At 66.0% G+C, this 56349-nt stretch carries 56 protein-coding genes (2 of these 56 only partly in view); 38 read left to right on the forward strand and 18 right to left on the reverse strand.

Annotated elements, in window-relative coordinates:
• From AC1DZT_RS09635 to AC1DZT_RS09655, 5 genes are all read right to left on the reverse strand, one after another.
• A protein-coding gene (locus AC1DZT_RS09635) for a pirin family protein (RefSeq protein ID WP_478006407.1) crosses the window boundary here: on the reverse strand, nt 1–526 show its 5' portion. It extends 386 nt beyond the left edge of the window; 526 of the gene's 912 nt are visible here — the first part of the coding sequence; it begins with the start codon at nt 524–526; its stop codon lies off the left edge, out of view.
• Nucleotides 527–646: 120 nt separating this feature from the next.
• On the reverse strand, nt 647–1240 hold the full coding sequence (locus AC1DZT_RS09640; RefSeq protein ID WP_478006408.1) for a TadE/TadG family type IV pilus assembly protein: 594 nt from the start codon (nt 1238–1240) through the stop codon (nt 647–649).
• Nucleotides 1240–1803: a TadE/TadG family type IV pilus assembly protein gene (locus AC1DZT_RS09645; protein WP_478006409.1), complete on the reverse strand. Its 564-nt coding sequence runs from the start codon at nt 1801–1803 to the stop codon at nt 1240–1242. Before AC1DZT_RS09645 ends, AC1DZT_RS09640 begins: the two co-directional genes overlap by 1 nt.
• Nucleotides 1800–3530: a pilus assembly protein TadG-related protein gene (locus AC1DZT_RS09650; protein ID WP_478006410.1), complete on the reverse strand. Its 1731-nt coding sequence runs from the start codon at nt 3528–3530 to the stop codon at nt 1800–1802. Before AC1DZT_RS09650 ends, AC1DZT_RS09645 begins: the two co-directional genes overlap by 4 nt.
• A 320-nt stretch (nt 3531–3850) precedes the next feature.
• Nucleotides 3851–5524, reverse strand: a complete 1674-nt coding sequence (locus AC1DZT_RS09655) for a TadE/TadG family type IV pilus assembly protein (RefSeq protein WP_478006411.1) — start codon at nt 5522–5524, stop codon at nt 3851–3853.
• A 508-nt stretch (nt 5525–6032) separates the two neighbouring features.
• On the opposite strand from AC1DZT_RS09655, the gene AC1DZT_RS09660 reads away from it, so the two are divergent.
• The 13 genes from AC1DZT_RS09660 to AC1DZT_RS09720 all read left to right on the forward strand — a co-directional run bounded on the left by AC1DZT_RS09660 (nt 6033) and on the right by AC1DZT_RS09720 (nt 18550).
• On the forward strand, nt 6033–7283 hold the full coding sequence (locus tag AC1DZT_RS09660; RefSeq protein WP_478006412.1) for a sarcosine oxidase subunit beta family protein: 1251 nt from the start codon (nt 6033–6035) through the stop codon (nt 7281–7283).
• A gap of 2 nt (nt 7284–7285) precedes the next feature.
• A complete protein-coding gene (locus AC1DZT_RS09665) occupies nt 7286–7756 on the forward strand; it encodes a hypothetical protein (protein ID WP_478006413.1) in 471 nt (156 codons plus the stop codon).
• Entirely contained in the window at nt 7756–8028 is a 273-nt protein-coding gene (locus AC1DZT_RS09670) for a sarcosine oxidase subunit delta (RefSeq protein WP_478006414.1), read from the forward strand. The genes AC1DZT_RS09665 and AC1DZT_RS09670 overlap by 1 nt, the downstream gene beginning before the upstream one ends.
• Nucleotides 8025–10946: a sarcosine oxidase subunit alpha family protein gene (locus tag AC1DZT_RS09675; RefSeq protein WP_478006415.1), complete on the forward strand. Its 2922-nt coding sequence runs from the start codon at nt 8025–8027 to the stop codon at nt 10944–10946. The genes AC1DZT_RS09670 and AC1DZT_RS09675 overlap by 4 nt, the downstream gene beginning before the upstream one ends.
• Nucleotides 10939–11463 (forward strand): sarcosine oxidase subunit gamma, encoded by a 525-nt coding sequence (locus AC1DZT_RS09680; RefSeq protein ID WP_478006416.1) that lies wholly within the window; start codon nt 10939–10941, stop codon nt 11461–11463. The genes AC1DZT_RS09675 and AC1DZT_RS09680 overlap by 8 nt, the downstream gene beginning before the upstream one ends.
• 22 nt (nt 11464–11485) lie before the next feature.
• The gene (locus tag AC1DZT_RS09685) at nt 11486–12625 is read left to right on the forward strand and encodes an amidohydrolase (protein ID WP_478006417.1); all 1140 of its coding nucleotides are present in this window, start codon (nt 11486–11488) and stop codon (nt 12623–12625) included.
• Nucleotides 12626–12796: 171 nt separating this feature from the next.
• On the forward strand, nt 12797–14716 hold the full coding sequence (gene dnaG, locus AC1DZT_RS09690; RefSeq protein WP_478006418.1) for a DNA primase: 1920 nt from the start codon (nt 12797–12799) through the stop codon (nt 14714–14716).
• A 100-nt stretch (nt 14717–14816) separates the two neighbouring features.
• Nucleotides 14817–16823, forward strand: coding sequence for an RNA polymerase sigma factor RpoD (rpoD, locus tag AC1DZT_RS09695; protein WP_478006419.1), 2007 nt, complete (start codon nt 14817–14819; stop codon nt 16821–16823).
• Complete coding sequence (locus tag AC1DZT_RS09700) at nt 16823–17140, forward strand: hypothetical protein (RefSeq protein ID WP_478006420.1); 318 nt, start codon at nt 16823–16825, stop codon at nt 17138–17140. The genes rpoD and AC1DZT_RS09700 overlap by 1 nt, the downstream gene beginning before the upstream one ends.
• A gap of 101 nt (nt 17141–17241) precedes the next feature.
• Entirely contained in the window at nt 17242–17517 is a 276-nt protein-coding gene (locus AC1DZT_RS09705; RefSeq protein WP_478006421.1) for a type II toxin-antitoxin system Phd/YefM family antitoxin, read from the forward strand.
• Nucleotides 17514–17774 carry a Txe/YoeB family addiction module toxin gene (locus tag AC1DZT_RS09710; protein ID WP_478006422.1) on the forward strand — a complete coding sequence of 87 codons (261 nt, stop codon included), beginning with the start codon at nt 17514–17516 and terminating at the stop codon, nt 17772–17774. The genes AC1DZT_RS09705 and AC1DZT_RS09710 overlap by 4 nt, the downstream gene beginning before the upstream one ends.
• Nucleotides 17775–17779: 5 nt before the next feature.
• A complete protein-coding gene (locus AC1DZT_RS09715) occupies nt 17780–18055 on the forward strand; it encodes an HlyU family transcriptional regulator (RefSeq protein WP_478006423.1) in 276 nt (91 codons plus the stop codon).
• 93 nt (nt 18056–18148) lie between these two features.
• Nucleotides 18149–18550, forward strand: a complete 402-nt coding sequence (locus tag AC1DZT_RS09720; protein WP_478006424.1) for a hypothetical protein — start codon at nt 18149–18151, stop codon at nt 18548–18550.
• Between the two features lie 7 nt (nt 18551–18557).
• Here the strand turns inward: AC1DZT_RS09720 and yghX are convergent, their stop codons facing one another.
• Nucleotides 18558–19445, reverse strand: a complete 888-nt coding sequence (gene yghX / locus AC1DZT_RS09725; RefSeq protein ID WP_478006425.1) for a YghX family hydrolase — start codon at nt 19443–19445, stop codon at nt 18558–18560.
• A gap of 265 nt (nt 19446–19710) precedes the next feature.
• Here yghX and nrdR point away from each other — a divergent pair, with 265 nt between their 5' ends.
• The 4 genes from nrdR to AC1DZT_RS09745 all read left to right on the forward strand — a co-directional run bounded on the left by nrdR (nt 19711) and on the right by AC1DZT_RS09745 (nt 23048).
• Nucleotides 19711–20178 (forward strand): transcriptional regulator NrdR, encoded by a 468-nt coding sequence (nrdR, locus tag AC1DZT_RS09730; protein WP_478006426.1) that lies wholly within the window; start codon nt 19711–19713, stop codon nt 20176–20178.
• Nucleotides 20179–20203: 25 nt separating this feature from the next.
• A complete protein-coding gene (ribD, locus tag AC1DZT_RS09735) occupies nt 20204–21271 on the forward strand; it encodes a bifunctional diaminohydroxyphosphoribosylaminopyrimidine deaminase/5-amino-6-(5-phosphoribosylamino)uracil reductase RibD (RefSeq protein ID WP_478006647.1) in 1068 nt (355 codons plus the stop codon).
• A 182-nt stretch (nt 21272–21453) separates the two neighbouring features.
• The gene (denD, locus tag AC1DZT_RS09740) at nt 21454–22380 is read left to right on the forward strand and encodes a D-erythronate dehydrogenase (protein WP_478006427.1); all 927 of its coding nucleotides are present in this window, start codon (nt 21454–21456) and stop codon (nt 22378–22380) included.
• Nucleotides 22377–23048: an SDR family NAD(P)-dependent oxidoreductase gene (locus tag AC1DZT_RS09745; protein WP_478006428.1), complete on the forward strand. Its 672-nt coding sequence runs from the start codon at nt 22377–22379 to the stop codon at nt 23046–23048. The genes denD and AC1DZT_RS09745 overlap by 4 nt, the downstream gene beginning before the upstream one ends.
• Nucleotides 23049–23155: 107 nt before the next feature.
• On the opposite strand, the gene AC1DZT_RS09750 is transcribed toward AC1DZT_RS09745, so the two are convergent.
• Entirely contained in the window at nt 23156–23614 is a 459-nt protein-coding gene (locus AC1DZT_RS09750) for an N-acetyltransferase family protein (RefSeq protein WP_478006429.1), read from the reverse strand.
• Between the two features lie 156 nt (nt 23615–23770).
• Here AC1DZT_RS09750 and murD point away from each other — a divergent pair, with 156 nt between their 5' ends.
• The 16 genes from murD to recN all read left to right on the forward strand — a co-directional run bounded on the left by murD (nt 23771) and on the right by recN (nt 40821).
• Nucleotides 23771–25171 carry a UDP-N-acetylmuramoyl-L-alanine--D-glutamate ligase gene (murD, locus tag AC1DZT_RS09755; protein ID WP_478006430.1) on the forward strand — a complete coding sequence of 467 codons (1401 nt, stop codon included), beginning with the start codon at nt 23771–23773 and terminating at the stop codon, nt 25169–25171.
• A gap of 10 nt (nt 25172–25181) precedes the next feature.
• The gene (locus tag AC1DZT_RS09760) at nt 25182–25799 is read left to right on the forward strand and encodes a class I SAM-dependent methyltransferase (RefSeq protein WP_478006431.1); all 618 of its coding nucleotides are present in this window, start codon (nt 25182–25184) and stop codon (nt 25797–25799) included.
• Nucleotides 25800–25812: 13 nt separating this feature from the next.
• Complete coding sequence (locus AC1DZT_RS09765) at nt 25813–26280, forward strand: GFA family protein (RefSeq protein WP_478006432.1); 468 nt, start codon at nt 25813–25815, stop codon at nt 26278–26280.
• Between the two features lie 234 nt (nt 26281–26514).
• Nucleotides 26515–27678, forward strand: coding sequence for a peptidoglycan glycosyltransferase FtsW (locus AC1DZT_RS09770; protein ID WP_478006433.1), 1164 nt, complete (start codon nt 26515–26517; stop codon nt 27676–27678).
• Between the two features lies 1 nt (nt 27679).
• Complete coding sequence (locus tag AC1DZT_RS09775; protein ID WP_478006434.1) at nt 27680–28789, forward strand: UDP-N-acetylglucosamine--N-acetylmuramyl-(pentapeptide) pyrophosphoryl-undecaprenol N-acetylglucosamine transferase; 1110 nt, start codon at nt 27680–27682, stop codon at nt 28787–28789.
• Nucleotides 28786–30186 (forward strand): UDP-N-acetylmuramate--L-alanine ligase, encoded by a 1401-nt coding sequence (gene murC / locus AC1DZT_RS09780; protein WP_478006435.1) that lies wholly within the window; start codon nt 28786–28788, stop codon nt 30184–30186. The genes AC1DZT_RS09775 and murC overlap by 4 nt, the downstream gene beginning before the upstream one ends.
• A gap of 326 nt (nt 30187–30512) precedes the next feature.
• Nucleotides 30513–30785 (forward strand): DUF2484 family protein, encoded by a 273-nt coding sequence (locus AC1DZT_RS09785; protein ID WP_478006436.1) that lies wholly within the window; start codon nt 30513–30515, stop codon nt 30783–30785.
• 3 nt (nt 30786–30788) lie between these two features.
• Nucleotides 30789–31034, forward strand: a complete 246-nt coding sequence (locus AC1DZT_RS09790) for a DUF2484 family protein (RefSeq protein WP_478006437.1) — start codon at nt 30789–30791, stop codon at nt 31032–31034.
• 96 nt (nt 31035–31130) lie between these two features.
• Entirely contained in the window at nt 31131–32057 is a 927-nt protein-coding gene (murB, locus tag AC1DZT_RS09795; protein WP_478006438.1) for a UDP-N-acetylmuramate dehydrogenase, read from the forward strand.
• 35 nt (nt 32058–32092) lie between these two features.
• On the forward strand, nt 32093–33013 hold the full coding sequence (locus AC1DZT_RS09800; RefSeq protein WP_478006439.1) for a D-alanine--D-alanine ligase: 921 nt from the start codon (nt 32093–32095) through the stop codon (nt 33011–33013).
• The gene (locus tag AC1DZT_RS09805; RefSeq protein ID WP_478006440.1) at nt 33001–33891 is read left to right on the forward strand and encodes a cell division protein FtsQ/DivIB; all 891 of its coding nucleotides are present in this window, start codon (nt 33001–33003) and stop codon (nt 33889–33891) included. Before AC1DZT_RS09800 ends, AC1DZT_RS09805 begins: the two co-directional genes overlap by 13 nt.
• Nucleotides 33888–35222, forward strand: coding sequence for a cell division protein FtsA (ftsA, locus tag AC1DZT_RS09810; protein WP_478006441.1), 1335 nt, complete (start codon nt 33888–33890; stop codon nt 35220–35222). The genes AC1DZT_RS09805 and ftsA overlap by 4 nt, the downstream gene beginning before the upstream one ends.
• 234 nt (nt 35223–35456) lie before the next feature.
• Nucleotides 35457–37058 (forward strand): cell division protein FtsZ, encoded by a 1602-nt coding sequence (gene ftsZ, locus AC1DZT_RS09815; protein WP_478006442.1) that lies wholly within the window; start codon nt 35457–35459, stop codon nt 37056–37058.
• A gap of 214 nt (nt 37059–37272) precedes the next feature.
• Nucleotides 37273–38193 (forward strand): UDP-3-O-acyl-N-acetylglucosamine deacetylase, encoded by a 921-nt coding sequence (gene lpxC / locus AC1DZT_RS09820; RefSeq protein ID WP_478006443.1) that lies wholly within the window; start codon nt 37273–37275, stop codon nt 38191–38193.
• A gap of 120 nt (nt 38194–38313) precedes the next feature.
• Nucleotides 38314–39156 carry an outer membrane protein assembly factor BamD gene (locus AC1DZT_RS09825; RefSeq protein WP_478006444.1) on the forward strand — a complete coding sequence of 281 codons (843 nt, stop codon included), beginning with the start codon at nt 38314–38316 and terminating at the stop codon, nt 39154–39156.
• Nucleotides 39157–39177: 21 nt separating this feature from the next.
• Complete coding sequence (gene recN, locus AC1DZT_RS09830) at nt 39178–40821, forward strand: DNA repair protein RecN (RefSeq protein WP_478006445.1); 1644 nt, start codon at nt 39178–39180, stop codon at nt 40819–40821.
• Here the strand turns inward: recN and AC1DZT_RS09835 are convergent.
• From AC1DZT_RS09835 to AC1DZT_RS09845, 3 genes are all read right to left on the reverse strand, one after another.
• A complete protein-coding gene (locus AC1DZT_RS09835) occupies nt 40807–41202 on the reverse strand; it encodes a DUF4440 domain-containing protein (protein WP_478006446.1) in 396 nt (131 codons plus the stop codon). The genes recN and AC1DZT_RS09835 overlap by 15 nt on opposite strands.
• Nucleotides 41199–41870, reverse strand: coding sequence for a DUF1638 domain-containing protein (locus AC1DZT_RS09840; protein ID WP_478006447.1), 672 nt, complete (start codon nt 41868–41870; stop codon nt 41199–41201). The genes AC1DZT_RS09835 and AC1DZT_RS09840 overlap by 4 nt, the downstream gene beginning before the upstream one ends.
• Before the next feature lie 113 nt (nt 41871–41983).
• A complete protein-coding gene (locus tag AC1DZT_RS09845) occupies nt 41984–42682 on the reverse strand; it encodes a corrinoid protein (protein ID WP_478006448.1) in 699 nt (232 codons plus the stop codon).
• Nucleotides 42683–42869: 187 nt separating this feature from the next.
• Here AC1DZT_RS09845 and AC1DZT_RS09850 point away from each other — a divergent pair, with 187 nt between their 5' ends.
• Both AC1DZT_RS09850 and AC1DZT_RS09855 read left to right on the forward strand, forming a co-directional pair.
• Nucleotides 42870–43394, forward strand: coding sequence for a hypothetical protein (locus tag AC1DZT_RS09850; RefSeq protein WP_478006449.1), 525 nt, complete (start codon nt 42870–42872; stop codon nt 43392–43394).
• A 39-nt stretch (nt 43395–43433) separates the two neighbouring features.
• On the forward strand, nt 43434–44525 hold the full coding sequence (locus AC1DZT_RS09855; RefSeq protein ID WP_478006450.1) for a PA0069 family radical SAM protein: 1092 nt from the start codon (nt 43434–43436) through the stop codon (nt 44523–44525).
• A gap of 83 nt (nt 44526–44608) precedes the next feature.
• Here the strand turns inward: AC1DZT_RS09855 and bmt are convergent, their stop codons facing one another.
• Together bmt and AC1DZT_RS09865 are read right to left on the reverse strand one after the other, a co-directional pair.
• Entirely contained in the window at nt 44609–45625 is a 1017-nt protein-coding gene (gene bmt, locus AC1DZT_RS09860) for a betaine--homocysteine S-methyltransferase (RefSeq protein WP_478006451.1), read from the reverse strand.
• A gap of 46 nt (nt 45626–45671) precedes the next feature.
• Entirely contained in the window at nt 45672–45986 is a 315-nt protein-coding gene (locus AC1DZT_RS09865; RefSeq protein WP_478006452.1) for a DUF1476 domain-containing protein, read from the reverse strand.
• Between the two features lie 229 nt (nt 45987–46215).
• Between AC1DZT_RS09865 and AC1DZT_RS09870 the strand changes: the two genes are divergently transcribed.
• The 3 genes from AC1DZT_RS09870 (at nt 46216) to AC1DZT_RS09880 (ending at nt 48367) form a co-directional block, all read left to right on the forward strand.
• On the forward strand, nt 46216–46977 hold the full coding sequence (locus AC1DZT_RS09870; RefSeq protein WP_478006453.1) for a phosphoribosylaminoimidazolesuccinocarboxamide synthase: 762 nt from the start codon (nt 46216–46218) through the stop codon (nt 46975–46977).
• Nucleotides 46978–47009: 32 nt separating this feature from the next.
• Nucleotides 47010–47249: a phosphoribosylformylglycinamidine synthase subunit PurS gene (gene purS, locus AC1DZT_RS09875; RefSeq protein ID WP_478006454.1), complete on the forward strand. Its 240-nt coding sequence runs from the start codon at nt 47010–47012 to the stop codon at nt 47247–47249.
• An 80-nt stretch (nt 47250–47329) separates the two neighbouring features.
• Nucleotides 47330–48367 carry a zinc-dependent alcohol dehydrogenase family protein gene (locus AC1DZT_RS09880; RefSeq protein WP_478006455.1) on the forward strand — a complete coding sequence of 346 codons (1038 nt, stop codon included), beginning with the start codon at nt 47330–47332 and terminating at the stop codon, nt 48365–48367.
• 176 nt (nt 48368–48543) lie between these two features.
• Here the strand turns inward: AC1DZT_RS09880 and AC1DZT_RS09885 are convergent, their stop codons facing one another.
• From AC1DZT_RS09885 to AC1DZT_RS09910, 6 genes are all read right to left on the reverse strand, one after another.
• The gene (locus tag AC1DZT_RS09885) at nt 48544–50181 is read right to left on the reverse strand and encodes a CRTAC1 family protein (RefSeq protein WP_478006648.1); all 1638 of its coding nucleotides are present in this window, start codon (nt 50179–50181) and stop codon (nt 48544–48546) included.
• Nucleotides 50182–50183: 2 nt separating this feature from the next.
• Nucleotides 50184–51506 carry a vanadium-dependent haloperoxidase gene (locus tag AC1DZT_RS09890; protein WP_478006456.1) on the reverse strand — a complete coding sequence of 441 codons (1323 nt, stop codon included), beginning with the start codon at nt 51504–51506 and terminating at the stop codon, nt 50184–50186.
• Between the two features lie 100 nt (nt 51507–51606).
• Nucleotides 51607–52908 (reverse strand): xylose isomerase, encoded by a 1302-nt coding sequence (xylA, locus tag AC1DZT_RS09895; protein WP_478006457.1) that lies wholly within the window; start codon nt 52906–52908, stop codon nt 51607–51609.
• 7 nt (nt 52909–52915) lie between these two features.
• On the reverse strand, nt 52916–54355 hold the full coding sequence (gene xylB, locus AC1DZT_RS09900) for a xylulokinase (protein WP_478006458.1): 1440 nt from the start codon (nt 54353–54355) through the stop codon (nt 52916–52918).
• Entirely contained in the window at nt 54355–55119 is a 765-nt protein-coding gene (locus AC1DZT_RS09905; RefSeq protein ID WP_478006459.1) for an ATP-binding cassette domain-containing protein, read from the reverse strand. Before AC1DZT_RS09905 ends, xylB begins: the two co-directional genes overlap by 1 nt.
• Nucleotides 55120–55129: 10 nt before the next feature.
• Nucleotides 55130–56349: the 3' portion of a sugar ABC transporter permease gene (locus AC1DZT_RS09910; RefSeq protein WP_478006460.1), read on the reverse strand. 109 nt of this gene lie beyond the right edge of the window; only the last 1220 of its 1329 coding nucleotides appear in the window; its start codon lies off the right edge, out of view — the gene reads right to left on this strand; its stop codon occupies nt 55130–55132.

Here is a 56349-nt window from a genome sequence, read left to right on the forward strand (position 1 = left end):
GCGGATCGGCGGCAATGCCATCGACCGGGCCATATTTGCCCCGGTAATTGCCGGTGATCACCTTGACCACCGTGCCGTCATCATCCAGCAGTTCGGGAATGTCGCGGCCCTTGATGTCCTGATAGCGCGGCTTGGTCATCTTCAGATGGCGCGGCAGGTTGGCCCAAAGCTGGAAGCCGTGCATCTGGCCCTTGCCGTTGCCGTAGGGCATCTCTTGATGCATGATCCCCGAGCCCGCCGTCATCCACTGCACATCGCCGCCCTTCAGCGTGCCCCGGTTGCCAAGGCTGTCGCGATGCTCGACCGAGCCGGAGAGGACATAGGTGATCGTCTCGATCCCGCGATGCGGATGCCAGGGAAAGCCCGCCTTGTAATCGCGCGGGCTTTCGCCGCGAAAATCGTCGAAGAGCAGGAAAGGATCGGTGTCCGAGGTCTGGCCGAAGCCGAAGCCGCGGTGCAGATGCACCCCGGCGCCTTCCACCGTGGGGCGGGCAATCTGGCTTTTCTTGACGGGACGGATCGACATCGGGGCCTCCTGAAGCAGCTGGGCCTTAGGTAGGCGCGCCAGCCGCCCTGCGCCAGAGCGGGGCCTCTGCGATAGGCGCGGGGAGGCCGCGCATTTCTGCACAGAAGTCGGCAGGGCGGCTCAGGTCACCGGGCAGGGGATGCTGTCCATCGCGATGCAGGTCAGAAAGCGCGGCCGTGTCACGATGAACTCGCTGAAGGTCTGGTCGCCCATGAAGGTGTTGAAGGCGGCGACATAGGGCACCCGGACCTCGACGATCACCACGTAATCGCCCGGCGACATGGCGGGGATCTTGCTGACGTAATTCTTCAGGGTCGCAGTGGTCTGCACCGGCATCGTCACGCTGTTGGTGGTGCGCGACCAGTGCACCTCGAACCGCTTGTTGGCATCGCTGTAGCTGACCGAGGTCACCCGCATGGTCGAGGTCTGGTCCGGGTCGATCAGATATTGCACGACCTTGTTCATGCCGGTGACATAGCTGGTGGTCAGCCCGACCCTCTCGCGCGAGATCATGTCCGAGACGGTATAGGCGGCCTTCTGCACCGTGTTGAGCGAGCGGAAGGCGTCCCAATAGACGAACAGCCCGACATAGGCCCACAGAAGCACCGGCAGAACGATGACGGCCTCGGCGACGATGGCGGCCTCTTCGCTGCGCCAGAACCGCGTGAAGGGCCGGCAAAGGCGCTGGATCATCGGGGGGAGGGGCTGGCGCATCAAATCGGCTCCACCACAAAGGCGCTGCGCGCGACAAGGGCATATTCGCCCGCTGAATCCAGCGTGAGGTTCAGTGCCAGTCCGGTGCCCGGGAACAGCGCCGGCAGCGTCACGCAGACCCGGATCAGCATCAGGTCATTGGGCTCGCCATATTTCAGCGTGGTCACCGGCTCTGCCGGCGAGGTGCGGTTGATGCAGGTGGTCGGCGTGGAGGGGAAGCTCCAGGTCGAAGTGCTGACGCGGTCCAGCTGGATCTTGATATTGCTCTGGCAGTTCGGGAAGATGATCGTGCGCGAGCAGATCTCCTTCTTCAGCAAGGCATTGGTCACATTGGCGTAATGCCCCAGACGCAGCTCGCGCATGGTCATGTCGACCGATTGCTCGAGCAGGATCTCGCGCGTCATCAGAAGGCCGCTTTCGAAGGAGGCCATGAAGATCAGAAGGATCACCGGCACGACGAGCACGAACTCCATCGAGGCGGTGCCGTCCTCCTGGCGCAACCGGGCCGGCAGCAGCCGGGCGAGCAGGCGCCGGAAGCTGAAGCTGCCGAAGGAATGGGTCATTGGGTCAACCTCAGCTGACTGATATTGTTGGCGATGGCGGCAAAGGCGGTCGAGATCTGGATGCCCGAGGCGTCAAAGTAATTGGCCGGCCCTGACGCGCAGGCGGCGATCTGGGTCTGACCATTGGTGGGCGCCTCGAAGGCGATGCCATAGACGATGACGCCGGCGTTCTTGGCGGCGGTGCAGGCGGTCTGCATCTGGGTGTCCATCGACGTGGTCGTGGTCTGGGTGCGGAACAGCGCCATCTGGTTGTTGAACGAGTTCATGCTTGAACCCGCATAGAAGGTCTGGGCGACATATTGCATCGGCAGCTTCTGCCAGACCTCCGGCCAGGTGCGGTTGGTGGCGCCGGTGGGCGTGGTCGTGTCGCTTGGCACATAGCAGGCCGTGCTGGTCGGCGTCGTGCCGTTCCACGGCCGCGATTGCCACCTGGTGCTGCTGCTGGCGGTGGGCACATAATAGGGGCGGCTGTTGCACAGGTTGGTGGCGTTCGAGGCGTTCACCTTGGTCGGATCGAAGATCGACCACTTGTTGTCGCTGGTGCCCTGCCAGATGGGCGACAGGCCGGTCTTGTAGGCGTCGTTGACCCGCTCTTCCTGGAAGTTCTCGCCGTCGGTCATCAGGATGATGACCTTCATCGCGTCATCGGCCTCATAGGCCAGCGGGCGGTTCGCCATCGTGGCGGGCATTTTCCCGTTGGTGATGGCATCGGTGTAGATCGCCTGCATCGAAGGGTCGAGCAGGGTCATCCCCCATTTCATCCCGGCGTTGATCGAGGTCGCGCCGACCGCGGCAAGCCCGTTGATATAGCCTTGCAGCGTCGCGGTATCCTGCTGCGGCAGGCGCACGATATTGCCGCCCGAACCCGCCGGGTTGCCGGTGTAATAGGTCGAGCCATTGGTGACCGGGCACCATTTGTTGGCCTCGTTCGGGGTCGAGGTGCCCGAACTGGAATAGGTGTCGACGTTGGCCGTCATCGGCAGCGCATCGGTGGTCGAGACGGCATAGGACGTATAGGCCGAGGCCGGCAGGTCGACGCAATCCACCCCGGCCTGGCTGGTGCTCGCCCCGGGCAGGGTGTTGGGATAGGACATGGTGAACTTGGCGCGCAGCGTCGGCCCGAGGTTGACCTGGCCGTTGAAGGGCACGATACCGATCGAGATCTTGTGCTCGGCGTCATTGGTCAGGATGGTCGAGACGAACTGGTTGGCCGCGTTCTTCAGGTTCACCAGCTTGTTGTTCGAAGCCATCGAGCCCGACACGTCGAGCACCATCATGATCTCGACATTGTTGATCCGCTGTTCGGCGGTCGAATTGCCGGCGGCGTCGAAAGTTTCGACGCCCAGCAGCTTGAGGAACAGCGGGTCGGTCGCGGCCTCTGCTTTGGCGTTCACGTTGCGGAAGTTCAGCCCCTGGGTCACGGTGACCGATTTCAGGTAGGACAGGGCGCCGGCCTTGGTGAAGTAATCGTTGACCACCGAGGTCGGATCGCGGTCCTGGGTCAGCGAGGCCGCGGCGAGGGTGGATCGGTCCAGCGTGTTCTGCACCGAGGTGCGGCGGGCCTCATAGCGCATGACATCCACCGCGATGCCGCCCATCATGATCATCAAGAGCATGAACATCAGCCCGAAGACCGTAAGCGACCCGGACTCGTCGTGGAAGAACCGCCAAAGCCCGCGCCGATCGCCAAAGAGAGCGCGCATCCTTTCGAGATTCTTCGTTTCCATGCCCATTTTCCCCTGTCAGCCGGCCACACCCCGGAATCGGGGCGCGCCAGGACGCAGTTCCGCAGGGGGCATTTAGCGCAAGGCTTAGGGCGAAATTATGTCGGGTTTGTGCGCGCATTGGGGACTCCACAGGAGCGCCGCAGCCCCTTTCAACCGTGACGTGCAGGCCAGGGAAAAAAGCGGCTGCGGTCGAAGGGCGAAAATGCGGCCGGGCCGAGCATTTTCGCCCAGATGGCGCACCGGACCCTTGCGGGACCGGGCAGGCGCGTTTGGCCAAGGCGGGCCAGACCGGGGGCCAGACCGGGGGGGCAAAACGAACCTTACTGGGTCAGGCGCAGCTGGGTCAGATTGGCGGCGATGGTCTGGAACACCGAACGGATCGTGTTGCGGTCGGCAATGAAGGTGCGGTCCGGGTCGGCGCATTTGGTGATCACGTCATTGCCATGGGCCGGCGCCTCGACGGTGATGCCATAGATCTGCACGCCATTGGCCCGGGCCTGGTTGCACGAGACCTGCAGCGAGGCATCCATGTCGCTGACCTGGGCATAGGTGGCGACCATGGCCGAGGTGGCGTTGTTATAGGCGCTGGTGCTGGGCGAGGTGGCGCTGCTGCCGAGCGCGCGGGCATAGAACTGCCAGGCCACATAGCTCTGGCGCATGTTGGACCAGATCTGCGCCCAGTCCTGCTGGACCGCAGCGCCGCCGCCGGCATAGACCGCACTTTGCCACTTGTTCAGATGCGGCACGAACCAGGTGTTGGACCCGGCCCAGGTCGGCCGGCCCGAGGTGAACTGGATCGAGTAATTGCCATCGGTGGCCTTGTAGATCGGCGAGGGGCCGGTCTTGTAGGCATCGGTGATCCGGTTGTGCGACACATGTTCGCCGTCCGTCATCAGGACGATGATCTTCAGCACCTTGGTCGTGTCATAGGCGAGGGGGCGGCCCTCCAGCTCGGGCTGCATCTTGCCCTCGCTGATGAACTGCGCATAAAGCGGCTGCATCGAGGGGTCGAGCATGGTGACACCCCATTTCATCCCCAGCGTGATCGAGGTGTTGCCGCCGGCCACCAGGGCCTCGATCTGCGATTTCAGCGTGTCGGGGTCGCTGCCGGGCAGGCGCACGACATTGACCTTGCTCGGCGGGCAGAAAGAGCCGTTGAAGGTGCCCTTGTAGGCGCCCGAGGTCACCAGCGAGGGCGCCGCAAGGCCGAGGTCGAGCGGGGAGACGAAGCTTGCGACCTTGCTCGTCGCACCCACGATATCGGCATAGGCCATCATCGGCATCGGCGCGTTGGGCGACAGGGCCTGGGTGCCCCAGGCGGTGGTGGGGATTTCGACGCAATTGACATCCGTGACGCCGGCCCGGTTGGTCAGGTTGAACTTCGATGCCAGATCCGGCCCGATATTGACCTGGGCATTGTAGGGCACGATCGCGATCGAGACCTTGTGGTGGGTGTCATTGGCGGTGACCGTGTCGACGAATTCCTCGGCCGCGACCTTGAGGTTGGCGATCTTCTGCCCCGACATCGAGCCGGAGACGTCGAGGACGAGCACGATCTCGACATTGCTGATCGCCTGTTCGGCCTGGCTTGCGGCCGGCGCGTCGAATTTGTCGATCCCGAGGAGGTGGAGGAAGAAGGGCTGGGTATCGGCAAGGCCCGAGGTGTGGACGACCCGCTGGTTCATCCCGTCGGTGACCTGGATGTTCTTCATCTGGTCGCTCAGACCGGCCTTCTGCATGTAATCGGCCACGACATCGGCCGGCACCAGCTTCTGGTCCAGCGAGGCCGCCGCCAGCGTGGCGCGGTCCAGCGTGTTCTGCAATTTGGTGCGGGTGTTCTCGTACCGCATCAGATCCACGGCCAGCCCGCCGATCATCAGCATCAGGACCATGACCATCAGCCCGAAGACGATGAGCGCGCCGCTCTCCTCGGCCTGGAACCGCCGGGCCCGCAGGCGCAACCGGGTAAAGCTGTCGTGAATGTCGTTAAGCATGGCAGTGCTTCCCAATAACCATAACCGGTCCCAATTTCGGCCCGATCCTTGACGCCCCACCGCCTTCCATTTGCCCAGAAGTTGAGGCGAAATAAAGGCATATTTGTCCGATCCGGGGTTTCTGCCGGGATGGCGGAAACAACCCCGGGTGGCAGATCGGCACTGTCGCAGCGGGCGCAACAGTGGGCGGTCGAAGGGGCGCGGAAACAGTGCCACAATCGCGCCCAAATGCGCTTGCGGGGCGAATCACCTCGGGCTGGTTTGCCGTCAGGCGGCGGGGGTTTTGCGCGGGCGGCGGTTAACCAGAAGCCGCGGGGCAGGGCGGCTTGCCCTTCGCCCCGGGCCGGTCTGGCAAGATGGGCAATATTGCCCATCCTACCGGCCACCGCCTGCGCGCGACATCTTCTGTCGCAGTCAGGCCAGTTGTTTGCACGGCGCTGTTGAATAACATCGTAAAAACCCGCAACAATCAGGCTTGGCACTTGTGCCGGGCCAGAGGGACCACGCGATGCGCTATTCGGGCTGGAACGTCATCACCCAGGGGCTTCTGGGCAACAAGGGCTGGGGCCGTGCCTGGCGCGATCCGGCGCCCAAGGCCGAATATGATGCGATCATCATCGGCGGCGGCGGGCATGGTCTGGCCACGGCCTATTATCTCGCCAAGAACCACGGGCTGACCAATATCGCGGTGCTGGAGAAGGGTTACCTCGGTTCCGGCAACATCGGGCGCAACACGACCATCGTGCGGGCCAACTACTTCCTGCCGGGCAATTCCGAGTTCTACTCGCATTCGCTGAAGCTCTGGGAGAAGCTGGAGGGCGAGCTCAACTACAACGTCATGCATTCGCAGCGCGGCCATATCATCCTGTTCCACTCCGACGGGCAGAGGGATGCGGCGGTGCGGCGCGGCAATGCCATCGTCAACCAGGGCGACGATGCCGAGATCCTGAGCGTCCCGCAACTGAAGGAGATGCTGCCCTATCTCGACTACAACCAGACCCGCTTTCCGATCTATGGCGGGCTGATCCAGCGCCGGGCCGGCACCGCGCGGCATGATGCGGTGGCCTGGGGCTATGCCCGCGCTGCCGACCGGCTGGGCGTCGACCTCATCCAGAATTGCGAAGTGACCGGCATCGACATCTCGGGCGGTGTGGTGACCGGCGTGCAGACCACCCGCGGGCCGATCCGGGCGAAGAAGGTCGGGATGGTGGTGGCCGGGCGTTCCAGCCAAGTCGCGGCCATGGCGGGGATGCGGCTGCCGATCGAAAGCCATGTGTTGCAGGCCTTCGTGACCGAGGGGCTGAAGCCGGTGATCGACAATGTCGTCAGCTACGGCATGGGCCATTTCTACATCAGCCAGTCCGACAAGGGCGGCCTCGTCTTCGGTGGCGACATCGACATGTATGCCTCCTATGCCGCACGGGGCAACCTGCCGATGGTCGAACATGTGATGGAGGCCGGCATGACCCTGATGCCGATGCTGGCGCGCGCCCGGGTGTTGCGCAGCTGGGGCGGCATCATGGACATGACGCCGGATGGCTCGCCCATCATCGACAAGACCCATATCGAGGGGCTTTTCGTCGATGCCGGCTGGAACTACGGCGGCTTCAAGGCGGCGCCCGCCTCGGGCTGGTGCATGGCGCATCTGATGGCCACCGGCGAGAGCCACGAGGTCGCCCGCCGCTTCCGTCTGGACCGTTTCCGCACCGGCCATATCCTCGACGAGGAATCCACCGGCAGCCAGCACAACCTGCATTGATGATGAAAGCACCCCTCCTGCCTTTCGGCCTGTTTCTGGCCCTGACCGCACCCGCCGGGGCGCAGGTCGTGGATTGCCAGAGCGCCTGGCAGGATGCGGGCTGCTATCTGAAACTGACCGTGGCACCTGCCTTCGCCGAAGACATGCCCGCCGCCACCTTCACCGAGACCACCCGGCTTTTCGTCACCCGCAAGGGCCAGCCCGGCGCCAAGATCTCCTGGACCTATGACAATGGCTGGGCGCGGTCCCGGTCCACCGCCCGGATGATCCAGCGCCCGGATGGCGCCGTCCACCGCGTGATCGGCCGCTTTCGCACCGACATGCGCGCCGTGGTCTGTGGCGAGCATGGCGTCTTCGGCTCGCTCGACGATGCGGGCCGCTTCGTGCGGGCCGGCGGCACCGTCATCTATTCCCTCAGCCTTCCCACCCTGGAGCTTGCCTCGGTGAAACTTGAAACCTGCGAGGCCACCTGATGCGCCTGACCTGTCCCCTCTGCGGCCCGCGCGACCGGCGCGAGTTCTATTACTCGGGCTCCGAGGATTACCTGAACCGCCCCGCGGCCGATGCGCCGATCGAGGCCTGGGATGACATGCTGCATCTGCGCACCAATCCGGCGGGGGTGACCAAGGACCTCTGGTATCACGAGACCGGCTGCGGGTCCTGGCTGCTGGTCACCCGCAACACGGTCACCCATGCGATCCTGTCCACCGAGCTTGTGGCAGGCCGGAAAGGCGGTGCAGCATGAGGCTGCCGCGCAAGGGTCTGATCGACCGCACCGAACCCGTCACCTTCACCTTCGACGGCCAACGCTATTCCGGCTTCAAGGGCGACACGCTCGCCTCGGCGCTCATGGCCAATGGCGTCCGTCTGGTGGGCCGCAGCTTCAAGTACCACCGCCCGCGCGGCATCCTGACCGCTGGCCCCGAAGAGCCCAATGCCATGGTCGAGGTTCTGGACAATGGCAGCCAGACCCCCAACACCCGCGCCACCGTGCAGGAGATCTACGAGGGCCTTGTGGCGAAAAGCCAGAACCGCTGGCCCTCTCTCCGCTGGGACGTGATGGCGGTCAATGACCTCGCCGCACCCTTTCTGGGGGCTGGTTTCTACTACAAGACCTTCATGTGGCCGCGCGCCTTCTGGGAGGGGCTTTATGAGCCGCTGATCCGCCGCGCCGCAGGGCTTGGCACCCTGAAACCGCAGCACGAGACGGGGAGTTACGAGAAGGCCTTTGCCTTCTGCGATCTTCTGGTGATCGGCTCCGGTCCTGCCGGCCTGATGGCGGCGCTGACCGCGGCCCGCGCCGGGGCGGATGTGATCGTGGCGGAATCCGACAGCCTGATGGGCGGGCGGCTTTTGTCGCATGACGGCCAGATCGACGGCACGCTTGGCGCCGATTGGGTCAAGGCCACCTACAAGGAACTCCGCCGCCTGCCCAATGTCCGGCTGATGACCCGGACCACCGTGATCGGCGCCTATGACCAGGGCACCTATGGCGCGCTGGAGCGGGTGGGCCTCCACCTGCCCGACGCCGCCCATCTGCCGCGCGAGTGTTTCTGGCGCATCGTGGCGGGGCAGGCGGTGATGGCGACCGGGGCGCTGGAGCGTCCCATCGCCTTCGCCAACAACGACCGGCCCGGCATCATGATGGCCTCGGCGGCGCAGACCTACCTCAACCGCTTTGGCGTGACCCCCGGCACCCGCGTCACGCTTTACGCCAACAACGACAATGCCCGCACCGTCGCCCGCCAGCTGATGGCCAATGGCGTCGTCATCTCGGCCATTCTGGACAGCCGCCCCGATGCGTCGGCGCTCGAGGATTGCCCGGTCTACCTCGGGGCAGAGATCACCGATACCCATGGCCGCCGCGACCTCAAGGGGATTTCCGGCCACCATGCCGGCGGCGATTTCCATATCGAGACCGATTGCCTTTTGATGTCGGGCGGCTGGAACCCCCAGGTCAACCTCGCCTGCCATCAGAACGCCAGGCCCGACTGGCGCGCCGATATCGCAGCCTTCGTGCCGCGCCCGGACATGGTGCCGGGCCTTCATGCCGCAGGCGCCGCCAATGGCGCCTTCTCGACGCAAGCCTGCCTGACCGAGGGCCGCGCTGCCGCTCTGGCCGCCCTCGCGGCGCTGGGCAAGACGGCGGAGGCGCCTGACCTGCCCCCGGCCGAGGATGCGCCCTACAAGGTCACCCCGCTCTGGGACGTGCCGGGCAAGGGCCGCGCCTGGCTCGACTTTGCCAATGACGTGACGGTCAAGGATGTGAAGCTGGCCGCCCAGGAAGGCTTCACCTCGGTCGAGCATATGAAGCGCTACACGACCCAAGGCATGGCCCCCGACCAGGGCAAGAACTCCAACGTCGCGGCGCTGGCCGTTCTGGCCGATGCCACCGGGCGCGGCATTCCCGAGACGGGGACCACCACCTTCCGCCCGCCCTTCACCCCGGTCTCGATGGGCGCGCTCGGCGCAGGCGGGCAGGGCGCGGGTTTTGCCCCGCAACGCTACATGACTTCCGATCAGGCATCGCGCGACCGCGGCGCCCCGATGATCGAGGCGGGCCTCTGGTACCGCCCCTCCTACTTCCCCAAACCGGGCGAAACCACCTGGCGCGAGGCTTGCGACCGTGAGGTTCTGATGGTCCGCTCCGCCGTCGGCGTGGCTGACGTGTCCACGCTCGGCAAGATCGACATCCAGGGCAAGGACGCCGCCCGCTTCCTCGATTTCGTCTATACCAACACGTTCTCCACCCTCCCGGTCGGCCGCGTCCGCTATGGCCTGATGCTGCGCGAGGATGGCCATGTGATGGACGACGGCACCACCGCGCGTCTGGGCGAGAACCACTATCTGATGACCACCACCACGGCGGCGGCGGGTCAGGTGATGCGGCACCTCGATTTCGTCCATCAGGCCTATTGCGCCGACTGGCAGGTCCGCTTCATCTCGGTCACCGAAAGCTGGGCACAGTTCGCCGTGGCAGGCCCCCTGTCCAAGATGCTCCTGAACGCGCTTCTGGACACGCGGATCGACGACTTCCCCTTCATGTCCTGCGCCGAGGTCTCGGTCGAAGGCGTCAAGGGCCGCCTCTTCCGCATCTCCTTCTCCGGTGAGGAGGGCTATGAGATCGCCGTGCCCACCCCCTATGGCGAGGCCCTGTTCCGCGACCTTCTGGCCAAGGCCGAAACCCTCGGCGGCGGCGCCTATGGGATGGAGGCTTTGAACGTCATGCGGATCGAAAAGGGCTTCATCACCCATGCCGAGATCCACGGACGGGTGACCGCCTTCGACATCGGCATGGCCAAGATGGTGGCCTCAAAGAAGGACTGCATCGGCAAGGCCACCAGCCAGCGCCCCGGCCTGAACGGCCCGGAACGCGAGCAACTGGTCGGCCTGCGCCCGGTGACGCAAACCCAGATCGGCGCCGGCGCCCATCTCTTCAACCCCGGCGAGAGGGTCCACCGCGAGACGGATCAGGGCTATGTCACCTCGGTCTGCTGGTCGCCCACCTTGGGCAGCTACCTGGCGCTCGGCTTCCTCAAGGATGGCCGCGCCCGCCATGGCCAGAAGGTCCGGCTGGTGGACCACATGCGCAAGACCGATGTGATCTGCGAAGTGACCGACCCGGTCTTCCTCGACCCCGAAGGAGCCAAACTCCGTGCCTGAGCTCATCGCCAAATCCGCCCTCGCCGGGCGCGCCGCCGTGACCCGCGCCGACACCACGCTGGAGGAGGCGAGCCTCGGCCCGATCACCTCGATCGCCTGCTTCCCCGGCACGCTGGCCGAAGTCACGGCGCGGCTCGGCGCCTTCCCGGAACCCAACCGCGTCAGCGGCGCCCTGGTCTGGACCGGCCCCGAACAGGCCTTCCTGTTGGGCACAACGGCCCCTGACCTTTCCGGCATCGCCGCCGTGACCGACCAGACCGGCGGCTGGGCTGCCCTGCGTGTGGCAGGCCCGAAGGCCGAGGAGGCGCTGATGCGTCTCTACCCCCTCGACCTGCGCCGCGTCCATTTCCCGCCCGGCACCTGCGCCCGCGCGCCGCTCGGCCATATGCAGTCCGTCCTGATCCGCGAGGAGGCGGGCTTCCTCCTCCTCGTCTTCCGCTCGATGGCGCGCACCGCCTGGCACGAGGTCGAAACCGCCCTCGACGCGCTGGCGGCCCGGGCCAGCGCCGGTCTCTGACCTCGCCGCGAAAGGGCGCAAGATGCTGACCCCGCAGGATATTGCCGAGCTGACCCAGTGGCGGCAGATGATGCACCGCCACCCCGAGGTCTCGCGCGAGGAGGCCGAAACCGCCGCCCGCGTGACCGAAGCGCTGGCGCCCTTCGCCCCTAGCCAGATCCTGCAAGGCCTCGGCGGCCATGGTGTCGCCGCCATCTGGGGCACAGAAGGCCCGACGATCCTCTTCCGCGCCGAACTTGATGCCCTGCCGATCGAGGATCTGGCCGCGGTCCCCCACCGCTCCCTCACGCCGGGCCAGGGCCACCTCTGCGGCCACGACGGCCATATGGCGATCCTGCTCGGCCTCGCCCGCCTGATCCACCGCAAGACGCCAAAGGCCCGCGTCATCCTCCTCTTCCAACCGGCGGAGGAAGACGGCTCCGGTGCCGCCGCCGTCATGGCCGACAAGCGCTATGCCCAGATCCGCCCCGACCACGCCTTCGCGCTCCACAACCTGCCCGGCGTGCCACGGGGCGAGGCCCGCCTCGCCTCAGGCCCGGTCAATTGCGCCTCCCAAGGCCTCAAGATCCTGCTGACCGGCAAGACCGCCCATGCCTCCCTGCCCGAAACCGGCACCTCGCCCGCCGGGGCCCTCGCCAGCCTGATCCCCGCCCTGACCGCCCTCGCCGCGCAGGGCCCGCTGACCCCCGACTACCGCCTCGTCACCGTGACCCATGCCAGCCTCGGCGCCCCCGCCTTCGGCATCGCCCCGGGCCAGGCCGAGATCTGGGCCACCCTGCGCACCCTGACCGACGCGCCCATGTCCGCCTTACGCGAAGACGCCGAGGCCCTCGCCCACAAGGAAGCCGCAACCCACGGCCTGACCCTCGCTTTCGAGACCCACGACGCCTTCGCCGCCTCCGTCAACCACCCTGAGGCCACCAATCACCTCGCCAAGGCCCTCACCACCCTGAACGTCCCGCACAACGCGCAAGACCTCCCCATGCGCGCCTCCGAAGACTTCGGCCGCTTCGGACAATCCCCCACCAAATCCGCCATGCTCTTCCTCGGCGCGGGCGAGGCCCACCCCGCCCTCCACAACCCCGACTACGACTTCCCCGACGCCCTGATCCCCCTCGGCGCCCAAATCTTCCACCGCGTTCTCCAAGACCTCACTGATTAATTTCATTGGTCCATAAATATCCCACGGGGTGATGAGCGATCAGAAATCCTCCAGTGGAGGATTTCCGCGAAGAACGCCCGGCCCGTGGCCGGGCTGGGGGGTGTGAAACCCCCGGCCTTGGCCCCCAGCGCCCCGCTGGACATGGAGGCCGTCAGGCCCGATATACGGAGCATGGCCCTCCCACCCGGATTCCTCGACGAGCTGCGGACCCGTCTCACCCTGTCTCAGGTCGTGGGGCGCAAGGTCACATGGGATCCGCGCAAATCCAACATGGGCAAGGGCGACTACTGGGCGCCGTGCCCCTTTCATCAGGAAAAATCCGCCTCCTTCCATGTCGATGATCGCAAAGGCTTTTACTACTGCTTCGGCTGCCACGCCAAAGGCGATGCCCTGACCTTCGTGAAGGAGACGGAAAACCTCTCCTTCATCGAATCGGTCGAGCTTCTGGCGCGCGAGGCTGGCATGGTCATGCCCGAACGCGACCCGGCGGCGGCGGCAAGGGCCGATACCCGCACCCATCTGGTCGATGTGATGGAAGAGGCGGTCAAATATTTCCGCCTGCAGCTCAAGACCTCCGCCGCTGCCGAGGCCCGCGCCTACCTCGCCAAGCGCGGGCTTTCCCCCGAGGCGCAGGACCGCTGGCACATCGGCTTTGCGCCGGACCAGCGCCAAGGCCTGTTCCACGCCCTCAGCCAAAAGGGCATCGCCCCCGACCTCATCGTCGACTCCGGCCTCTGCATCAAACCCGATGATGGTGGCGCGCCTTATGACCGTTTCCGCGGCCGGATCATCTTTCCGATCCGCGATGGGCGGGGCAGGGCGATCTCGCTCGGCGGGCGGGCGATGGACCCCAATGCGCGGGCCAAATACCTCAACGGCCCGGAAACCGCACTTTTCGACAAGGGCCGCAACCTCTTCAACCTCGGCCCCGCGCGTGAGGCGGCGGGCAAGGGTCTGCCGCTGATCGTCGCCGAAGGCTACATGGACGTGATAGCCCTCTCCGAGGCGGGCTTTCGCGGCGCGGTGGCCCCCTTGGGGACCGCCATCACCGAAGACCAGCTGCGCCTGATGTGGCGCGTCGCGGACGAGCCGATCATCGCACTCGACGGCGACACGGCGGGCATCCGCGCCGCCCTGCGCCTCGTCGACCTCGCCCTGCCGCTTCTGGAGGCCGGCAAAGGCCTGCGCTTTGCCATCCTGCCCGGCGGGCTCGACCCCGACGACCTGATCAAGGCCCAGGGCGCGCCCGCCATGCAGAAGGTGCTGGATGGCGCCCAGGCCATGGTCAACCTCCTTTGGCAGCGCGAGACGGATGGCAAGGTCTTCGACAGTCCCGAACGCAAGGCCGCGCTCGACAAGACCCTGCGCGCCCTTTTGACACGGATCGCCGACCCCTCGATCCGCAGCCACTATGCCGAGGAAATCCGCCGCCTGCGCGCCGACCTCTTCGGCCCCGCCGTCAAGCCCTTCAAGACCTGGACCCCGCGCGCCAAGGGCCAGAAGCCCGAAACCAACCCGCAGCCCCTGTCCTCCACCCGCGCCTCGGCGCTGGTCAACGGTGACGAGGCGATGGAGGAGGAACTGCGCGAGGCCGTCATCCTCGCCATCCTGATCGCCCATCCCGACCTGATCGCGCGCTTCGAATCCGACCTCGAACGCCTCGACCTCGCCTCTGCGGACCACCGGGCACTGCGCCACACGCTGCTGACCTGCCCGGACCACATGCGCGACCAGACCCTGCGCGACATGCCCGCCCTTGAAGCCCTGATGGCGCGCCCCCATGTTCAGATCGCACCCCCCGTACGCAACCGCCAGGACCCGGAACTTGCCATGCTGTGTCTTGCCGAGGAATTCGCCAAGCTCGACGCCCGCCGTGGCGCGCGCCGCGAGGTCGAGGATGCTGTCGAAGACCTGACCGGCATCGCGGACGAGGGCCTCACCTGGCGGCTGGCGCAGGCGGCCTATGCCCGCCACCGCGCCGACCAGCCGAACCGAAACGACACGGCCGACCTGGGCGAAGACCGCAGCGCCCTGTCAAACCACCTGCAAAGCCTGATTGATTCGAAGGTCTGGGAAAAGAAACGTAGCTGAACGCTCCCATCGACCCTGCAACTCCCCCGCGATTCGGGGTATTCATACGAATCGGCGATCCGATTCGCCCCCTGATTCGCTGCTTATGACCGGAGCCCCCATGGCCATCAAAGACAACGACGATACCAAGACCGAAGGTGAAGAACAGGATGTCTCGCTCGACATGAGCCAGGCCGCTGTCAAGAAGATGATCGCCGACGCCCGCGAGCGTGGCTACATCACCTATGACCAGCTGAACTCCGTCATGCCGCCGGAACAGGTATCCTCGGAGCAGATCGAGGATGTGATGTCGATGCTGTCCGAAATGGGCATCAACATCATCGAGAACGAAGAGGGCGAAGAGGCCGATGCCGAGGGCGGCGCCTTGGTCGAGACCGGCTCTGGCATCCGCGACATCGCCGTGGTCACCACCACGACCGAGGCGCTGGACCGCACCGATGACCCGGTCCGCATGTATCTGCGCGAAATGGGCTCGGTCGAACTGCTGAGCCGCGAAGGCGAAATCGCCATCGCCAAGCGGATCGAGGCCGGCCGCAACACGATGATCGCCGGGCTTTGCGAAAGCCCGCTGACCTTCCAGGCCATCATCATCTGGCGCGACGAACTTCTGTCGGAAGACATCCTTCTGCGCGACGTGATCGACCTCGAAGCCACCTTCGGCCGCAGCCTTGACGGCGAAGAGGGCATCGTCGGCGCCGATATCGAAGGGCTCGACATCGGCGAGGCCGCCCCCGCCGCTCCGCGCCGCGCCGCAGGTTCGGAACCCGAGCTTGACGCCGACGGCAACCCGCTGCTGGGCGTGGTCGAAGACGATGAAGAGGACGAGGACGGCGCCGCCATGTCGCTCGCCGCGATGGAAGCGGCCCTCAAGCCGAAGGTTCTGGAAACCCTCGACCTGATCGCCCGCGACTATACCAAGCTGGCCGAGATGCAGACCCTGCGGATGGACGCCGCCCTGACCGTGAAGAACCGCTTCTCGGCCGGCGACGAGGCCGCCTATCAGAAACTCCGCTCCGAAATCGTGGTGCTGGTGAACGAGCTGCACCTGCACAACAACCGGATCGAAGCCCTGATCGACCAGCTTTACGGCATCAACCGCAAGATCATGTCGATCAACTCCGCCATGGTGAAGCTGGCCGACGCCGCCCGCATCAACCGCCGCGAGTTCATCGACGAATACCAGGGCTACGAGCTTGACCCGACCTGGGTGGACCGCATGGCCGCCAAGGCCGGTCGCGGCTGGCAGGTGCTGATCGAGAAGAGCCGCGCCGCCATCGACGATCTGCGCGCCGACATGGCCGAGGTCGGCAAATATGTCGGCGTCGACATCTCGGAATTCCGCCGCATCGTGAATCAGGTGCAGAAGGGCGAGAAAGAGGCGCGTCAGGCCAAGAAGGAAATGGTCGAGGCCAACCTGCGTTTGGTCATCTCGATCGCCAAGAAATACACCAACCGCGGGCTGCAATTCCTTGATCTCATTCAGGAAGGCAATATCGGCCTGATGAAGGCCGTCGATAAGTTCGAATACCGCCGCGGCTATAAATTCTCGACCTATGCCACCTGGTGGATCCGTCAGGCCATCACCCGCAGCATCGCCGACCAGGCCCGCACGATCCGCATCCCGGTCCACATGATCGAGACGATCAACAAGCTCGTCCGCACCGGCCGCCAGATGCTGCACGAAATCGGCCGCGAACCGACACCGGAAGAACTGGCCGAAAAGCTGCAGATGCCGCTGGAAAAGGTCCGCAAGGTGATGAAGATCGCCAAGGAGCCGATCAGCCTTGAGACCCCGATCGGCGACGAGGAAGACAGCCAGCTTGGCGATTTCATCGAGGACAAGAACGCGATCCTGCCCCTGGATTCCGCCATTCAGGAGAACCTGAAGGAAACCACGACCCGCGTCCTCGCCTCCCTCACCCCGCGCGAAGAACGGGTGCTCCGCATGCGCTTCGGCATCGGCATGAACACCGATCATACGCTGGAGGAAGTGGGGCAACAGTTCTCGGTGACCCGCGAACGCATCCGCCAGATCGAAGCGAAGGCGCTGCGGAAGCTGAAGCACCCGTCAAGGAGCCGGAAGTTGCGGAGTTTCCTGGATCAGTGATGGGGAGTAACGACGCGATGCCGCTGAATGGCGCAGGATTCAAGGCCTTTTTGGCGGCATTGCGGGAGATCGGTTGGGCTGAATGGGATCCGATTGGATTGGCTAATGAGCGTGTTCATTGCGAAGATGAATATGAAAGCTATCTTTTGGCCGCCGCTAGAAAATTTTCAAATGGGGCATCCGAAGATAAAGTTGCGGACTATCTGGAATATATTGCGAGCCATCACATGGGGTTAGGTGATTCATCACCGTTGACTCGAGTTCATGCATTGACAACGGCGAGACGAATAGCGGCGCTTGTCAGGCAACAAGCATAGGGTGCGTGCTTGCACGCACCACCCCGCCGCTCCGTTGGTGCGTGAAATAATCCACGCTACCCATCCTTGACTCCCTGTACGCAATCACGTACATTCCCCTCATGAAAACCCTCTCCTCCACCGAACTTCGCGCCAATCTCTCCTCGGTCATGGACCAGGTGAACGACGACCATGAACCTGTCATCGTCCACCGGGCCAAGGGCAAGCCGGTGGTCATGGTCTCTCTCGAAGACTGGGCCAGCATGGATGAGACGACCTATCTGACGTCCTCGCCCGCCAACAGGGCGGCGCTGGATGAAGCGATCCGCAGCCTGAACGCCGGGGAGTCGGGGATCGTCAAGACGATGGAAGACCTTGAAGCGATGGCGCGCGATTGAATGTCGTCTTTCAGGTCCGCGCTTTTGACCAATATGTCGAATGGCAGCGGATTGACCGCTCGGTCTTGAGCAAGATCAACCGTTTGATTGCCGAATGCCAGCGCCATCCGTTCGAGGGAACGGGCAAGCCCGAACCCTTGCGCGGGGATTATTCCGGCTGGTGGTCGCGCCGCATCGACCGCGAACATCGCTTGGTCTATCGCGTGGTGGGCGATAGGCTAGAAATCGCCCAGTGCCGTTACCACTACCAAGGTTGATCCAAATGAACCTCCTCTCCCGCCTCTTCGGCAAGACCGCCGCCCCCGCCAAGGCCGTCGAGCCTGTGCTCTACAAGGACTGCCGGATCTTCCCGCAGCCGATGCCCGAGGGCAGCACCTTTCGCATCGCGGCCCGGATCGAGAAGGATTTCGACGGCGTGACCAAGACCCACCAGCTGATCCGCGCCGATACCCGGACCTCGCTGGAGGAGGCCTCCACCGCCAGCGTCGACAAGGCCAAGGTTGCCATCGACCAGCTTGGCGATACGATCTTCGCCTGAGGGCCGGGCGCCCCGCATAAGGATGGACGCGGGCGGCGGCTTGGCCTAAGGCCAGACCAGAGCCCGCCGCACAAGGGCATTGCCGGAGCCAGCATGACCGAAGCCACCCCCCAATCCCGTGACGTCACCCCCCTGACCGCCGAACGCGCCCGCGCCTCGATCGGGATCATCGCCCGGGCCGTGCTGGCGGGAGAGCCGGCCATCACCTATTCCGACCTCGCCCGCCGTCTGGGCATGGCCAAGGTGAACGGGCAGGGGCTCAACTCCTACCTGATCGAGGCGGCGGCGATCTGTGCCGAACAGGGCCTGCCCAATGTCGGCTGCCTCGTCGTCACCCAGGAAAGCCTGCAGGCCGGCGCGCCGATGCCGGCCGAGGGTTCGCTGTCGGATCTCTTTTACGCCAAGACCGGGCTCGACCCCGCCGATGTGCCGGCCGAGCAGGCCCGGGTCCGCGGTTTCGACTGGCGCGGGGTGACCTGGCTCGCGCTCGACTGAGGCCGCGTCAGGCCAGATGCGCCTTGAAATGCGCGATGGTCCGCGTCCAGGCCAGTTCGGCGGCCTCCTTGTCGTAACGCGGTGTGGAATCGTTGTGGAAGCCGTGGTTGACGCCGGGGTAGATGAAGGCCTCGTAGGCCTTGCCATTGGCCTTCAGCGCCGCCTCATAGGGCGGCCAGCCCTCGGTCACCCGCTTGTCCAGCTCGGCATAATGCAAGAGGAGCGGCGCCTTGATCTTGGCCACATCCTCGGCCTTGGGCTGCATGCCGTAGAAGGGCACAGCGGCCCCGAGTTCCGGATAAGCCACCGCCGCCGCGTTGGAGACGCCGCCGCCATAGCAGAAGCCGACGATCCCGACCTTCCCGGTCGAGAGGGGATGGGTCATCATCCATTCCACGGCGGCGAAGAAGTCGTTCATCAGCTTGGTCGGATCGACCTTGGCCTGCAGATCCTTGCCCTCGGTGTCATTGCCGGGATAGCCGCCGAGGCTGGTCAGACCATCCGGCGCCAGGGCGACAAACCCGGCCTTGGCGAGGCGCCGGGCGACATCCTCGATATAGGGGTTCAGCCCGCGGTTCTCATGCACCACCACCACGGCCGGATATTTCGCCGGATCGCCCGCAGGCCGCACCAGATAGCCACGCACCTCGCCATTGCCATTGGGCGAGGTGTAATGGACATATTCCGCGAAAATGTCGGGATCGGTGAAAGAGACCTGCTCGGCCAGGGCATAATTCGGGCTCATCATCGACAGAAGCGCCGCCGCCGTCAGGCCGCCCACCGCGAATTTCCCGGCCCGGTCAAGAAACTCGCGCTTGGTGATCATGCCATGGGCGTAGAAGTCGTAAAGCTCCAGAAGTTCCGGGGCAAAGTCCTTGGCGGTCATGCGTGTCATTCTGCTCTCCTGTTGTGGGGCCGGAACGGGTCCGGGGCGCGGCCAGGGGGCTGGCACATGGGGAAGGGTAGGCCTTCGCCCCGTCAGGGCCAGTCACGCTTGCGTGAAGCGGCCTGAGTCTCTGCCGCCACACCCTTGCCCCTATATCTAGCGTCATCATCTTAGCCCTAGCCGAAGCCTGCTCCTCCCCCCTATGATTAGCCGCAATAAGGGGGATAACCCCCATGCGACCCGAGGCAGGACCCAACAACAAAGGTGCAACCCAATGCGCTGCCCATTCTGCGGCAATATCGACACGCAAGTGAAAGACTCCCGCCCGGCCGAGGATCACGTCTCGATCCGCAGGCGGCGGTTCTGTCAGGCCTGCGGCGGACGTTTCACCACCTATGAACGTGTGCAGCTGCGCGATCTGGTGGTGATCAAATCCTCCGGCAAGCGCGAGGATTTCGACCGGAGCAAGCTGGAACGCTCGATCCGCATCGCGATGCAGAAGCGCCCGATCGATCCGGAGCGGATCGACCAGATGATTTCCGGCATCGTGCGGCGGCTGGAAAGCCTTGGCGACACGGACATTCCCTCGAAGACGATCGGCGAGATCGTCATGGAAAGCCTGGCCCGGATCGACACCGTGGCTTACGTCCGTTTTGCCAGCGTTTACAAGAACTTCCAGGCGGCGGATGACTTCGACCGCTTCGTGTCGGAACTGCGGCCGGGCATCAGCCCGGATGAGTGAGACGGGCGTGCAGGACGCGGACCATATGGCCCACGCCCTGCGCCTTGGCGCGCGCGGGCTGGGCCGGACCTGGCCCAACCCCGCCGTCGGCTGCGTGATCGTCAGGGACGGCACCATTGTGGGCCGCGGCTGGACCCAGCCCGGCGGCCGCCCCCATGCCGAGGTGCGCGCCCTGACCCAGGCCGGCGCTCTCGCGCGCGGCGCCACCGCCTATGTCACGCTGGAACCCTGCGCCCACCACGGCCATACCCCGCCCTGCGCCGAGGCGCTGATCGCCGCCGGCGTCGGCCGCGTCGTCACCGCCCTGACCGACCCCGACCCCCGCGTGGCCGGGCGCGGCCATGCGATGCTGCGCGCCGCGGGCATTGCCGTCACCGAAAACGTCATGGAGCCCGAAGCCCGCGCCGCCAATGCCGGTTTCCTCAAACGCGTGACGCAGGGCCTGCCGCTCGTCACCCTGAAGATGGCCGCCACCCTGGACGGCCGCAGCGCCACCGCTTCCGGCGAAAGCCGCTGGATCACCGGACCCGAGGCGCGCCGCGCCGTCCATGCCCTCCGGATGGCGCATGACGCCGTGCTGATAGGCTCAGGCACCGCCCGCGCCGATGACCCGGATCTGACGGTGCGCGACCTCGGCGCGCCGCACCAGCCGCTGCGCATCGTGATCGACAGCCGCCTGTCGCATGACCCTGCCAGCCGCCTTGGCCAGACCGCGCGCCAGCACCCGGTCTGGCTGCTCCACGCCCCCGCCGCGCCGGCGCAGGCCCGCGAGGCCTGGGAGGCGACCGGCGCCCGCCTGATCGCACTTCCCGCCACCCCCCATATCGCCCCGCGCGCCGCCCTGAGCGCGCTCGCCGCCGAAGGCCTGACAAGGATCTTCTGCGAAGGCGGCGCCACGCTCGCGGCCCATCTCGTCGCCGACGACCTGATCGATCGCCTCGTCCTCCACACAGCCGGCGCCCTGATCGGGGCTGAAGGCATTCCCGCTTTCGGCGGCCTGAACCTCACCCGCCTCGCCAATGCCCCGCGCTGGCAGCGCCTTTCCGCCCGCTTCCTCGGCCCGGATGTCGAAACCACCTGGCAACGCCGCTAGACTTTTCCAACATCCCGTGCCCGATACGGCACCAAAACCCTCAAAACCTTTCCCTTTTCAAACCTCCCCCCTTTCATACTGGCCCAAATATCCCGCAGAGGTGCGGAGGGCGCGCAGCCCTCCGCCTCCCCCTTGCCGCAAAGCCCCCCTTGCGCCATCTTGACCGCAACAGGGGGGCTCAGATGCATATTCTCATTCTCGGCGCGGCCGGCATGATCGGGCGAAAACTGGCCGCAAGCCTTGCGGCGGAGGGGCACCGCCTGACCCTCGCCGATGTCGTGGCCCCGCCCGCGCTGCCCGGTGCCACCGGCCTCACGCTCGACCTGACCGCCGCCGCGGCGCCGGGCCTGATCGCCGGGCGCCCCGATGCGATCATCCACCTCGCCGCCGTCGTCTCGGGCGAGGCCGAGGCGGATTTCGAGAAGGGCTATGCCACCAACCTCGACGCCAGCCGCGCCCTGCTCGAGGCGATCCGCCTGACGCCGGGCTATTGCCCGAAGCTGATCTTCGCCTCCTCCAGTGCGGTCTTCGGCGCGCCTTTCCCGGCCAAGATCCCCGATGAGTTCTTCGCCACCCCGCGCTCCTCCTATGGCACGCAAAAGGCGATGACCGAGCTGCTGATCTCGGACTATTCCCGCCGCGGCTTCATCGACGGCATCTCGATCCGCCTGCCCACGATCTGCGTCCGCCCCGGCCTGCCCAACAAGGCGGCTTCGGGCTTCTTCTCCAACATCATCCGCGAGCCTCTGGTGGGTAAGCCCGCCATCTTGCCGGTCGCCGACAGCCTGCGCCACTGGTTCGCGAGCCCGCGCGCCGCGGTGGGTTTCTTCCGCCATGCGCTGGATCTGGACCTGAGCCTGCTCGGCGACCGCCGCGCGCTCAACATGCCGGGCCTCTCGGCCACGGTCGCCGAAGAGATCGAGGCCTTGCGCCGCGTCGCAGGCCAGAAGGCGGTTGACCTGATCACCCGCCAACCCGATGAGGTGATTGCGAAAATCGTGCTGACCTGGCCCATGGCCTTCGAGACGACCCGCGCCAATGCCCTGGGTTTCGTGGCCGAGACGAGCTTCGATGAGATCATCGCCGCCCATCTGGAAGACGCCGCATGACACGCCCCGCCACGCCCACCGCGCTGGTCACCGGCGGCAACCGCGGCATCGGCCTCGCCATCGCCCGTGGCTTGATCGCCCAGGGCGTCGCCGTCACCATCTCGGCCCGCTCCGAGACCGAGGGCCGCACCGCCGCCGAGGTGCTGAACTGCCGCTTCACCCGCATCGACCTCCTCGACCCCGACAGCTATTTCGAGGCCTTCACCCGGTCGGGCGGCTGGGACATCCTGGTGAACAACGCCGGCATCCTGTCGGATGTCTCGCTTCTGGCCAAAGGCTCGGACTTCGGCGCCGCGATGGAGGTGATGGTGGCGGCCCCGCTCGACCTGATCCGGCTGAACACGCCTTATTGGCAGGCGCGGGGCTGGGGGCGGATCGTCAACATGTCTTCCAGCCTCGGGTCGCATGCCAGGGGTCTGAACGGCCCCGGCGCCTATTCGGTCGCCAAGGCGGCGCTGAACGCCCTGACCCGCGTGCTGCCACGCGATCTGCCGGAAGGGGTCAAGGTCAATGCCTGCGATCCGGGCTGGGTTCAGACCCGCATGGGCGGCGCCGGCGCGCCGCTTTCGGTGGAAGAGGGCGCCGACACGCCGATCTGGCTGGCGCTTCTGCCCGAGGACGGGCCGACCGGCGGCTTCTTCCGCCAGCGCCAGCCGGCGGAGTGGTAGGGGTCTGACGCCGGGCAGGGGGGCTGTCTGCCCCCCTCGCGCGTGCCGCGCTCACCCCCCGAGAGTATTTCACAAGGAGCAAATGGGGGGGGCGGGGGGGCTTTGGGTCAGCGCTCGACCGGGACGGAATAGAGGATGAAATCGGATTTCGGGCGATAGCTGTCATAGAGCTTGCGGCCGGCGTAGTTGAACTCCTGCGTCAGCCAGCGGACGTTGCTGAAGCCTTTTGCCTTGGCAAAGCCGATCACATGGTCGATCAGCGCCCTTCCGGCGCCGGCGCCGCGCACCTCGGGGCGGACGTAGAGGTCCGAGAGGTAGACGACCTTCGCCCCCGAAAGCGAGCGGTGCATCAGCTGGTACTGGCAAAGCCCGATGATCTGGCCGTCCAGCACGGCGACATCGGACCAGAACTCCTCCGCCCCGAAGATCCAGTCCCAGACCGCCTGCTTGCCCGCCACCGTGACCTCGGTCTTGTAGAAGCTGGCATAGGCCGCCATCAGCTCCTCCCAGACCGCTCGGTCCTTGGGCGCGAGGGGGCGGATCGTCAGGTCGCGGGTCTTGTCCATCGTCGCTCTCCTTTTGGCGGCAGAGAAGACCCTGTGGCGCGGGGCGTCAAGGGGAGGTTGCCGCCGCAGGCCCGCGCTTGCAGCCGGGGGCTCACCTGTTGCATGGTGGCGGGCGCGGCCAGGCGGGCGCGAGGACGACGCATTCAAGGGGGCGGCATGATTCCGGTCATTGGCTACAAGGGGTTACGGGTTGCGGTGCTGGGTCTGGGCCGTTCGGGTCTGGCCACGGCCGAGGCCCTCGGCGCAGGCGGGGCCGAGCCGCTTCTGTGGGACGACGCCCCCGAGGCCCGCGCCAAGGCCGAGGCGCAGGGCTTCACCTGCACCGACCTCAACCGCGCCAACGCGCTGGACAATGTGGCGGCCCTGATCACCTCGCCCGGCATCCCGCATCTTTACCCGCATCCCAACAAGATCATCGCCCGCGCGATGGAGCTGGGGATTCCGGTCGACAATGACATCGGCCTCTTCTTCCGCTCTTATGCCACGCAAGACTGGGACAATTACGAGACCGCCCCGCGCGTCGTCTGCGTCACCGGGTCCAACGGCAAATCCACCACCACCGCCCTTATCCACCATATCCTGCAAGAGGCCGGGCGCCCGACCCAGATGGGCGGCAATATCGGGCGCGGCGTCCTCTCGCTCGACCCCGCACAGGATGGCGAGGTCGTGGTGCTGGAGCTGTCCTCCTACCAGACCGACCTTGCCCGCAGCCTGACGCCGGATATCGCCGTCTTCACCAACCTCTCGCCCGATCACCTGGACCGCCACGGCGGCATGGGCGGCTATTTCGCGGCCAAGCGCCGTTTGTTTGCCGAGGGCGGGCCGGACCGCTGCATCATCGGCGTGGACGAGGCCGAGGGCCGTTACCTCGCCAACCAGCTGTCGGACGGGCCGCAGGATGACCGGGTGATCCGCATCTCCGCCGGCCAGAAGCTCGACAATTTCGGCTGGACGGTCTTTGCCCGCAAAGGTTTTCTCGCCGAATGGCGGCGCGGCAAGCAGGCGGCCTCTGTCGACCTGCGCGAGATCGCGGGCCTGCCCGGCGCCCATAACCACCAGAACGCCTGTTGCGCCTATGCGGTCTGTCGCACCCTTGGCCTTGCGCCGAAACTGATCGAGGGCGCGCTGCACTCCTTCGCCGGCCTGCCGCACCGCAGCCAGTTGGTGGGGGAACGCGGTGGCGTCCGCTTCATCAACGACAGCAAGGCCACCAATGTCGACTCTGCGGCCAAGGCGCTGCAAGCCTTCCCGAAAATCCGCTGGATCGCCGGGGGCTTGGGCAAAGAGGGTGGCATCAAGGGCCTGCTGCCCTTCATCGGCTCGGTCCAGAAGGCCTATCTGATCGGCCATTCCGCCCGCGATTTCGCCCTCGAACTCGGCGATCTGCCGCATGAGATTTCCGAGACGATGGAGCGCGCCCTCGCCTCCGCCGCGGCAGAGGCGCAGCCGGGTGAGGTCGTGCTTCTGGCACCCGCCGCCGCCTCCTTCGACCAATACCCGAACTTCGAAAAGCGGGGGGAGGATTTCACCGCCCGTGTGAAAACCCTGCTCGGCTGAGGGGCGGTCGATGGCCGGTTGGGACGCCAAGGCCGCCTATGACCGCGTCGCCCGGGCCTGGGACGGCACGCGCGCGCTGAACTTCCCGGAAAAGGCCTGGATCGACCGCCTGCTGGCCGCCTTGCCCGCCGGGGCCGCGGTGCTCGATGTCGGCTGCGGCGCGGGGCGTCCGCTGGCGGCGGCCTTCCTCGCCCGCGGCCATCGGGTCACCGGGCTGGATCTTTCGCCGCAGATGCTTGCCCTCGCACGCCTGAACCTGCCGCAGGGCGCTTGGCTGGAAGGCGACATGCGCGCGCTGGATCTGGGGCGGCGCTTCGATGCGGTGATCGCCTGGGATTCCTTCTTCCACCTCGCCGCCGCGGATCAGCGCCGGACCCTGCCGCGCCTGGCCGCCCATCTTGGCCCGGAGGGCTGGCTTCTCTTCACCAGCGGCCCAAGGGCGGGTGAGGCCTGGGGCGCCGTGGCGGGCGAGCCTGTCTGGCACGACAGCCTTGATCCCGAGGAGTACCGCGCGCTTCTGGCCGCAGCGGGCCTCGCCTGCCTCGCCTTTCGCCCCGAAGACCCGCAGACCTGCGGCCACAGCGTCTGGCTGGCCCGACGCAGCCCTGAAAGCCTCTCCCCCTCCTGAAAGGAGCCTGCCCATGCAAGGCCATTGCACCTGCAACGCCGTCACCTACCGCATGACCGAAGCCCCGCTCTTCACCCATTGTTGCCATTGCACCTGGTGCCAGCGCGAGACCGGCGCCGCCTTCGCCCTGAACGCGATGATCGAGACCGACAAGCTCGAGGTCACCGGCGCGGTCGAGGAGGTGATCACGCCCTCCGCCTCGGGCAAGGGCCAGATCGTGGCGCGCTGCCCGACCTGCAAGGTGGCGCTTTACAGCCATTACGCCGGGGCAGGGCGGCTGATGGCCTTCGTCCGCGTCGGCACCCTCTCCGACCCCGATGCCTGCCCGCCCGACATCCATATCTTCACCACAACGCGGCAGGCCTGGCTGAACCTCGACGGCCCGATCCCGGTGGTGCCCGAATATTACGACCGCAAGCAATACTGGCCCGAAACCAGCCTGCAACGCCGTGCTGCCGTCCTCGCCAGGGCGGGACGATAGGCCTTTGCGCTTTGCCCAATTACTCCCGCCGGAGGAGCAGGCCTGCCCCCGGAGCGCCCCCCGAGCGGCCCAGGCGCGCCGCTCGGCGATAATCGCCCGTAGGATGGGCAATCTGCCCATCTTGCGCGATAGGAGCCCCGAAATCCGCTAGCCAGCCCGCTGTTCTTGCGATAGTCTTGCCCTTGATCCGGGGCCAACCCGGACATATCGGCAGTCAGGCATAGCAGGCGCTCCATGACAGAAATGGTTTACGGCTCGATGCCCTCACGGGCACGGGAACCGGTTCTCCCGCGTTGGTGGGCCACCATCGACAAATGGACTCTGACGGCCATCCTGGCCCTCTTCGGCATCGGCATGCTGCTGGGCCTCGCGGCCTCGGTGCCGCTCGCTTCGCGCAACGGGCTGCCGCCCTTCTACTATGTCCAGCGCGAGGCCGCCTTCGGCGCCGTGGCGCTGATCACCATGCTCGGCTTCTCGATGCTCTCGCCCCACGCGATCCGCCGCGCCGGGGTGATGGGCTTTGCCGTGGCCTTTCTGGCGCTGGTGGCGCTGCCCTTCCTCGGCACCGACTTCGGCAAGGGCGCCGTGCGCTGGTATTCCTTGGGCTTCGTCTCCTTCCAGCCGTCGGAGTTCCTCAAACCCGGCTTCATGGTGGTCTCCGCCTGGCTGATGGCCGCCTCGATGGAGCTGAACGGCCCGCCCGGCAAGCTCTTCTCCTTCGGGCTGCTCGTGGTCATCGTGGGCTTTCTCGCCACCCAGCCCGACTTCGGCCAGACCATGCTTTGCATCTTCGGCTGGGGGGTGATCTATTTCGTCGCCGGCGCCAGGATGAGCCTGATCGCCGTCGTCATGGGCCTGATCGTCTTCGGCGGCAATTTCGCCTATCACCATTCGCAGCACTTCGCCCGCCGGATCGACGGCTACCTCAACGCCGATGTCGACCCGCGCAGCCAGATCGGCTATGCCACCAATGCCATCCAGGAGGGCGGCTTCTTCGGCGTCGGCGTCGGCAATGGTCAGGTCAAATGGACCCTGCCCGATGCCCATACCGACTTCATCATCGCGGTCGCGGCCGAGGAATACGGGCTGATCCTCGTCCTCGTCATCATCGGGCTCTACTGCACCATCGTGATGCGCAGCCTGATCCGCCTGACGCGCGAGCGTGACCCCTTCGTCCGATTGGCCGGCACCGGCCTTGCCTGCATCTTCGGTGTCCAGGCCATGATCAACGTCGGCGTGGCCGTGCGCCTGCTGCCGGCCAAGGGCATGACGCTGCCCTTCGTCTCCTATGGCGGCTCTTCCGTCATCGCGGCGGGGATCACCGTCGGCATGCTTCTCGCCCTGACCCGCACCCGCCCGCAGGGGGAAATCAGCGACCTCTTCAAGCGGGGGCGCTGACGTGGCCGCGGCCTCCTCCAAGGCGCCCTTGCTGCTGATCGCGGCGGGGGGAACCGGCGGGCACATGTTCCCCGCCCAGGCCCTGGCCGAGGCGATGGTCGCCAAGGGCTGGCGCGTCCGCCTCTCCACCGACACGCGCGGCGCGCGCTATGCCACGGGCTTCCCCGAGGCGGTGCAGCGCGTCGTCCTCTCCTCCGCCACCTTCGCGCGCGGCGGTATCTTGGCCAAGGCGCTGGTGCCGCTGCGCATTGCGGGTGGCGTCCTTTCGGCGCTCTGGCAGTTCAGCCGCGACCGGCCCGCCGTCGTGGTGGGCTTTGGCGGCTATCCGACGATCCCGGCCCTCAGCGCCGCCTGGATCCTGAAACTGCCGCGGATGATCCATGAACAGAACGGCGTCCTCGGAAGGGTCAACCAGATCTTCGCGGCGCGTGTCGACAAGGTCGCCTGCGGCACCTGGCCGACCCACCTGCCCGAGGGCGTGGTGGGCGAGCCTGTCGGCAACCCCGTGCGCGGCGCCGTCCTCGACCGTGCCGGCGCGCCCTATATCCCGCCGGGCGACTACCCGATGAGCCTCGTCGTCATCGGCGGCAGCCAGGGCGCGCGCGTCCTCTCCGATGTCGTGCCCGCCGCGCTTGCCGCCCTGCCCGAGACGCTGAAACCCCTGCTGCGCATCGCCCACCAGGCCCGTTCGGAAGATCACGCCCGGGTCGTGGCCACCTATGCCGAGGGCAAGATCGACGTCGAAGTCGCGCCCTTCTTCGCCGATATCCCGCGTCGCCTGTCCGAGGCGCAGCTGGTCATCTCGCGCTCGGGCGCCTCGTCGATCGCCGATATCTCGGTGATCGGCCGCCCCTCGATCCTGATCCCCTTCGCCGCCGCCACCGGCGACCACCAGACCGCCAATGCCCGCGGCCTGACCGAGGCCCATGCTGCCGTCACCATGCCCGAAAACGCCCTTGACGCCGCCAGCCTGAGCGCCGAAATCGCCGCCATCCTGACCGCGCCCGAAAAGGCCGAGCAGATGGCGGCCGCCGCCTTGGCGCAGGGCCGTCCCGATGCCACAATCCGCCTCGCCTCTCTGGTCGAAGCCCTAGCCGGAGCTGTCCGATGAACGCCGCCACCAAACTGCCGATGGAACTCGGCCCCATTCACTTCGTGGGCATGGGCGGCATCGGCATGTCCGGCATTGCCGAAGTGCTGATCACGCTGGGCTATACCGTACAGGGCTCCGACGCCCGCGCCTCGAAGATCACCGACCGTCTGGTGACGCTGGGCGCCACTTTCTTCGAAGGCCAGAGGGCCGAGAATATCGGCGAGGCCGCGGTGGTGGTGATCTCCTCCGCGATCAAGAAGGGCAACCCGGAACTGGAAGAGGCGCGCCGCCGCCAGCTGCCCGTGGTGCGCCGGGCCGAGATGCTGGCCGAGCTGATGCGCCTCAAATCCAACGTCGCGATTGCCGGCACCCATGGCAAGACCACGACGACGACCATGGTGGCGACGCTTCTGGACAAGGGCGGCTTCGATCCGACCGTGATCAACGGCGGGGTGATCCATGCCTATGGCTCCAACGCGCGGGCCGGGGCAGGGGAGTGGATGGTGGTCGAGGCGGACGAGAGCGACGGCTCCTTCAACCGCCTGCCGGCCACGATTGCGATCGTGACCAACATCGACCCCGAGCATATGGAACATTGGGGCACTTTCGATGCGCTGCGGAAGGGCTTCTTCGATTTCGTCTCCAACGTGCCCTTCTATGGTCTGGCCGTCTGCTGCACCGATCACCCCGAGGTGCAGGCGCTGGTCGGCCGGGTGACCGACCGCCGCATCGTGACCTTCGGCTTCAACGCCCAGGCCGATGTGCGGGCGATCAACCTCGCGCATGAGGCGGGCAAGACCACTTTCGACGTCGTGCTGCAGAACGAAGAGGGCAAGCCCGTGATCGAAGGCTGCACCCTGCCGATGCCGGGCGATCACAACGTATCGAACGCGCTGTCGGCGATTGCCGTCGCCCGCCATCTGGGCATGAAGCGCGAGGAAATCCGCGAGGCGCTGGCGAGCTTCGAAGGCGTCAACCGCCGCTTCACCAAGGTCGCCGAAGTGAACGGCGTGACGATCATCGACGATTACGGCCACCACCCGGTCGAGATCGCCGCTGTGCTGAAGGCGGCGCGGCAGGCGACCAAGGGCCGCGTCATCGCGATCCACCAGCCGCATCGCTATACCCGGCTGCACAACCTGTTCGAGGAATTCTGCACCTGTTTCAACGAGGCCGATGTCGTGGCCATCGCCGATGTCTATGCCGCGGGCGAAGACCCGATCGCCGGGGCGAGCCGCGACGATCTGGTGGCAGGGCTTATCGCCCACGGCCACCGCCACGCGAGGGCCCTGCTGGACGAGGCGGACCTGACCCGTCTGGTCAAGGAACAGGCCCGACCCGGCGATCTGGTGGTCTGCCTTGGCGCTGGCTCGATCTCCTCCTGGGCCAATGCCCTGCCGGCGAAACTGGCCTGAGACAAAAATCTTCTGCGAAGATTTGGACACCGAATTTTCGCAGAAAATTCGCGCCTGCAGCCTGCGCAGGACCAAAACAGGCCCTTCGATTTTTCGCCGAAAAATCGTGCCCACCGGCAGGACAAATCCTGACAAAAGATTAACAGGAAAAATTTTTCCTCCTTTTATCAACGCACTAACCAGCTTTGCACGCGTGCAATCCCGCGCTCTTTGCCCCACCCTCTTGCCACACGCCCCCTCTGCCGCCAAAAAACCGCAGGCTCTCCCCAAGCGCGCCGCTTTCCCCGCCGATCAAAAGTCCAGCGTCCCAAACCGCAAGAGAGACCATGACTCCCCTGATCCTCGGTGCCCTCTGGGTCATCGCCGCCGCCATCACCGCCCTCCTGCCGATGCGGGCCCAGATGATCCCCGGCATCGCCCTGCTCGTCGCGGCCCCGCTTCTGCTTTTGTGGATCGGCGCCACCCAGGGCTATGGCTGGGTCGCCCTCGGCCTCTTTGCCTTCCTGTCGATGTTCCGCCGGCCGCTCAATTACTTCGCCCGCAAGGCCCTGCGGTTGCCCCTGCCGCCGATCCCGCCCGAACTGCAGCGCAAGGTCTGAGCCATGCTGCCCCTCACCCTCGGCTTTCTCTGGCTCATTGCCGCCAACCTCACGGCGATGCTGCCGACCCGCGACCACCACTGGCGCGCGGCCTATGGCCTGATGGCGTTTGGCCTGCCGCTTCTCCTCTGGATCTCGGCATCCCAGGGCGCCCTCTGGTCCGCAGGCTTCCTCGCCGCCGGCTGCAGCATCCTGCGCTGGCCGTTTTATTACCTGTGGAGGTGGCTTAGGGCCGCCGTGGTGCGTTGACCTGGGTCGAAGCCACCCGCCAAGCTTCCGCCGATCCTCCCCAAACGCCGTTTGCGCCGTCTTGCGTGGAGTCCCGGCGGCTTGTACCACACGGGGATGAGCACCCTTCCCACACCCCGCGGCACCCTGACCCCCAACCGGCCTCTCGGCGATCTGACCTGGCTGCGCGTCGGCGGGCCGGCGGATTGGCTGTTTCTGCCGGAGGATGAGCAGGATCTTGCCGGGTTTTTGGGCGCGCTCGACCCTTCGGTTCCGGTTTTTCCGATGGGCGTCGGCTCCAACCTCATCGTGCGGGATGCCGGGATCCGGGCCGTGGTCATCCGGCTTGGGCGTGGCTTCAATGCGATTGAAATTCAAGGGGATAGGGTGGTGGCGGGCGCCGCGGCCCTGGATGCCCATGTCGCCCGGCGTGCGGCGGAGGCTGGGTTGGACCTGACCTTCCTGCGCACCATTCCCGGCTCGATCGGCGGGGCGGTGCGGATGAATGCGGGCTGCTACGGCTCCTACGTCAAGGACCATCTGGTGGAAATCCGCGCCATCACCCGGGCGGGAGAGGCCGTCACGCTTCCGGCAGAGGCGCTGCATCTGGCCTATCGCCAATCCGTCCTGCCCGAGGGCGCGGTGATCACACAGGCAGTGTTTCACGCTACATCTGGTGACGCGACGGCGCTTGAGGCCAAGATGTTGGACCAAATCGCCCGGCGCGATGCCTCGCAGCCGACCAAGGACCGCTCTGCCGGATCGACTTTCCGCAACCCGGTTGGCCATTCCTCGACCGGGCGGGCCGATGACAGCCATGAGCTGAAGGCCTGGAAGGTGATCGACGATGCCGGGATGCGGGGGGCAAGGCTGGGCGGCGCGCAGATGTCACCGATGCATTCCAACTTCCTGATCAACACCGGCGGTGCAACTGCCGCCGATCTGGAAAATCTCGGCGAGGAAGTGCGAAAAAGGGTTTTCACAAACAGCGGGATCACGCTAGAGTGGGAAATCATGCGCGTCGGCGAACCGGCGGCAAAATAACAAGAAAACCGGCTGTAAGTCCGGGTGAGGCAGTGATGGTGGGCAAGCTTGCAGAAGCAGGCTCCCGCGTGGCGGTACTGATGGGTGGGCTTTCCGCAGAGCGGGAGGTTTCTCTGTCATCTGGGCGTGAATGCGCCAATGCCCTGCGGGTGGCTGGATATGACGTGGTCGAGCTTGATGCCGGCCACGACTTGGCCGCACGTCTGGCCGAGATCAAACCTGCCCGGGTTTTCAATGCTTTGCATGGCCGTTGGGGCGAGGATGGCTGCGTGCAGGGCCTTCTCGAATGGCTGGCGATCCCCTATTCGCATTCCGGCGTGCTGGCCTCGGCCCTCGCGATGGACAAGGCCCGCGCCAAGGAGGCCTTTGCGGCTGCCGGCCTGCCGGTGGTGCAATCGGTGCTGGCGACCCGGGATGAGGTCGCCCGCGATCACGTCCTGAAACCGCCCTATGTGGTCAAGCCGAACAACGAAGGCTCCTCGGTCGGCGTCTATATCGTGCGCGAGGGCGCCAATGCCCCGCGCCTGGCCGAGACGATGCCCGATGTCGTCATGGTCGAAACCTATGCCCCGGGGCGCGAGCTGACCTGTGCGGTGCTGGGCGACCGGGCGCTGGCGGTGACCGATATCATCACCGAGGGCTGGTATGACTATGACGCCAAGTACAAGACCGGCGGCTCGCGGCACGAGATCCCGGCGCAGCTGCCGCAAGAGATCACCGAGGCCTGCATGGACTATGCCCTGCGCGCGCACCGCGCCCTCGGCTGCCGCGGGCTGAGCCGCACCGATTTTCGCTGGGACGAGGCGCGCGGCCTTGACGGGCTGATCCTGCTGGAGACCAACACCCAGCCCGGCATGACGCCGACCTCGCTCGCCCCGGAACAGGCGGCCTTCTGCGGCATTTCCTTCCCCGCGCTTTGCGCCTGGATCGTGGAGGATGCCTCATGCAATCGCTAGGACGTGCCCTGCCGATGCGCCGTGACCCGGCCCCGAGCCGCTGGGCCTACCGGATGCAGCGCCTCTGGCTGACGCCCCTGTTCCGCGTGACGATGCGGATCGGGATGCCCGCCTTCTTCGTCGTGCTGGCGATGGGGATCTACCTGTCGGATGCGACGCGCCGCGACAATTTCGCCAATCTCGCCAATGCCGCCAAGTCCGAGGTGACCCAGCGGCCGATGTTCATGGTCAACCTCCTGTCGATCGACGGCGCCTCGCCGGAGCTGGCCGACGCGGTGCGCTCGCGGTTGAACCTGGAGCTGCCGAAGTCGTCGCTGGACCTCGACCTCGATGCGGTCCGCGACAATGCGCAGAAGCTCGACGCCGTGGCGAGCGCCGTGGTCCGGCTGGCGGCGGGCAATGTCCTGCAGGTCACCATCACCGAACGCAAGCCCGCCTGGGTCTGGCGCACGGGGCAGGGGCTGATGCTGCTGGATGCCGACGGCCACCGGATCGCGGGCATTGCCGACCGCGCCGACCGGGCCGACCTGCCGCTGGTGGCGGGCGACGGCGCCGATGCCGCCGTGGTCGAGGCGCGCGCCGTCCTGCAAGCCGCAAGCCCGCTCGGCGCGCGGATCCGCGGCCTTGTCCGCGTCTCGGAGCGCCGCTGGGATCTGGTGCTGGACCGTGACCAGCGCATCTTTCTGCCGGCCGATGGCCCGGTGGCCGCGGTGGAGCGGCTGATCGCCCTCGACCAGGCCGAACATATTCTGGCCCGTGACATTGTTTCCGTTGATTTGCGCAACCCCCTGCGCCCCGTCCTTCGTCTTACCCCGCAGGCGCTTTTGGCGCTGCGTCAGTCCCAAGGCCTCAAAATTCCCTCGGAGTCAAAGACATGACCGATCTTTACCAGTCTCAGCGCGCCATGCGGAACATGCGTAAAGCCGCCCTGCAACGGGGGGTGATCGCGATTCTGGATGTGGGCACCTCGAAAATCGCCTGCCTCATCCTGCGCTTCGACGGGTTCGAAGAGGGGGTGGAGCCGGATGGCGTGGGTTCGATGGCCGGGCAGTCGAACTTCCGGGTGATCGGGGCTGCCACCACCAAATCGCGCGGGGTTCGCTTTGGCGAGATCTCGGCGATGAACGAGACCGAGCGCGCCATCCGCACCGCGGTTCAGGCGGCGCAGAAGATGGCCAATGTGCGGGTCGATCACGTCATTGCCTGCTTCTCGGGCGGCGAGCCGCGCAGCTATGGCCTGGCCGGCGAGATCGAGCTGCAGGATACGGTCGTCAAGGAAAACGACGTGGCCCGCGTGCTTTCGGCCTGCGATCTGCCTGACATCGGCGAAGGGCGCGAGGTGATCCATGCCCAGCCGGTCAACTTCGCCCTCGACCACCGCTCTGGCCTTGGCGACCCGCGCGAGCAGATCGGCAATAGGCTCGCCTGCGACATGCACCTTCTGACGGTGGATGCCGCCGTGGTGCAGAACCTGCTTTACTGCATCAAGCGCTGTGACCTCGACCTCGCCGGGATCGCCTCCTCCTCTTACGCCTCGGGGATAGCCTCGCTGGTGGAAGACGAGCGCGAGCTGGGGGCGGCCTGCATCGACATGGGCGGCGGTTCGACCGGCATTTCGATCTTCATGAAGAAGCACATGATCTTTTCGGATTCGGTGCGTCTGGGCGGCGATCACGTCACCTCCGACATTGCGCAATGCCTGCATGTGCCGACCGCGGTGGCCGAGCGGATCAAGACCAAGCATGGCGGCGTCCACGCCACCGGCATGGATGACCGCGAGATGATCGAGATCGGCGGCGACAGCGGCGACTGGGACAAGGACCGCCGCCAGGTCAGCCGCACCGAGCTGATCGGCATCATCCGGCCGCGGGTGGAGGAGATCCTCGAACAGGTCGCCGAGCGCCTGATCGCGGCGGGCTTCGAAAGCCTGCCCAGCCAGCAGATCGTCCTGACCGGCGGCGCCAGCCAGATCCCCGGCCTCGACGGGCTGGCCAGCCGAATCCTCGGCCAGCGCGTCCGGATGGGACGCCCCCTGCGCGTCCAGGGCCTGCCGCAAGCGGCGACCGGTCCGACCTTCGCCTCGACCGTGGGGCTGTGTCTTTTCGCGGCGCACCCGCAGGACGAGTGGTGGGATTTCGACATTCCGGCCGAACGCTACCCGGCAAGGTCGCTGAAAAGAGCCCTCAAATGGTTCAAAGACAACTGGTAAACCGCAATATCCAGACCTTAAGTCGACATGCCGGGGACCAACCGGCAAAATTCCCCATATTTTGTGGGTAACTTGATATTTTTTCGTGACCTTGAGGCACACTGTGGGTAGAATCGGGGATAAGTCGGGTTCTGCTTCGATGCTTGGGGCAAAATGCAGGGGCCGGGCGTGAGAGTTAACGATAAAAAGCAGCGCGGCGCCGCTGCACCACAACAAGAAACGGCGGGACGTAAAATGGCTTTGAACCTGACAGTCAATGCGGAGCGCGAAGAACTTAAGCCGCGCATCACGGTTTTCGGCGTCGGTGGCGCCGGGGGCAATGCGGTCAATAACATGATCGACAAGAACCTCGAGGGCGTCGAATTCGTCGTCGCCAACACCGATGCGCAGGCGCTTCAGCAAAGCCGCGCGGGCAACAAGATCCAGATGGGTCTGAAAGTCACCGAAGGTCTGGGCGCGGGCGCCCGTCCCTCGGTCGGGGCCTCGGCGGCGGAAGAGTCGATCGAACAGATCGTCGACCATCTGGCCGGCGCGCATATGTGCTTCATCACTGCCGGGATGGGTGGCGGTACCGGCACCGGTGCGGCGCCGATCATCGCGCAGGCCGCGCGGGAGCTGGGTGTGCTGACCGTTGGCGTCGTCACTAAGCCCTTCCAGTTCGAAGGCAACAAGCGGATGAAGCAAGCCGAGGATGGCATCGAAGCCCTGCAGAAGGTCGTCGATACCCTCATCGTCATCCCGAACCAGAACCTGTTCCGGCTGGCCAACGAACGCACCACCTTCACCGAAGCCTTCGCGATGGCCGATGACGTGCTCTACCAGGGCGTCAAGGGGGTCACCGACCTCATGGTCCGCCCCGGCCTGATCAACCTCGACTTCGCCGACGTGCGCGCCGTGATGGACGAGATGGGCAAGGCGATGATGGGCACCGGCGAAGCCTCGGGCGACGACCGCGCGGTCCAGGCGGCTGAGAAGGCGATTGCCAACCCGCTGCTGGACGAGATCAGCCTCAATGGCGCCAAGGGTGTTCTGATCAACATCACCGGCGGCTATGACCTGACGCTGTTCGAACTGGACGAAGCCGCCAACATCATCCGCGAAAAGGTCGATCCGGACGCCAACATCATCGTCGGCTCCACCCTCGACACCTCGATGGAAGGCGTGCTGCGCGTTTCGGTCGTGGCCACCGGCATCGACATCAAGACCGCCAAGGCCGAAACCCCGATCGCGCGTCGCCCGATGCACGAGCCCCTGAAGCCGCAGCCGATGTCGCAGCCCGAGCCGCGCCAAGAAGTCCGCGCCGAAGTGCGCCGCGAAGCGCCGATGCCGCTGACCCAGCCGGTGGCCCAGCAGCCCGCTCCGGTCATGCCGGCCCCGGTGCAGCAGCATTACGAGGCCGAACCGGCCTATGAGCAGGAAGAGGACGAGATGCCGGCCCCGGCCTATCGCCCGCAGCCTGCCGCCGAACAGCGCCCGGCCCCGGCGCCGGCCCCGCGGGATGCCGATGCGGCCAACTTCATCGCGCCGCGTCCGCGCCCGATGGGCTCGCCCTCTCCGGAGGCCATGGCCCGCCTGCAGGCCGCCGTCAGCAAGGCTCCCGCCGCGCCGCAGATGGCCCGCAATTCCGCGCCGACCCAGAAGGCCGCCCCCAAGCCCGCCGAGCGCCCGCGTTTCGGCATCGGCAGCCTGATCAACCGGATGGCCGGCAGCCAGGCCGAGGCGATGCAGCCGAGCCGCGCCCAGCCGCCCGTCACCGCCTATGACGACGAGCCCGAGGCTTCCGCCGACCAGGACCGGATGGAGATTCCCGCCTTCCTGCGCCGTCAAGCCAACTGAAGCGCTTGTCTGACCGCTTGTAACAAAGCCTTAAGGCCCGGGGTTCGCCCCGGGCTTTTTCCATTCCAGTTCAACGGCTTACATGGCAAATACCTCTGTTACACTCCGTCACAAAGAGTGAGTTGAGATTGCTGCGTCTGCAACCTAAATTTGACAGCAAGGAATAGAGGGGCTTTCCCTCTTTGACACAAGCTGTAGAGCTATCGAGGTTAAGGTGCAAAATACCGTCAAATCCGCGGTGACCTTCAAGGGCTTCGGCCTGCACACGGGCAAGCCCGTGCGCATGACCGTGCGTCCGGCCCCGGTTGATCATGGCATCGCTTTCCGCCGCACCGACCTGACCTTTGGCGACGCGCTGATCGCGGCGCGCTGGGACACGGTCGTGCCCTCCAAACTGTGCACGCTGGTCGCCAATGACGACGGGGCTTCGGTCTCGACGATCGAACATATCATGGCGGCACTGGCCGGGCTTGCGATCAACAACGCGCTGATCGACATCGACGGGCCGGAAGTGCCGATCCTTGACGGTTCGGCCGCGCCCTTCGTGGCGGCGCTGCTGGCCAAGGGTGTGCAGGCGCAGAATGCGCCGTCGCGCGCGATCCGTGTCCTGCAGGCGGTCGAGGTCCGGGAGGGTGAGGCCGTGGCGCGGCTGGAGCCGGCCGAGATGCTGGAGATCGACTTCAGCATCGACTTCACCGATGCCGCCATCGGCAAGCAGGCCCGCCGTCTGAACATGTCCAACGGCGCCTTCGTGCGCGAGCTGAGTGATTCCCGCACCTTCTGCCGCAAGGCCGACGTGGACGAGATGCGCGCCCGTGGTCTGGCCCTGGGTGGCACGATGGACAATGCGGTGGTGTTCGACGGCGACCAGGTTCTGACGCCGGGCGGTCTGCGCCATGCCGACGAGCCGGTGCGCCACAAGATGCTGGATGCCCTGGGTGACCTTTCCCTCGCCGGCGCGCCGCTTTTGGCGCGTTACACCGGCAAACGGGCGGGCCATGCGCTGACCAACCGCCTGCTGCACAAGCTTTTCTCGACTCCCGGTGCTTTCGCCTTCGACGATTGCGACGATCTGGCGGGCGGAAAGCTGCCGGGGGTCGGGGTTCACCGGGGTGATCTGCCGCTTTGCGCATAACCGACCCACGCAACGGTGAAAGCCGTTTTGCGCCCCGGATTTTTCTGTGCTAGGACAGCCGTCAAGGATGGTCGGGCGACCGTAACGCCCGGCTGCGGTGGGTTGAGGATAGGCGAGACGATGGCAGTCGGAAGGGCGAGCGCAGCGCGTGGTCTTGGCATGGCGCTGATGATGGGCCTTCTCGTGGGCTGTGGCACTGGCAAGCCGCCGGAAGCCCCGATCGAGAGCTACACCGCAGAACAGCTGTACAAGAAGGGTGAAAACGTCCTCGTGACGCGGGGTCCGAAGGATTCCCTGACCTATTTCCAGGATGTCGAACGGCTTTACCCCTATACCGAATGGGCCAAGCGCGCGCTGATCATGCAGGCCTTCACGCTGCACAAGTCGCGCCAGTATGAAGAATCACGCGTCGCGGCACAGCGCTACATCGACACCTATCCCGCGGGCGAGGATATCGCCTACGCGCATTACCTCTTGGCCCTGTCCTATTACGACCAGATCGACGCCGTGGGCCGCGACCAGGGCCTGACCTTCCAGGCGCTGCAGGCGCTGCGCGTGGTGATCGAACAATATCCCAACAGCGAATATGCCAAATCGGCGATGCTGAAGTTCGATCTCGCCTTCGACCATCTGGCGGCGAAGGAAATGGAGATCGGGCGCTTCTACCTCAAGCAGGGCCATTACTCGGCCGCGATCAACCGCTTCCGTACCGTGGTGCAGGATTACCAGACCACCAGCCAGACCGCCGAGGCGCTGGAGCGTCTGGTCGAATGCTATCTGGCCCTGGGCCTGACCGACGAGGCGCAGACCGCCGGCGCCATCCTCGGCTACAACTACGAATCGAGCCCCTTCTACCTCGACGCCTTTGCCCAGCTGAAGAAGCAGGGCCTGGCACCCGAGGCGCGGGGCACCAGCTGGCTGTCGACGATCTACCGCCAGACCATCAAGGGCGAGTGGTTGTGACGCAGCCCACCGCGGACGACCATGCTACGCTCGCTTGATATCCGCGATGTGCTGATCATCGACCGGCTGGAGCTGAACTTTCAGCCCGGCCTCAATGTGCTGACCGGCGAGACCGGGGCGGGCAAGTCGATCCTGCTGGATGCGCTTGGCTTTGTGCTCGGCTGGCGGGGCAGGGCGGATCTGGTCCGTGCCGGGGCCGCGCAGGGCGAGGTTTCCGCCGTCTTCGACCTGCCGCCCGGCCATGCCGCCCGCGCCGTGCTGGAAGAGGCCGGGCTGGAGGTGGGAGACGAGCTGATCCTGCGCCGCACCAATTCGGCCGATGGCCGCAAGACGGCCTATGTCAACGACCGCCGCGCCTCGGGCGAGGTGCTGCGCGATCTGTCGGACACGCTGGTCGAACTGCACGGCCAGCACGACGACCGCGGCCTTTTGAACCCGCGCGGCCACAGGCTCTTGCTGGACAGTTTCGCCGGGCTCGACCTTTCGGGTCTGCGGCAGGCCTGGCGGGCCCGGGCCGATGCCCTGCGCCTTCTGGCCGACGCCGAGGCGCGTCTGGCCGCGATCCGCTCGGAAGAGGATTTCCTGCGCCATGCCGTGGCCGAGCTGAACAAGCTGGACCCCCAGGCCGGGGAAGAGGCCACGCTGGACACGGCCCGCCGCCAGATGCAGGCCGCGGCCCGCATCCGCGAGGATATCTCCCGCGCCTATGCCGTGCTGGAACAGGGCGCCGACCCTGCGATGCAGGACGCGCTGCGCTGGCTGAACGGCACCGCCGACAAGGCCGAGGGGCGGCTGGATGCCCCCCTCGCCGCACTGGAACGCGCGATGCTGGAACTGTCCGAGGCGCAGGCCGGGGTGGAAAGCTGCCTTGCCGCGCTGAATTTCGACGATGCGGCCTTGGAAAAGCTGGAGGAGCGGCTTTTTGCGATCCGCGCCCTGGCGCGCAAATACGGCGTGCTGCCCGATGACCTTGGTCCCCATGCCGGCACGCTGCGTGCGCGGCTGGAGGCGCTGGATGGCGGCGAGCGCGGGCTGATCAAGCTGAAACAGGCTGCAGCCCTCGCCGAGGCCGACTATGCCCGCCGCGCCGAGGCGATGTCCCAGGCCCGCCGCGCCGCAGGGGCGAAGCTTGACGCCGCGATGGCCGCCGAACTGGCGCCCCTGAAGATGGAGCGCGCGGTCTTCCGTACCGAGTTTACTGAAGGCCAGCCCGGTCCGGAGGGTCAGGACGAGGTCACCTTCACCGTGGCCACCAACCCCGGCGCACCGGCAGGACCGCTGAACCGCATCGCCTCGGGTGGCGAGCTCAGCCGGTTTCTTCTGGCGCTGAAGGTCTGCCTGACCGGGCAGACCCCCGGCCTGACCCTGATCTTCGACGAGATCGACCGTGGCGTCGGCGGCGCCACCGCCGATGCCGTGGGCCGCAGGCTGGCGCAGCTGTCGACCGGGGCGCAGGTGCTGGTCGTCACCCACTCGCCGCAGGTGGCGGCCCTTGGCGCGCATCACTGGCGGGTGGAAAAGCGGGTGGTGGAGGATATGACCCTTTCCACCGTGGTCCCCCTCGGCGATGACGCCCGGATCGAGGAGATCGCCCGCATGCTGGCCGGCGACACGATCACCGAGGCTGCGCGTGCCGCAGCCCGTTCGCTGCTAGCTGGTGGCTGAAAAGATCAGGTTGACCGCGCGCCAGCCTTCGGAGCGGGCGATCAGCACGGCGGTCAGCTGCGCGCCGAAGCGGGGCAATTCGCGGCCCCTTTCGTCGGTGGCCCCGCTGACCACGAACCTCTGCGTCAGCACCGCCCCACCCGGCCCCAGCGGGCGGACCCGCAGCTTGCCGGTCACCAGCCGGGCCGCGGCAAAGATCCCGGCGAACTCACCCGCAAAGGCCGCCTGTGCCTCCTTGGCACTTTCGACCATCGCGCCGGTCAGGCTCAGCACATCGGCATCCTCGACCAGCATGGCCGCCAGCGCCGCCGCATCCTGACGGCCAAAGGCCGCGGCGAAAGCCTTGGCGAAATCGTCCGGCGTGACGGCAGGCTGGCTCATGCCTTGGCCATCTGGCCCATGGCCGTGGCAAGGTCGCCATAGCCGGTAAAGCGCCGCTCGTAAGCGAGGCCAAGGCGGCGGGCGCAATCCTCGGCCTTGGCGTCCAGCGCGGGGTCATTGGTCTGGGCCTGATAGACCAGCTTGGTGTAATTGCCGAAATACATGTCGCGCAGTTGGGGGTGGCGGTCCAGCCCCATCGGCTTCCAGACAAATGCATCGAACTGGCGGACGAGGAAATCGGTCAGATAGAAGGCGGTGAACTCGTCCGGATGGGCGGCGAAGGTCGCGTTGCCTTCAAAAAACGAATAACAATGCGGGCCTTCCAGCATCTCCACGCCCAGATCCTTGCACTTTTGCTGCAAAAGCCCGCCGGTGCCGCAATCGGCATAGAGCACGAAGATCCGCGCATAGGCATCGCGGTTTTCCTCGACCACGCGGGCGACTTCATCGGTGATCTTCTCGGGGTAGAGGTGAAGCTTGGCCGGCAGGCATTGCAGGTCCATGTGGCGCCAGCCATTGACCCTGACCAGCGCCAGCACCTCATGCGCCAGGGCGCCACAGGCGATCAGGAGGATGCGACCCTGATGCCGGGCGGCCAGGCCGGCCTCGGTCAGGGTCGCATCATCGGGCAGGGCGGCGTCATCGGGCAGGGGGGGCAGGTCGGCCATGGGAACCTCTTTGGCGCAAGATGGGGTCCGGGCCGCCAAAAGCCAAGCGGCAAAACAAAACCCCGGGCGCGAAGGCCCGGGGTCGTGGCAGAAAGGGCCGGCCGATCAGGCGATCAGGCGTTGGGACGATTGTGCTTGCGCGCGACATAGGCCTTGGCGGTTTCGACGGCCACGGCGGCATCGCGGCAATAGGCATCCGCGCCGATTGCCTTGGAGAATTCCTCGTTCAGGGGCGCACCGCCGACCAGAACGATATAGTCGTCGCGCATGCCCTTTTCCTTCATCGTGTCGATCACGACTTTCATATAGGGCATGGTGGTGGTCAGAAGCGCCGACATGCCGAGGATATCGGGCTTTTCGGTTTCCAGCGCCTCGAGATACTTCTCGACCGAGTTGTTGATGCCCAGGTCTTTGACCTCGAAGCCGGCGCCTTCCATCATCATGCCGACAAGGTTCTTGCCGATGTCGTGGATGTCGCCCTTGACGGTACCGATGACCATCTTGCCCATGCGCGGCGCGCCGGTGGCGATCAACAGCGGCTTCAGGATGGCCATGCCGCCCTTCATCGCATTGGCGGCCAGCAGCACTTCCGGCACGAAGAGGATGCCATCGCGGAAGTCGGCGCCGACGATGGTCATGCCGGCGACCAGGGCCTTGGTCAGCGCATCATAGGGCGCCCAACCGCGCGAGATCAGGATGTTGACACCCTCCTCGATCTCTTCCTTCAGCCCGTCATAGAGGTCGTCATGCATCTGCAGGACAAGTTCATCATCGGACAGTTCAGACAGGATGATTTCGTCATCGTCGGCCATGCTGAGGCTCCTCTGGGCGTTTAGACGTCAATGGGGCCAAAGCCGGCGCACCACTTTTCCTTTAGCGACATGCCCCGGATGAAAGCCGACAGCAAGAGATGAGTTGCGACATTTTCAGGCAAGGAATGGCTTGTCCGATGCCGGGCGGCGGGATTAGCCTCATGGTCTCGGGTGTTGTGATGAGGGCTTGGGTTTGCGCGGTGCGATGGTGGTTCTGGCGGCTCTGCTTCTCGCTTCACCGGCGCGGGCCTATCTGACCAAGGTCACGGTCGGGATGCAGATCGAGGCCGGGTTCTACTGCGACTTCCCGACGGATCGCAGCGAACCCGCCCCTCACACGCAGGAGGGGAGAATCGGGCTTTACGAAAACCCCTTTCCGCTGGTGCATCTGGGCGATCTGGTGCCCGCGGCCCCCGGTATCGCCATCGGGATCAACGCAAGGCTGAGCGCCTTCACACCGGGCGAGATCCTGATCGTGCGCGCCCGGCGCATCGAGGACCCTTCCGGCGTCAATGTCTGGCAGATGCGGCTCCCCAGCGATGGACGTTTCTGGATCAGCACCTCCCCGCGTCAAGGCTACGGCTTGCCCTATGGCCATTACGAATTTTCGGTTCTGCGCGGGTTCAGCACGCTTCTGGTCTACGAGTTTCAGGTGATGCCGGTGGAGTTGGTGCCGGATCTGAAATCGCCCTGCCACGCCCAGCTGTCATGAGGGCTTGGCCGCGTTCGTGGAATGTTCTAATCTGGTGCGATGACCTCCAAGGACAGCAGCATCCTTCCCGGCCAAAGGCTGCGCGCGCGGGGCGCGGGCAGCAATGACACCGGGCGCTTTGAAGGCACCTCGCGGGTGGCCTATGATGACGGCTGGGATATCCCGGAGGAAGAGCATCTCGTGCGCACCGAGACCCGGATGGAAAACCCGCGCTCGGCCATCACCTACAACACCTCGCCCGATCTGCCCTTCGACCGTTCGATCAACCCCTATCGCGGCTGCGAACATGGCTGCATCTACTGCTTTGCCAGGCCGACCCATGCCTATCTGAACCTCTCGCCGGGGCTTGATTTCGAAACCCGGCTGGTGGCGCGGCCCGGCATCGGCAAGGTGCTGGAGCGCGAGCTGCGGTCGAAGTCCTACAAGGTCGCCACCATCGCCCTTGGCACCAACACCGACCCCTATCAGCCGATCGAGGCCGAATACCGCGTGATGCGCGAGGTGCTGGAGGTGCTTCTGGCCTTTCGGCACCCGGTGGCCATCACCACCAAGGGCACGCTGATCGAACGCGACCTGGACCTGTTGCGCCCCCTGGCCGAGGCCGGGCTGACGCGGGTCGGGATCTCGGTCACCACACTCGACGCCGACCTGTCCCGCAGGATGGAGCCGCGCGCTGCCAGCCCGAAGCGCCGGCTGGAGGTGATCCGCAGGCTCTCGCAGGCCGGGGTGCCGGTGCGGGTCATGGTGTCGCCCCTGATCCCGGGCCTGTCGGATCACGAGATGGAACCGATCCTCGACGCCGCGGCCGAGGCGGGGGCCGTGGCCGCAAGCTATATCAGCCTGCGCCTGCCGCGCGAGGTTTCGCCCCTGTTTCAAGACTGGCTGGCGGCGCATTACCCGGACCGGGCGGCCAAGGTGATGGCGCGGGTGCGCGAATTGCACGGCGGCAAGGATTACGATGCGACCTGGGGCCAAAGGTTCAAGGGGCAGGGGATCTGGGCCGCGCTGATGAAGCGGCGCTTTCATGTCGCACGCGCGCGGCTGGGCCTCGAAGGGCCGCTGCCGCCGCTGCGTACCGATCTGTTCAGATGCCCGGCGCGGGCGGGGGACCAACTCGACCTTGGTTTGTAGGATGGGCAATCTGCCCATCTTCCAGACCTCCGGAAGTCCCGAAGATGGGCAGATTGCCCATCCTACCTTTCCTCACACAAGGCCTAGCCGCGGCGCCCGCGGCGTTCGCGCTTGGGGTCGCCCGAGGTGTCACCCGTGCCATCCGAGGCCGAAGAGAAGGCCCCCAGCTTGGCCTGGATATCCTCCGGCCCGGGCTTCGGCCCTTTCGGCCGGCTCTCCAGCGCGGCGCGCATCGCGGCGAGGTGCTCTGGCATCGTCCCGCAGCAACCGCCGATGATCTTGACCCCGGAATCGCGGGCCAGAACGGCGTATTCGGCCATCAGTTCCGGCGTGCCATCGTAATGGATATGGCCTTCGTGGTACTTCGGAATGCCGGCATTGCCCTTGGCGATGATCGGGCGCGAGGTTCCTGTCGCCTCGAACCCCAGAACCGTGCGCATCAGGTCCGAGGCGCCCACGCCGCAATTGGCGCCAAAGGCGATCGGCGGATGCGGCAGCTTTTCGACCATCGCGGCGAGGCCCGATGAGGTGATCCCCATCATCGTCCGCCCGGCGGTGTCAAAGCTCATCGTGCCGGCCCAGGGCAGGCCCGCCTTCGTCGCGGCTTCGGCTGCGGCGGCATATTCCTCGAAGGCGGACATGGTCTCGATCCAGAGCACATCCGCGCCGCCTTCTTTCAGCGCCTCGGCCTGTTCCTGGAAGATCTCCACCGCCAGCTCATGGGTCATGCTGCCCATCGGCTGGAAAATCTCGCCGGTCGGACCCATCGAGCCCGCCACGACCACCGGGCGCCCGGCGGCATCGGCAATCTCGCGGCCAAGGCTGGCCGCAACGCGGTTCAGCTCGCGCACCTGGCCTTGCGCATTGTGCAGCTTCAGACGCGCCGCATTGCCGCCGAAGGAATTGGTCAGGAACAGATCCGACCCGGCATTGACCGCACCCCGGTAGAGGGTGCGGATATTGTCGGGCTTTTCGATGTTCCAGAACTCGGGCGGCTCGCCCGAGGAGAGGCCCATGTTGAACAGATTGGTCCCCGTGGCGCCATCGGCCAAAAGCCAGTCGCGCTCGGACAGAAGGCGGGACAGAAGATCCTGGGCCATGGGGCGTTCCTTGTTCAAGAGAGGGCCGTAAGTCGTCGGGCCGTGATCAGAGTTCGGTCATCAGCTGGGCTTTGGCGACGGGCAGCAGATCGGCCAGTTGCTTGCGCACCTCGTCGGCCGAGGCCTTGCCGGCCAGATCGCCCGCAACCTTGCGCACCACGTCTTCGGTGCCGGCCTCTTCGAAATCGGCGTTCACCACTTCCATCGCATAGGCGGCAGCCTCGTCGCCGGATTTGCCCATCAGGCCCGCGGCCCAGAGGCCAAGAAGCTTGTTGCGCCGCGCTTCGGCACGGAACTGCATTTCGGAATCATGGGCGAACTTGTTTTCAAAAGCATTGGCGCGGTCGTCGAATGTGGTCATGGTCTGGCCCTCGGCTGCACGTTTGTTTCCCCTTCCATATGCCTTTCGCAGGGCCTTACCGCAAGAGGAAGCCGCGGCATTTCCTGCCCCGCCGGGCTTCTGCCGGGGCTTGCGGGCCGTTCCGCCTTGCCGGGGGCCGGGTCATGGCATATAGCGCGCAATGAAGAGGGGCCGGCGCCTTGGGTGCCGCTCAGGGCAAGCGCGCGCCCCTCATGGGTTCGGAGCGTTCATGGCACGGCGCAAGAAGATTTACGAGGGCAAGGCGAAGATCCTTTACGAAGGGCCGGAGCCGGGCACGCTCGTGCAGTATTTCAAGGACGAGGGCGCCGCTGGCCCGACCGCGACCGAGGGCGAGAACCTCGCCTCGGAAGGCAAGGGCGTGCTCAACAACCGGCTGTCGGAATTCTTCATGGCCGGCCTGAACTCGATCGGGGTGCCGACGCATTTCATCCGCCGCATCAACATGCGCGAACAGCTGGTGCGCGAGGCCGAGATCGTGCCCCTGGAGGTTGTGGTGCGCAACTTTGCCGCCGGCGATCTGTCCAGCCGCCTGGGCATCCCCGAGGGTACGGCGCTGCCGCGACCGATCGTCGAATATTACTACAAGGATCCGCGGCTGAACGCGCCTCTGGTCTCGGAAGAGCATATCATCGCCTTCGGCTGGGCCAGCCAGCAGGATCTGGACGATATCATCGCACTGGCCTTGCGGGTGAACGACTTCCTCTCCGGCGTGATGCTGGGCGTCGGCATCCGCCTGGCCGATTTCCGCATCGAAGTGGGCCGGATCTGGGAGGGCGATTACATGCGCCTGATCGTGGCCGACGAGATCAGCCCCGACAGCTGCCGCCTCTGGGACCTGCGCCGCAGCGAAGGCGCGGCCTCGAGCCCGGAACCGGGGCCGCTGGCCGATGTCTATACCGAACTCGCGCGGCGTCTGGGGGTTCTGCCCTCCAACGTCACCCATGCGCCGAAACCGACCCTGATCAACTGAACCCGCCCATCCAACACCTCCGGAGGAATGAAATGAAAGCCCGTGTGACCGTCATGCTCAAGGCCGGGGTGCTGGATGTGCAGGGTGAGGCCGTGCGCTTTGCCTTGGGGACGCTGGGGTTTTCCGGGGTCAACGGGGTGCGCCAGGGCAAGGTGATCGAACTCGATCTGGCCGAGACCGACGAAGCTGCCGCCGAGGCCTCGGTCAAGGCGATGTGCGAGAAGCTCTTGGCCAATACGGTCATCGAAGGCTACAAGGTCGAGATCCTCTGACCAAGATGGGCGCATCGCCCATCCTGACTTGACCCTCGCGGCGCGATGCGGCACCCCTGTGCGAAACGGGGGAGGAACCTATGCGCGCCGCTGTGATCCGAGACTACAAGGCCGATCTGAGCCTTGAGACCGTGCCGGACCCGGTCTGCGAGCCGGATGGCGTCGTGGTCAAGGTGCTGGCCTGCGGCGTCTGCCGCAGCGACTGGCATGGTTGGGTCGGCGAACATCCCAAGGTCAAGCCCGGCGCCATTCCCGGCCATGAATATTCCGGCGAGGTGGTGGCGGTTGGCCCCCTTGCGCGCTGGCAGGTCGGCGACAGGATCATCGCGCCCTTCATCCTCGCCTGCGGCGAATGCCCCGAATGCCGCTCTGGCCAGACCACGACCTGCCGGGCGCAGCGTGTGCCGGGCTTTGGCGAGCCGGGGGCCTGGGCGGAATATGTCTCGGTGCCGCATGCCCATAACCTCACGCGCCTGCCCGATTTCCTGACGCCCACGCTGGCCGCGGGCCTCGGCTGCCGGGTGACCACGGCCTACCACGCCCTGACCGGCCGCGCCGCGATCCAGGCGGGCGAGTGGCTGGCCGTCCATGGCACCGGCGGCATCGGCCTCTCCGCCCTCTTGATCGGCAAGGCGCTCGGTGCCCGGGTCGTGGCGGTGGATGTGGTGCCCGAACGCCTGGCCCATGCCAGATCGCTCGGCGCCGAGGCGGCGATCAACGCCGCCGAAGGCGACACCGCCGCCCGCATCATCGAAGCCACCGGCGGCGGCGCCCATGTCTCGATCGAGGCCCTGGGGACCGAGGCCACCGTCAACGCCTCGATCGAATGCCTGCGCCCGCTCGGCCGCCATGTCCAGGTTGGCCTGCCCACCGGCCACACCGCGCGGATGACCGTCAACATGAACGCGGTCTACATGAAGCAGTTGGCACTTTACGGCACCCGCGGCATGCCGGCCTGGCGCTACCCGTCGCTTCTCTCGCTGATCGAGACTGGTGCTGTCGACGTCCGCCCCATCGTGGCGCGCGAGGTCAAACTCTCCGACGCCACGACCGAACTGCGCGCCTTCGGCGGCCCGATGCCGCCCGGTGTGGCGGTGATCACCGACCTTCTCGGCTGAACCCGCGCAAGAAGAATGAGTATTTGGGCAAAGCGCAATTCAGCGGCGCGCCCGAATACCCCTTCACCTTGACCCAAATATCCCACGGGTGGTCCGGAGGGTGTGAAATCCTCCGGGGGTGAGAAAAGTCACGACAGGTCAGGACCGGGCCAGAATTTTCGCAGAAAATTCGGGGCTCAGTGCCGGGCCGGCGCCTGATCGCGGGTCAGGTCATAGAAGCCATCCGCGCTCACCTTGGCCCAGTCGCCTGCCGTGCCATCTGGCCAGATCACTCGGACCTCGGCTTCCGTCGCGGCCCCAAGGCCAAAGTGCCACCAGCCGAGTTGCCCGCCGGCATGACCGCCGCCGCTGGTGATCTCGCGCTGCTGAACCGTGTCAGCGACCCGCACCTCGATCCAGCCGCCGATCGCGTCGCGGTTGGCACCCGGCTCATGCAGCGCCAGCTGCAGCCAGTGGCCGAGCTTCTCGCCATTGGTCCCTTCACCCGCATTGCGCCAGACCTGCGCGCCCTCGTTGCGGTTGACTACCACCAGATCCATCTGCCCGTCGCCGTTCAGATCCACCACCGAGGCGCCGCGCGATTGCCGCATGCTCGCCACCCCGGCCTTGTCGCCCGCCTCGTAGAAACTGCCATCCGGCTGGGCCAACATCAGGTTGTTGGGGTCCTTCATCGCGAAATCCGGCATGGCGGAGACATTGCCCTTGGCCACGAACAGATCCTGCCGCCCGTCGTTGTTCACATCCTGAAACTCGGCATGCCAGCCGGTCGAGGGGTGGATATCGCCGCCGGTATAGGGGCGCTGCGCAATCGCATGGCGGGCAAAGGCCACGTCCTTGAAGGTCGCCATATCAGGCTTGCCGGCGATAACCTGCATCTTGCTGTCGGCCATCGAGGTCAGGAAGTAATCCGGGTAGCCGTCGCCGTTCACATCGGAACTGGCAATCCCCATGCCCCAGATCTTCAGGGGCTTCCACCCCTCCGCCGCGGTGTAAAGCGCCGGTGGCTGGCCAGGGTTCACATGCCACATCTGCTCGGTGCCGCCCTTGTAATACTCGCGGTCGTTGGAGACGCGAAGCGAGGGCGTGCCCGAGCGGTTCCAGTCGGTGAACAGCATCGACAGGCTGCAATAGCTGGGCTTCAGGGGCAGCGCTGCCGCAAAGCCCGCGCCCTTCGCCCGATAAAGCGCATTGTCGGTGCAGGACCCCCAGGGGAAATCCTCCTGCAAGCGGTCGATATAGGTGCCGATGGCCAGCGTCGGCCAGCTTTGCCCCTTCTCCCAGGTGGCGGCGAAGGCGGTGGACCAGAGGTCGCGGCCGTCAAAGCCCCAGGCCTCGTTGGCGCGGTGGAAATGGCAATTGCCCTCGCCCTTCATCACGACATCCTCGCCCGAGCGCAGCACGACCAGATCCAGGATGCCGTCGCCGTCGATGTCCAGAGGATAGGCCCCGGTCACCCGGTCCATCTCGGCCCCCGAGGAAATAAGCGTGAACTTCAAGGCCCCGCCGATCGCACTATCGTTGCGGTAAAGCTTCGACGGCTCGGTGCCGCCGGCAAGGTAAAGCTCCGGCTTGCCATCGCCCGAACAGTCGAAGGCCGCGACCCCGCCGCCGGTCATGAACTGCCAGTCGCCCGCGTAATTGCTGGTGATGCCGGCGGTCTCGGTCTCGTCGATGAAGCGGGGGATGACGGGCGGGGGCAGGGCGGGGGCCGCCGGTGTTGCGATCGCGTTGGCCGGGCCCGTCACGGGTGCCGCGGAAGTGTCGGCCAGGGCAGGTGCCGGCAGCAGGGCAAGGGCGAGGATCAGCGGGCGCATGGTCACGCCCGCGTCTTCAGGGCAATCGCATAGCCCGCGATGCAGCGGCCCTGGACCTGGCCCTGTTCGATGGCATGGCGGAAATGGATGCCGCCATAGAGCCGCGAGATCGCCGCCTCGTTCGAAGCCGCAACGAAGCTCGGGAAATGCCGCAGGGGCGAGCCGTCCGGCGTCGGGCTTTCATCGGTGAAGTCGTAATTGTCGCCGAAAAGATGGGTCAGCAGCGCCGCCGCTGCCCCCGATTGCGTCGAATGGCCCGAAGGGTATTCCGGGAAGGGCGGCGTGGTCAGCATGGTCTCCCAGGTCGGGTCGATGACCTTCTTGATATAGGTCACCGGGCGGATCAGGTCATACTGGAACTTCGAGGCCCAGCAGCCGATGAAGGCATCGGCCATTGCAATCCCCATCCGGGCCAGCGCCTCGACATGGTCGGTCAGGCCCATCGCCTTCTCCGCCGCCGCCTGGTTCAGGATCGCGGTCCAGTGGCCGGGCGGGGTAAAGGACAGCATCGCATCGTCCGACCAGAAGCGCGCGATGGATTTCTGCTCGTCGCTCAGGGACTTGGAGGTCTGATAGACCTCCAGCGCCTCGGCATAGAAGGCCGAGCCCTTGTCCTCCGAGAAGGGCAGGGGCGGCGGCAGGGCGCAATTCTCGACGGCGGGCATGGCGAAGGGGCGGTTCTTGCCCCAGTCGGGCAGAAGCGGCGCCTGCTGCAGCACAATGGTCGAGGTCGGGCGCCAGTGCCCCGGCGCCGGGTTGAGGGTGAAGCTGCGCGGAAAGCCCATGTTGTCGATGACGGCGCCGCCGTCGCTGCGGCTCCAGTCCAGCACGGCCCGGGCCAGCGCGGCCCCATAGGCGCGGCTCGCCTCGACCACCGCCGGCGCCACCCCCGCCGCCGCTTGGTCGGTCAGCCGCTTGGTCAGGCTTTCCATCGCGTGCTGCCCGGTCGGCCCGGTGTTGGAGAAGAGGTCATGGATCAGCAGGTCCATCACCTGGTTGAGGATCACCGCCGTGTCATAATCCTGCCCCGCCATCCGCGGCGGCAGGGCGTCCAGTCCGTGCAACTGCCCGACGAGGCTTTTCAGCGTCGCATCGCCGCTGGCCAGCGCCTCGAAATTCGCCACGCCCAGATAGGCGAGGGTCCGGCTGGCCACCGGCGGCGTATAGGTCGGCGTATGGCGCACCAGTTCCAGCGCCAGCTTGTACCAGGTCTCCAGCACCTTCTGCGCCACGGCACCCCGGTCTGCCGCCTCGGCGCGCAGAGATCCGGTTCCGCCCAGCAAGGCCAAGGCCACGCCGGCCCTCAGAAATTCGCGACGCAGCATCCCCCCGCACCCCCCATTTGCTCTTTGCCCAAATACTCCGGGGTCCGGGGCAGAGCCCCGGGGCCCGCGACAGGCGCAGGTCCCCGGTTCTGTTCCTGCCTCAGACGAAGCGGTTCCAGAGGTTCTCGAGCCGCTCCTGACGGCCGGATTTCGGCTGCGGTTCCAGCCCTTCGGTGGTGACGCGGGCGGCGGCCTCGGCCAGCCCGCCCTTCAGCATCGCCTGTGCGGCCGGGGTCTGCCAGCCAGCGTAACGCTCGTCACGGGCCTTCTCGAGGCTGCCGTCTTCCAAGAGGGCGGCAGCGGCCTTCAGCGCGCGGGCGCAGGTGTCCATGCCGCCGACATGGCCGAGGATCAGATCCTCGGGGTCGAGCGACTGGCGGCGGATCTTGGCGTCGAAGTTGGTGCCGCCGGTGTGCAAGCCGCCGTTCTTCAGCACCTCGTAATAGGCCAGCGCCATTTCCGGGGTGTTGTTGGGGAACTGGTCGGTGTCCCAGCCGGACTGGTAGTCGTTCCGGTTCATGTCGATCGAGCCGAGGATGCCAAGCGCCGAGGCCAGCGCCAGTTCATGCTCGAAGGAGTGCCCGGCCAGGATCGCATGGCCCTGTTCGATGTTCAGCTTCACTTCCTTTTCCAGCCCGAACTGGACGAGGAAGCCGTAGACCGTTGCCACGTCATAGTCATACTGGTGCTTGGACGGCTCCTGCGGCTTCGGCTCGATCAGGATCGTGCCCTTGAAGCCGATCTTGTGCTTGTATTCCACCACCTGCTGCAGGAAGCGCCCGGCGTGCTCGCGCTCGGCCTTGAGGTCGGTGTTGAGCAGGGTCTCATAGCCCTCGCGCCCGCCCCAGAGGACGTAGTTGGCGCCGTTCAGCTTGTGGGTCGCATCCATGTTCGCCTTCACCGTGGCGGCGGCATAGGCGTAGACGTCCGGATCGGGGTTGGTCGCCGCCCCCGACATCCAGCGCCGGTTGGAGAACATGTTGGCCGTGCCCCACAGAAGCTGCGTCTTGTGGCTGGCCTGCTTCTCACCAAGGTAATCGACCACGGCTTCGAGGTTGCGGGTGCTTTCCTTGAAGGTGGCACCTTCGGGGCGCACATCGGCGTCGTGGAAGCAGTAGAAGGGCGCGTTCAGGATGTCGAACATCTCAAACGCCACATCGGCCTTCAGCTTGGCCAGTTCCAGCGTCTCGCCGAACCAGGGGCGCAGCAGGGTCTGGCCGCCGAAGGGGTCATGGCCCTGATACGCGAAGGAGTGCCAATAGGCGACGCCAAAGCGCAGATGGTCCTCCATCCGCTTGCCCATGACGATCTCGTCGGGGTTGTAATGGCGGAAGGCATATTCATTGGTGCTGTCCGGGCCTTCATAGGTGACAGCGGGGATGTTCTTGAAAAAATCGGTCATGGCGTCCTCAGTGACTTAGGTTCTGGATCGCGGCTTGCGCTGCGCGGTATCGGGCATGACCGGCGTCGAAGGCGGCGGTCAGGCTGGTGTCGGGGTTGATGGTGCGGGCGATGGGCGGCATGGTGGCGATCTCTGCCCCGGCGCCGGTGGCGGCCATCATGCCAAGGCGCGCAGCGCCGAGCGCGCCGCCAAAGTCACCGGCGGCCGGCACCAGCACCGGGCAATCCAGCGCCGTGGCAATCGCCTTCAGCCAGTAGTCCGAGCGCGAGCCGCCACCGACGGCGAGCAGGGTCTCCAGCTTGGTCCCGGTGGCGGCCAGCGCATCGCGGCTGTCGCGGAAGGCGAAGGTGACGCCCTCCAGCACGGCGCGGGTGCCGGCGGCACGGTCGGTCTGGTGTTCCAGCCCGATCAGCGCGCCGCGAATGGCGCTGTCGTTCAAAGGCGTGCGCTCGCCGCCGAGATAGGGCAGGAACAGCGCCTTGCCGGGGGCTTGCAGGGGGCCGACCTCGCCGGTCAGGGTGGCGGCATCCTGGCCCACGAGCTTGGCATACCAGTTCAGGGCATCGGTGGCGGCCAGGATCACGCCCATCTGGTGCCAGGTGTTGGGCAGGGCATGGCAGAAGGTATGGACAGCGGTGGCCGGGTCCGGCTGATAGCCGTCATTGGCCGCAAAAAGCACGCCCGAGGTGCCGAGCGAGACGAAAGCCTGTCCCGCCTTGACCACGCCGACGCCGACGCCCGAGGCCGCATTGTCGCCGCCGCCGCCCGCCACGACCACGGCCTTGGGCAGGCCCCAGCGCCCGGCCAGTTCGCCGCGCAGGTTGCCCGAAACCTGCGAGCCTTCGACCAGCCGGGGCATCTGCCCGCGCGAAAGGCCGGTGGCCTGTAACAGATCGTCCGACCAGTCGCGCTTGCCGGTGTCGAGCCAGGCGGTGCCCGCGGCATCCGACATCTCGCCCACATGTTCGCCGGTCAGCCAGAGCCGCAGGTAATCTTTCGGCAGCAGGACCTTGGCGACCTTGTCCCAGATGGCCGGCTCATGCCGGCGCACCCAGACGAGTTTCGGCGCGGTGAAGCCCGGAAACACGATATTGCCGGTCAGGCGGCGGAAGATCGGGTCATCGTCGAGTTCCGCCGCTTCCTCGTGCGAACGGGTGTCGTTCCACAGGATGCAGGGGCGCAGCACGTCATCGGCGGCATCGAGCAGGGTCGCCCCATGCATATGGCCCGAAAGCCCGATGCCGCGCACCGACCCCAGCCCGAAGGCGGCAAGCTTGTCCATCACCGCCTCGGCGGCGGTGATCCAGCTGTCGGGGGCCTGCTCGCTCCAGCCCTCATGCGGGCGTTCGACGGTCAGGGGGGAGGTGGCTTCCGCCAGCACCTTCTGATCGTCGTTGATGAGAATGCCCTTGAGGCCCGACGTGCCGAGGTCCAGTCCGATATACATCACAAAGCCTTTGCCGGTTTCTTGCCGAGGATGATCATCCCCAGGATATCCTCGTCGGTCACCTCGTCGACATTCACCGTGCCGACCAGTTGGCCGTTCTTCATCACCGAGGCGCGGTCGCAGAGCTTCATGACGTTGTGGATGTCATGCTCGATCAGGAAGATGCCGAGGCCCTGCGCCTTCAGCTCCTCGATCAGGTCCGAAACCATCTGCGTCTCGTGCGGGCCGAGGGCGGCGGTCGGTTCGTCCATGATCAGGATCTTGGCGTTGAAATAGACCGCGCGGGCGATGGCGACCGACTGGCGCTGCCCGCCCGACAGGGCCGAGACCGGAACGTTGAACTTGCGGAAGTTCGGGTTGAGACGGCCCATGATCTTGCGCGTCTCGGCCTCCATCGCGCTTTCATCGAGGAAACCGCGTGCCGAGACCAGTTCCCGCCCGAGAAAGAGGTTCGAGGCGGCGTCCAGATTGTCAGCCAGCGCGAGGGTCTGGTAGATCGTCTCGATGTTCTGGGCGCGGGCGTCGCGCGGGTTGTTGATCTCGACCTCCTGGCCGTTGATCAGGATCTGGCCGCTGTCGGCCTTGTAGGCGCCCGACAGGCATTTGATCAGGGTGGACTTGCCGGCGCCGTTGTGACCCAAGAGGCCCACGACCTCGCCGGGGTGCAGGTCGATCGTGACGTGATCGACCGCCTTGATCCCGCCGAACGCGATCGAGATGTCGCGCATCTCGACCAGCGGGGTGCCTTTGACGTGTTGTGCCATGATACGCCCCTTACTTGGTTTTGCTGCGGTAGATGTTGTCGACATAGACGGCCACGACGAGGACCGCGCCGACCACCATGCTCTGGATCGCGGTGTCAAAGCCGATCAGCACCATGCCGGTGCGCAGGCTTTCCATGACGAGCGCGCCGAGGATCGCGCCGTAGATCGTGCCGACACCACCGGCCAGCGAGGTGCCGCCGATGACCGCCGCCGCGATGACGTAAAGCTCGTCCGAGACGCCAAGCGCGTTGGTGGCCGAGTTCAGGCGGGCCGAGGAGACCACCGCCGAAAGCCCGGTCAACATCCCCATCAGCGCATAGATCCGCACCAGCATCCACTTGGTGTTGATGCCGGCGAGGGCCGCAGCCTCGGGGTTGCCGCCGATCGCAAAGACATAGCGGCCAAAGCGGGTGCGGGTCATCAGGAAGGTCATGGCGAGGCCGACGAAGGCCAGGAGAAGCACCGGGATCGCATAGCCGTGGCTGATGAACAGGCCTTCCGGCGGCACGGTGATGTTGTTGGCGGCCGCATAGTTCTTCACGATGCCGACCGGCCAGGGGTAGGAGTTCACCAGGAGCGTCGCCCCGAGGATCAGCCCGCAGCCGACCACGGCCATCAGCGTCTCGGCCCAGACCGGGCGCAGCGCGAACTGGTGCTTCTGCCGGTTGGCCCGGCCCGAGCGCATCATCAACAGAACGCCGATGCAGCCGATGATGCCGACTATCCAGCTGCCCCAGAAGCCGATGGCGCCATAGGGCCCGCCGCCCAGCAGGGCAAAATCCGCATCGACCGGCGAGATGGTCTTGCCATTGGCGACCAGGAAAGCCGCGCCGCGGAAGAACATCAGGCCGCCCAAGGTGACGATGAAGGAGGGGATGCCGCGATAGGCGATCAGCCAGCCATTGGCCGCCCCGACCACAAGCCCCAGCAACATGCCGACGATGACCGTGATCACCCAGATCATCGGATGGCCAAGGCCAAGATACTGCGGCAGGATATTGACCTGCAGCACGCCCATGATCATCGCGGTGAAGCCCAGCACTGAACCGACCGACAGGTCGATGTTGCGGGTGACGATGATCAGCACCATCCCCGTCGCCATGATCCCGATCGAGGAGGTCTGGACCGACAGGTTCCACAGGTTGCGCGGCGTCAGGAACGAACCGCCGTCACGGAAGATCACGCCGTAGAAGTGAAAGCCAAGCCAGATCGCCAGCAGCGCGCCGGCCA

The sequence above is a fragment of the Rhodobacter sp. P1_C2 genome, assembly GCF_056406375.1.

Coding starts and splice junctions, on each gene's coding strand:
- AC1DZT_RS09685 (WP_478006417.1), top strand. CDS start 11,486: ATGCTGACCCCGCAGGATATTGCCGAGCTGACCCAGTGGCGGCAGATG.
- ribD (WP_478006647.1), top strand. CDS start 20,204: ATGGCCCACGCCCTGCGCCTTGGCGCGCGCGGGCTGGGCCGGACCTGG.
- AC1DZT_RS09805 (WP_478006440.1), top strand. CDS start 33,001: ATGCAATCGCTAGGACGTGCCCTGCCGATGCGCCGTGACCCGGCCCCG.
- AC1DZT_RS09905 (WP_478006459.1), bottom strand. CDS start 55,119: ATGGCACAACACGTCAAAGGCACCCCGCTGGTCGAGATGCGCGACATC.
- xylA (WP_478006457.1), bottom strand. CDS start 52,908: ATGACCGATTTTTTCAAGAACATCCCCGCTGTCACCTATGAAGGCCCG.
- AC1DZT_RS09665 (WP_478006413.1), top strand. CDS start 7,286: ATGAAAGCACCCCTCCTGCCTTTCGGCCTGTTTCTGGCCCTGACCGCA.
- purS (WP_478006454.1), top strand. CDS start 47,010: ATGAAAGCCCGTGTGACCGTCATGCTCAAGGCCGGGGTGCTGGATGTG.
- AC1DZT_RS09640 (WP_478006408.1), bottom strand. CDS start 1,240: ATGCGCCAGCCCCTCCCCCCGATGATCCAGCGCCTTTGCCGGCCCTTC.
- AC1DZT_RS09745 (WP_478006428.1), top strand. CDS start 22,377: ATGACACGCCCCGCCACGCCCACCGCGCTGGTCACCGGCGGCAACCGC.
- murD (WP_478006430.1), top strand. CDS start 23,771: ATGATTCCGGTCATTGGCTACAAGGGGTTACGGGTTGCGGTGCTGGGT.
- AC1DZT_RS09770 (WP_478006433.1), top strand. CDS start 26,515: ATGACAGAAATGGTTTACGGCTCGATGCCCTCACGGGCACGGGAACCG.
- AC1DZT_RS09790 (WP_478006437.1), top strand. CDS start 30,789: ATGCTGCCCCTCACCCTCGGCTTTCTCTGGCTCATTGCCGCCAACCTC.
- bmt (WP_478006451.1), bottom strand. CDS start 45,625: ATGGCCCAGGATCTTCTGTCCCGCCTTCTGTCCGAGCGCGACTGGCTT.
- AC1DZT_RS09720 (WP_478006424.1), top strand. CDS start 18,149: ATGACCGAAGCCACCCCCCAATCCCGTGACGTCACCCCCCTGACCGCC.
- AC1DZT_RS09765 (WP_478006432.1), top strand. CDS start 25,813: ATGCAAGGCCATTGCACCTGCAACGCCGTCACCTACCGCATGACCGAA.
- AC1DZT_RS09645 (WP_478006409.1), bottom strand. CDS start 1,803: ATGACCCATTCCTTCGGCAGCTTCAGCTTCCGGCGCCTGCTCGCCCGG.
- denD (WP_478006427.1), top strand. CDS start 21,454: ATGCATATTCTCATTCTCGGCGCGGCCGGCATGATCGGGCGAAAACTG.
- murC (WP_478006435.1), top strand. CDS start 28,786: ATGAACGCCGCCACCAAACTGCCGATGGAACTCGGCCCCATTCACTTC.
- AC1DZT_RS09655 (WP_478006411.1), bottom strand. CDS start 5,524: ATGCTTAACGACATTCACGACAGCTTTACCCGGTTGCGCCTGCGGGCC.
- AC1DZT_RS09670 (WP_478006414.1), top strand. CDS start 7,756: ATGCGCCTGACCTGTCCCCTCTGCGGCCCGCGCGACCGGCGCGAGTTC.
- AC1DZT_RS09700 (WP_478006420.1), top strand. CDS start 16,823: ATGGGGAGTAACGACGCGATGCCGCTGAATGGCGCAGGATTCAAGGCC.
- yghX (WP_478006425.1), bottom strand. CDS start 19,445: ATGACACGCATGACCGCCAAGGACTTTGCCCCGGAACTTCTGGAGCTT.
- murB (WP_478006438.1), top strand. CDS start 31,131: ATGAGCACCCTTCCCACACCCCGCGGCACCCTGACCCCCAACCGGCCT.
- AC1DZT_RS09785 (WP_478006436.1), top strand. CDS start 30,513: ATGACTCCCCTGATCCTCGGTGCCCTCTGGGTCATCGCCGCCGCCATC.
- AC1DZT_RS09715 (WP_478006423.1), top strand. CDS start 17,780: ATGAACCTCCTCTCCCGCCTCTTCGGCAAGACCGCCGCCCCCGCCAAG.
- ftsA (WP_478006441.1), top strand. CDS start 33,888: ATGACCGATCTTTACCAGTCTCAGCGCGCCATGCGGAACATGCGTAAA.
- AC1DZT_RS09800 (WP_478006439.1), top strand. CDS start 32,093: ATGGTGGGCAAGCTTGCAGAAGCAGGCTCCCGCGTGGCGGTACTGATG.
- xylB (WP_478006458.1), bottom strand. CDS start 54,355: ATGTATATCGGACTGGACCTCGGCACGTCGGGCCTCAAGGGCATTCTC.
- AC1DZT_RS09840 (WP_478006447.1), bottom strand. CDS start 41,870: ATGGCCGACCTGCCCCCCCTGCCCGATGACGCCGCCCTGCCCGATGAT.
- dnaG (WP_478006418.1), top strand. CDS start 12,797: ATGGCCCTCCCACCCGGATTCCTCGACGAGCTGCGGACCCGTCTCACC.
- AC1DZT_RS09705 (WP_478006421.1), top strand. CDS start 17,242: ATGAAAACCCTCTCCTCCACCGAACTTCGCGCCAATCTCTCCTCGGTC.
- rpoD (WP_478006419.1), top strand. CDS start 14,817: ATGGCCATCAAAGACAACGACGATACCAAGACCGAAGGTGAAGAACAG.
- AC1DZT_RS09760 (WP_478006431.1), top strand. CDS start 25,182: ATGGCCGGTTGGGACGCCAAGGCCGCCTATGACCGCGTCGCCCGGGCC.
- nrdR (WP_478006426.1), top strand. CDS start 19,711: ATGCGCTGCCCATTCTGCGGCAATATCGACACGCAAGTGAAAGACTCC.
- ftsZ (WP_478006442.1), top strand. CDS start 35,457: ATGGCTTTGAACCTGACAGTCAATGCGGAGCGCGAAGAACTTAAGCCG.
- AC1DZT_RS09650 (WP_478006410.1), bottom strand. CDS start 3,530: ATGGAAACGAAGAATCTCGAAAGGATGCGCGCTCTCTTTGGCGATCGG.
- AC1DZT_RS09845 (WP_478006448.1), bottom strand. CDS start 42,682: ATGGCCGACGATGACGAAATCATCCTGTCTGAACTGTCCGATGATGAA.
- AC1DZT_RS09660 (WP_478006412.1), top strand. CDS start 6,033: ATGCGCTATTCGGGCTGGAACGTCATCACCCAGGGGCTTCTGGGCAAC.
- AC1DZT_RS09890 (WP_478006456.1), bottom strand. CDS start 51,506: ATGCTGCGTCGCGAATTTCTGAGGGCCGGCGTGGCCTTGGCCTTGCTG.
- recN (WP_478006445.1), top strand. CDS start 39,178: ATGCTACGCTCGCTTGATATCCGCGATGTGCTGATCATCGACCGGCTG.
- AC1DZT_RS09855 (WP_478006450.1), top strand. CDS start 43,434: ATGACCTCCAAGGACAGCAGCATCCTTCCCGGCCAAAGGCTGCGCGCG.
- AC1DZT_RS09750 (WP_478006429.1), bottom strand. CDS start 23,614: ATGGACAAGACCCGCGACCTGACGATCCGCCCCCTCGCGCCCAAGGAC.
- AC1DZT_RS09835 (WP_478006446.1), bottom strand. CDS start 41,202: ATGAGCCAGCCTGCCGTCACGCCGGACGATTTCGCCAAGGCTTTCGCC.
- AC1DZT_RS09880 (WP_478006455.1), top strand. CDS start 47,330: ATGCGCGCCGCTGTGATCCGAGACTACAAGGCCGATCTGAGCCTTGAG.
- AC1DZT_RS09675 (WP_478006415.1), top strand. CDS start 8,025: ATGAGGCTGCCGCGCAAGGGTCTGATCGACCGCACCGAACCCGTCACC.
- AC1DZT_RS09865 (WP_478006452.1), bottom strand. CDS start 45,986: ATGACCACATTCGACGACCGCGCCAATGCTTTTGAAAACAAGTTCGCC.
- AC1DZT_RS09885 (WP_478006648.1), bottom strand. CDS start 50,181: ATGCGCCCGCTGATCCTCGCCCTTGCCCTGCTGCCGGCACCTGCCCTG.
- AC1DZT_RS09825 (WP_478006444.1), top strand. CDS start 38,314: ATGGCAGTCGGAAGGGCGAGCGCAGCGCGTGGTCTTGGCATGGCGCTG.
- AC1DZT_RS09870 (WP_478006453.1), top strand. CDS start 46,216: ATGGCACGGCGCAAGAAGATTTACGAGGGCAAGGCGAAGATCCTTTAC.